Source organism: Nostoc sp. (genome assembly GCF_036919895.1).
Lineage (GTDB): Bacteria > Cyanobacteriota > Cyanobacteriia > Cyanobacteriales > Nostocaceae > Nostoc.
In genome coordinates, this window is record NZ_JBALBW010000085.1 from 57672 (window position 1) to 115342 (window position 57671).

Here is a 57671-nt window from a genome sequence, read left to right on the forward strand (position 1 = left end):
TTAACTTCTACCGCCGCAGAATAGAACATGGGGAATAGGGAATGGGGAATGGGGAATGAGGAAAGACTTGTTGCAAGTTCTCACTCCAGTCACTTTGTCCCCTTGTCTCCCCTGCTCCCTCACCTTCCCGACTCTTTGACAAAAACCAGTGGAACAACTGCTGCTAGTCGGAGTATACCAGAGAGGGCGAATAACCCTAGTAAGCCTCCAAACTGAGCAAATTGAATAATGAGGCTGCCTAGTGTTTTACACACGTTCTATAAATTTGCCTTCGATACTTTTTCAATTTGCCCAGTAAAGTATGCTTCTTTATGTTTGAGTTGTTGCGCTAGTTCCAACCCTTGTTTAAAAGCTGTTAATGCTTGAGGAAAATCTTTGCGTTCTATATACAATTGCCCAATTTGGTCATAAGCTTGCATCATCCCGTAAAAGTTAGCGGCTTGCGCCTCTGTCTGCACAAGAATTTGGCTAGCCTGCAAAGCCTCGTCTATTTGTCCTTGAGAACGGTACAGCGCAATTAACTTTTGCAAAGCGTCACCAGCTGGAACGTACTCCTTTAATTGCCAAGCAGTGGTATAAGCCTCTTGATAATTTTTAAAGGCTTCTAGCAGTAAGTTAGGATCTTTCTTTGCTAAAGATTCGTAATCTGAAGCGATCGCTAGCTTTAACTCTGGTATTTTAGTAAGATTATTTTCACTAACGTAAATTTCTAGTAGTTTATTAAGTACATTCAATGACTGCTGCGGTTGTTGTGTCTGCTCATAAATGTAAGCCAGCCGTTGCAGATATGTTATTTCATTTACACGTTCGCCTTGGGAAGTAGCTAAACCCAACAATTCTTCGTAGACTGGGGCGGCTTTGGGATAATCAAACCAACTTAAATGTAGTTCCCCAATTGTCTTAAGCATTTCTACTAGCGCTGTTGTATCTTTTTGCTGCCGCACCACTAACAAAACTTGGTCGTAAGCTTCTACAGCTAGTTTAATCGATCGCACATTTTGGTAAGCTTGAGCTAGCGATCGCCACAATTCTAGATCGACTTGGGCAGTTTTTTTCTGAGATTCTGCCTGTTTTTCAATGGCTTGCAATCGCTGCAAAATATATTGTACTTCTTCTTTATTGTTTTGCTTCCAAGCGATCGCCCCAACTCGCGATAGTGCTTGCACTTCTGCTAATGAACCTAAAAAGCGCCGCAAGCGAAGTTCTCGGTTCCAAATTTCAAACGCCACCACAGGCTCCCCTGCTTGCAGTTTCGCTGCTGCTTCTTGGTTTAAGGCATCTAGCGCTGGTTCTAAGTTTTGCTGTTCTTGGAGAGTTAACGGCTGTTTATCCTTGGGCAAACGGGGTAGCAATGGGTCGGGTGTGGTAATTTCTAGGGGACTGGGAGGAAATTTATCCGGTACTTTCGGTTTTTTACTCTCTGCCAGGGTCAAGGAACTACTAAAGACTATAGCGGCAGTCACAATCACAATTAAACGCTTGAGCATGGGAAACTTACCTGGACTTGAGTTAGTTACATGAGGTAATCATCCTCATGCCCTATTATTTTTACTCTCTTTTTCTGCTCTGGCTCTTTCCTGTGTCAAACTATCAATAGCATCACCCAAAGCAGTAGTTAGGCTATCACGGGTTTGAGCGTGGCTATCCTGCTCAGTTTTCAAAGCTTGCAAGAGGCGATCGCGTTCTTTGATCGCGGCGATGAGTTTAGCTTGCAAATCCTCTACAGATTTTAGTTGTTCTATCTCTTGTTGGATCGCTGTTACTGGTGTCTCAGCAGCCAGTGTCTCGACCTCAAAACCTCGGAGTTTATGTAAGTCTGCCTTGAGGGATGCGATCGCCTGTTGCGATAGTTGGGCATCTGTGCGGCGTTGTTCTGCTTCTGTGTTGTAAAGCTGTCGCCATTTTTGGGCACTTTCCCAAGCCGCATCGCGATCGCCCTGAAGTCCCGCCATCTGCTCTCTGAGTACCTGGATTTCTGTCAACCACTGTTGTGTTAAGTCTTGATTCATAAATAAATAGTCATTTGTTATTTGTCATTAGTCATTAGTTATTCTTTCTCCCCCTGCTCCCGACTCGGTATTCTTTCGGTAAAGAGATAAATGCGATCGCTACACAAAATTTGGCACAGTAGTTAAGAAACCTAACCAGTTTTAACTCTAAATTATGCCAAAGCCTCGTTTTTTTCGCTTCTTTCGCCATCTCAATTGGCGCACGCTCAAAAAAACTTTTGCCAGGACAATGGAAAGACGGCTTTTGGGACTTGCCTCGGAAATCGCCTTCAATGCCATGTTATCGCTGTTTCCAGCAATTATTGCTCTGATCGCAGCCATTGGCTTATTGGCAGAATCTTTGCAAGCCACTTTTAAACAACTAGCGCTTCAACTCAGTCAAATCTTACCTGACGAAGCCTTAATTCTGATCCGTGATTTTGCCACCACAGAAATTACCAACTCCAAAAATAGCGGTTTATTTTCTCTGAGCTTTGTTTTAGCAATTTGGACTGCCTCTGGGGCGGTGAGTACCGCGATGACAGCCCTCGACCAAATCCATCAAATTCCTTCAGAAAAGATGCGCCCCTTTTGGAAAGCCAAGCTTGTCTCTCTCGGATTAACAGTCGGTACTATGTTACTTTTAGTGCTTGCTTCTCTTTTAGTGTTCACCAGCGACTGGATTTTGGAAATGGTAGTCCGGGAAAATGGTTCCTTGATTTTCTTATTACATCTTTGGAAGCTATTACGCTGGCCATTAGCCTTAAGTATTGTTGCTGTTGCCTTTGGCTTTGTCTATCGTTATGGGCCAAGCGCGTGGAACTCAGGTACGCCAATGATGCCTGGAGCAATTTTAGCAGCTGTTTTTTGGGCAATATTATCTGCCCTATTTCGGCTTTATGTGGCAAATTTTGGGAATTATAATAAAGTGTATGGTGCTGTAGGAGCCGTGATAGTTTTAATGCTCTGGCTGTCAATGAGCGCTGCTGTTCTGTTAATCGGCGATCAGTTGAATGTGACAGTTGGTGAAGATATGCGCTCAAAAGCGCAGTCACAATTTAATGAAAATATTAGTTTGTAAATCCTTGAGAAAACTTTTGACAAACCTCAGTAGGGGAGTAAAATGTCTAACGATTCATTCAATATAAATAAGCGATCGCCTTCATGCCGGATTCTTCTCCTCGGTTTTCGATGATTGAGCCTGATGCCAAAGCACCCACCCTGAAGCGCCTGCGTCAGTTAAGTCGGCTGCTAGATAACATTGTTACTATTCCTGGTACTAAGATTGGTTTTGGTCTAGATCCAATCTTAGGACTTATACCTATTGGTGGTGATTTTTTGGGAGTCATGTTTTCTAGCTACATCATCCTAGAAGCAGCGCGGCTGGGTGTATCTAGAGCTACTTTAGGCAAAATGGTTTTCAATGTGATTGTTGATGGCTTGGTAGGTACTGTTCCCGTTTTGGGAGACTTTTTTGATTTTGCCTGGAGAGCTAACACTAATAATATCAAGCTATTGGAAGAATACTTAAAGTTTCCGAGCGAGCAAAAGAGTGCAGATAGGTTGTTTATCGTTGCCCTTTTGGTTGGATTGTTACTGATATCCATAGTTTTAGTAGCATTACCAGTGATTCTAATTAGAATGCTGTGGAACGCCTTAACAGGTGGTTAAATTATTTATTGATAATGGAATGAAAGATTGGTGGCAAGCTACTTTTCCTAAAGGGCGGCAAAGTCTAATTATTACTGATGCTCAAGGGTATCCTGTACAAATTTCCTATGGTGAAAAAGGTAGAGGTAAACCGCTAATCTTATTACATGGCATGGGTAGTTGGAGCTATAATTGGCGACACAGTGTAGCAGGGTTATCTAAACATTTCCGGGTAATTTGCTTTGATGCCAAAGGTTTTGGTTTTTCAGAAAAACCATCGTCTCGTAGAGAACACAACAGTCATCAAATTCTTGAGTTTAAAAGAATTATTCAGGCATTATGTGATGAACCCGTAGTGATTGTGGCTGAATCTCTGGGGGGATTAGTTGCCCTTGCCCTTGCTCAAGAAAATCCGCAGTTAATCGGACAGCTTATAGTCGTAAACGTACCTGTTTTTACCAAACATTTACCCCATTGGGCTATGTCGTTACTTGCCCAAACTCCTCTAGAAATAATCCAAACAATTGACACCTTACGTCTGGCATATTTGTTTGCACCTCTATTGAGAGAAATTATGGCAAGAGAAAGACGTGGGGTATTATTTGATCCGTCCATTTTGACACAGGAAGATGTCTATTGGATTACTTACCCGTTTATTGAATTTCCTGGTGCGATCGCTAAAGTTGCTGAAGAGTTACAAATAGCAGCACGAGAAATTGATAATTGGCAAGCAAATAAACCAAATATGCTTACCCAAATCCAAAATAATCTGAGTGCAATTCAGTGTCCTACACTAGTTTTGTGGGGGGATCGAGATAGTTGGTTTCCTGTTAGTCATGGTGAAAAATTACATCAGCATCTCCCCAATTCCAAATTAAAAATTTTGTCTAACTGCTATCATGATGCATCAACAGGTGCTTTTGAGCAGGTGAATGCAGCGATTCTCGAATTTTTACGGGATACGGAATGCTCCTAAGAGTGAGAGGTGGAGCTTATTTTATTTCAGCTAACTGAATTCTGTTTCGATAAAAAGAGAGTGGGAGGAAGCATATCAGTCAGCTTTCAAACTCCCACTCTGCCATTTGCTACTGAAGTGAACAGGAATGTATACAGACGTTGCCCGTTATTTTGAGGCTAATGCGTACTTCAACAACAACGCCTATACGCATTTTATATTCCTGTTGCAGCAAATGCCAAACCTGATTATTAATATTTATCTGATGATAAAAATCCTCTACAAATAATTAGTAGAGATAGGTTTTTTGTAAATCACTTAGTTAGTATTAGCTCAAAGAAATTTACTTGCGTGGTAGTCCCTGACAAAAAACCTTTGAAGTCGTTTATCTCCGTTCAATTTAACTTGGTTAATCGGAGTCTGGTTGCCATTTTGGCAGCTTTTTAAATTTTCTAACGGGACTCGCTTGACATCTTCCCCCGTTTATAAAATGGGGGATTCTAAGCTCACACAGCAATTGCAGTCTCGGACTGTCTAACATCACCTAACTTAATAGTCGATGCCCCGACTATATAACAGCCCTCTGTCGGAGACCATGTTCGCGTTCGCCAGTTAGCTTTAATTACGCCGACCTACTTAGTCAACAACTCTCAATAAATAGTTAATTATGCTAGAAACAACAGCTAGCACAATTGAACCTAACAAAGCAGGTAAAAAACCCTGAATCTCAAAACCATAACCAGGAGTTAAAGCACTTGCCAACCAAAGAGTTAAAGCGTTGATTACCAATGTAAATAAACCAAAGGTGAGCAAGGTAATCGGAAAAGTTAAAATCTGCAAAATTGGTCTAATAAATGCATTAACTAGACCAATAACAAGGGTAGCGACTAAGGCGACCACAAAATTCTTGATAAAAAATCCCGGAACAATATTAGCAGTTAGAAATAACGCTACCGCAGTACCTAGCCAAGTTAATAAAAAGTGTTGCATAAGTTTTTTTAGAGGAATTAACAGTAAGTTTAATTAATTTCACTGTTGACAGTTGTGATCTGTAACACTATCAGGTGTTCTTGTGATTGACTCCTAAAGTTCCCATCATCTCTTCTTAGTCCAAAAGCAATGTAATTTTCTGTCCTGACATAGAGATACTTTTAATCAGTCTATCTTTCTGACTTTTCACCTCATTGACAATAAACCCACGAACAACCTAATCCCCTAACCTCCTTCCCTTGTGGGGAAGGGGGAAAATTCAAAGTCTCTCTCCTCTTAGGAGAGAGACTTAGAGAAAGGTTTTCCAGATACCGTGAAAAGTTAGGTGTATCTTTATCGTATTGCAGGATGTACCGGATTAAATTCCTGAAGCGCAAAACCCCTATAGAAGTTCCTCAAAGTTGAAAAACCTCTATACCTTTGGGATTTGCAAAAAATAAGTTATTAGAACTTCAGAGCATCTTGCTCGCGTCTTTGGGTACAGGCAAAGGAAACGCTGGCGATACTAACGCCGTAAAAGAACCTCCCAGGTAGAGCCACCAACTACACCGTCAGGTTCTAAACCATAGCGCTTTTGTGCAGCTTTCACTGCTGCTTCGGTTGTCTCGCCAAAGTCGCCATCGGCATCACCTTTCAAGAAACCAAGCTTTTTCAGCTGTTGTTGCAACTTCACAACTTCAGAACCACGTAATCCTATACGCAAAATTGGCATTCCTTCGGAGGTGTATTGAATACCAGGGGTTCGCTTAGTAGTTGTGTTTGACTGACTTCCAGTAGTTGATGTAGTGGGATTCGGTTTTTTCTGTGTGCTTGAAGTTGTAGTTTTTCTTGGGGTAGCAGGTCTTGGCTCAGGGTTGCTTGCAACTTGGGTTACAGCTTTTTTGGGGGTAGTAGGTTTTGATGCTGGTCTAGTCGGAACTTGTGTTACGGCTTGTCTGGGGGGGTTAGGGCTGGGATTTGCAACGTTGGTGAGGTTGCTAGCCTGGGTTGGAACAGGAAAATTCGTAGCTGAGTTAAATCTTGGCTGCGATGAAGGAACAGTTGATGCTGCTACTGGTTGATTAGGGAAAAGTCTTTGCCAAGTGCTGGCATCAACAATGCCATCTGGGTTTAAGCCAGCTGCTTGTTTAAATCGGGAAACAGCACTAGCTGTATTTTCACTATATATACCATCTACTGCACCAGAATAAAAACCCAAAAGTTTTAGAGCTGCCTGAAGTTCAGATACGCGTTCGCCTTGGCTACCAACTTTGAGGTTAGGGCGGTTGATACTATTTCCAGGATTTACTTGGGCAATTTTTTGTGGTGCTGCTATTGATACTAAAGGCGTTGAGGCAATAAGTAGAGGCGTCGCGGAGAACAAGAATATTTGAATGGCTGATAAAGATTTAGACCTCTTTGGCCACCAACTTTTTTGCCGTTTTTCCATTCCACAGCGATTTACAGTGGGGTCTAGTAATTTTAAGTAACTCAAAATACTTGCTGTCAGGCTGCTTTGCATGGAATTTACTCCCAGAATATTCTCATGCTAATGGTACAGCCGCTTGGTCTAAAAAACAGCTGCTCTATTTACGATGTCTTGGATGGGCTATTTAAGCGATCGCACGGTTAATTGCTTCTTCTTGACCAACTAAAGACAAATAAGGTGATTTTAAATACTTACTTGCGGCAGCGATCGCATCTTTGGCACTCACGGCCGCAATCAATTCTTGAAACTTGGTATCAAAATCAATTCCTAAGCCCAAAATTTCATACCAGCCATATATCTGAGCAATTTGCCCGTTTGTTTGTTTACCCAAGGCGTACTGCCCCAGAATCTTATTTTTTGCAGCTTGGAGGGCGCTTTCCGATACTTCCTCGGTAGACAATAAATCTACTTCTGTACGTAGTCCCTCTAGGGCAATGCTGGTATTCTCTGGGGCTGTACCCATGTAAACCACAAATGAGGCTGGAAATAGCCTTGTAGAGTAAAAGGCGGATACTTCGTAAGCTAAACCGCGTTTTTCCCGCAGTTCGACAAACAAGCGACTAGAAAGCCCATTACCCAAGTAGGTACACAGCAACTTCAGGGCGGCGTAGTCAACAGAATTTACCGATGTTCCCAAATAACCAAGCATCACGATTGATTGTTGTGTCTGTACTGGCTTAACCTTTACCTGTGGTTCCACTTTAATTTCAGGTAAATTTAGTATTGGCAGTGCTTGGGCTGGCGCTTGCCAATCAGCAAAAACTTCTTCCACCAATGCTGTTGCATCTGTGGGTGTGACTCTACCAGCAATACTAATTACTACATTATCTGGACGGAAATAAGTTTGATGATACTCTACTAAATCAGCACGAGTTAAGCCGCTCATACTGGTTTCATCTCCTAGCACTGACATAGAGTAGGGATGATTTTGGTACATTACCTGCCGCATTTGTTCAAAGGCGACATTGAAAGGTTGCTCTTTTTGGGAACGAATATCTTGGAGTGCTAAACGCCGTTCTAGTTCCACTTGAGTTTCAGGAAAAGTTGGCGATCGCAAAATCCGCCCTGCCAATGCTAAAATTTCCGCAAAATCTGATGTTACCGTCTTGAAAGATAGCAAAAAATAATCAGTGCCAGCATCCGCACTCAAACTTGCGCCTACAGACTCGACTTTTTCCGCAATTTCTAAACTAGAAAGTCCATCACATCCCTTTGTCATCACTGCTGATAGCAAATGCGCCAACCCTGCTTGCTCCCGGTTTTCGTTACAACTACCGGCACGCACAAAGATCCGCGCTGCAATAATATCCGCAGCAGGGTTTTCTGCCGCCAGCACGACAATGCCATTATTCAATACGGTGCGATTTATAGGTGATTTTTGCAGCAAGGTTGTCATTTGTCCTTTGTCATTTGTCATTTGTCAGTTGTCCTTTGTCAAAAACTCATTCCCAATTCCCAATTCCCAATTCCCAATTCCCAATTCCCAATAACTAACAGGGTCTAAGTACAGTAACCGCATAATTCTGCGGTGAGAGATATTGTTTAGCTAATTTTTGCAGTTCTTGGGCATCAAAAGACTTAATCTGCTGGGGATATGTCACAGCTAATTCAGCTTGGGCAATGGTATTGTAATATCCATAAAGCCCTGTTAGCTGATTTGGCGTTTCAGTAGAAAATGCATACTCATTACATAGCAACCTGCGTGTACGAGCAAGTTCTTGTTCGTTAATTCCTCCAGTCTGCAAATCATCCAAATGAGCGCAAATCAAAGACTCAACTTCTTCCAGATTTTCTGGTTCCAACCAGGCAGTAATTGTAAATAAACTTGATTCCCGTTGTAGAGAAAAACTACTATAAATTCCTTGTACCAATTGCAAGTCTTCTCGCAAATCACGCACTAAACGCGAAGTCCGCCCTTCTGCCAATAACACTGACAATAAATCTAGACCATAGCTAGTGCGGATTTCTTCTACTCCTGGTACCAACCACGCCATCAACAATCGCGCTTGCTCTATGCGTGGTAAACACAGTTCTTGACGATGAATTCCTGATATTACTGGCTTTGGCACTTTCTCAAACTGCGGACAATTCGAGCGTTCGGCAAAATCACTAAATGAACGATTTACTAATTCCCAAGCTGGTTGCTGGGCTATACCCCCAGCAATTACCACCGTCATATTTTCCGGCTGATAGTGGGCATGATGAAAACAGCGCATTGCTTCTGGTGACTGCTGCATCAGTTCTTGCTCAGTACCCAACACCGAACGCCCGTAAGGGTGATGCGGATAGATGCTTTGAATTAGAGCTTGAAATCCTATCCAGTCGGAATCATCTTGACAAGAGCGAATTTCCTCTAGCACTACATCCCGTTCGCGGCTAAATTCGTCTTCTGGAATTGCCGCATTGAGCAGTAGTTCGCCCAAGTAGGGCAAAGTATCTTTTAAATAAGGGGCAGCTGTGGTGAGTGAATAATTAGCATAATCATAGCTTGTTGCCGCATTACTTACGCCACCCCAGTTTTCAACTTTGGAATCGAACATTCCAGGGGGAAGCGTTGCCGTACCTTTAAAAATCATGTGTTCTAAAAAGTGCGCCATCCCAAACCACGGCTTTGGCTCTAGGCTTGCTCCAGCACGCACCCAAACATCAGCCACAACTACAGGAGTAGTGGGAATCTCTTGATGAATAAAAGTTAAACCACTCTCTAGTCGGAAGACCGAGGCTGGAAATACGGTATTAGTTAGTTGTTTTAACAATTTTTGTAGCTTTAACCACAATTCAACGCAATTGTGTCATCTTAACTCTGAACGATACCTAATTTAGAATCAAGTTATACAGATTTTGGAGAATTGTGCTATTACTGTTCTCCACACTACCAAGAAATGGTGCGCGTTATGCAATCATTATCAGCTGCTCCCTATCCCCACCCTACTCAGAGTTGTTTGCATAGCGTCTCGTAGAGAGGGTGAGGACTTCTGCGAACCGTTAAAATACTGGAATCTCAATGACAAATTCTGTTCCTTCACCAAGCACAGAATTGCAACTCAACCGTCCATTATGGGTTTCCTCGACAATTTGACGAGCGATCGCTAATCCTAATCCTGTTCCTTTCCCAACCTCTTTTGTTGTAAATAGGTGGTCGAAGATCCTGGCTCTAATCTCCTCTGGCATCCCCTGACCGTTATCTTTGATGCGAATTGCCACCATATTTTGCTCACTTGATACTTCGGTGTGAATCAGTATTTGGTGATGATTGTCTTGCGCTTGGGCAAAAGAAAGCCCCTCGCAGGAAGTATCTAAGACATCAATTGCGTTAGCAAAGATGTTCATAAATACTTGATTTAATTGTCCCAAAAAGCACTTGACAAATGGTAACTTTCCGTATTCGGTGATGACTTCAATTGCTGGACGTTTTTCGTTAGCTTTGAGACGATACTTCAAAATCAACAGGGTACTCTCAATCCCTTCATGGAGATTACAAGCAACTTTTTCGGTTGTATCGGCTCTGGAGAAGGTGCGGAGACTAATGCTAATGTCTTTAATCCTTTCTGAAGCCACCTTCATTGAGTTTACGAGCTTTGGTAAGTCTTGAGTCAAGAATTCTAGGTCAATTTCTTCGCCATGCTCAATGACTGCGATCGCAGAATTGGGATGATGTTGTTGGTAGCATTGGATATGGGCGAGCAAGTCTTGAATATACTCTTCGGCATTGTTAAGGCTGCCTTTGAGAAATCCAATCGGATTATTAATTTCATGTGCCACCCCAGCAACCAAATTACCCAAGGTTGCCATTTTTTCATTTTGCACCATTTGTAATTGGGTATGCTCAAGTTCTTGTAGCGATCGCTCTAACTCTTGGGCATAATTTTGAGATTCTTGATAAAGACGGGCATTTTCTAGAGAGATGGCGGCTTGGGCGCATAGCAGTTGGATAACTTCAGTGCGATCGCTTGTAAATGCACCAATTGTCAACGGATTTTCTAGATATAGCAGCCCGATGAGCTTACCTTGATTTAACATCGGCGTACACAACACACTCTTAGGTTGTTGCTGCATGAAATATGAATCGGCAATAAAATCAGTTTGTGCGGTTGCATCATCCAGCACAACAGTTTTTAAGCTGCGTTTGACATAATTTATCAGTGTAATGGGAATGCCTTCGCTGCTTGACAATGGTACCGATACCAGAGTGACTCCTTCATTGATGGTGGCTACAGCTTCAACCACTAAGTCGCCCTGTTGGAGTACAAGCAGAGCGGCTTTTTGTGCCCCGGCACTTTCCATCACCACTTGCAAAAGGGTAGTGAGTAATTGCTCTAATTGAATTTCACTGGAGAGAGCTTGTGAGGCTTTAAAGATGGTGGCAAAATCGAGGGCTTCCGAGATACTGCTGCTAGAAAGATTTGTGTGGATAGTTTGATGTGGGAATGACGATCCATCGACGGTTGAACTCAGTTGAAAGCGATGATGCTGCCCTTGTAAGATGGGAGTCAGGAGTTGAGGATAGCGTTTTTCTAAGTCTTCAGTTTTGGCTTTAGCACCCCAACGAGCATAGCAGTAATAAGCTTCTTGCATATAAACTTGGGCAATTTTTTCTTTGCCCCAGTCGAGGTAGAACTTGGCAGCTAGCTCATTGCTCAAAGCTTCTTCTTGGATATATTGGTTTTCTTTCGCTAGAGTTATGGCGCGATCGTACAATTCTATTGCTGCTATTTTTTCGCCCAGAACCCGATAGCGTTCTGCTTCCACCAAATCAAATTTGTGCTGGAAATTCATTGGTGCAAATTTGGCTCGAAATTGCAATTTTTCCTGATTTTCGCCAACCTTTAAAAGTAATTGCTCCTGTTGAGATGGTTCTGCCGTTGGATAGATAGCCAACCGAGATAAAGAATCGTAATAGTAGAAAACAGGCACAGATAACATTCCTGCGCCACTGTTGAGGTATTGCTCTCCCTGATTTCCATTCTCAACTGCCGCCGAAAAATTCTCAAACAAATAACTGAGTGTTAACTTACTTAGGAAAAATATATGTAGTGTTAATTCGTCCTTTTCTTGGAGAAGCGCAGATAAGAGTTCTTCTTGACAATCTTCACCAATCAGGGAGTCTGGATAGTCGCTATATTCGGTAAGATTTGTAATGGTTTGAGAGACGATATTAGACCAATTTAATAAGCGTTGATTTTGGGCATAATGAGACTCGTAAGCTTTGATATCTGCTAAGAGAATTTCCAAAACTTCTGTGCCACTTAAATAGACATAGAATAACTTAAAAATCATCGATGCCAGCACATGAAAAAAATCGCCTGTCTCTAATCCAAAAGTATGGGATTCCTGTAATAACCTAATTGAGGTGCGAATATGTTGTTTATTAAATTGATTCAATGCACCCACCTTAAATAGAGTCATGCTTTGAACAGATTTTGCTTGAAGTCTATCTACAAGCATTAAACCTAGCTGGCCAAATTCGTAGCCTGACTCCAGTTGGTTACAAATATTAAGTACAATACCAAAATCTGCATATCCTGGTGCTGAGAGTGGTGCATTGCCGTATTTAAGAGATAAATTCACCTCTTCGCAAGCAATAATTGGTAACAGATAGGAAGACGTCTGGTGAATGGCGGGAGCGATGCTAGCCATAATCCGCAATGCAACCAAAGCTTTGGTATCATCCATTAATGGCAAATCAACTAAGCCCTCAATACTTCTGCCAGCCAAGGTTGAGAGTGTGTTGACTACAGATTGCTGAATGTCTGGAGGTGTTACTGATTCAGGTAATGTTACCCCAAGTTGAGCGAGAAGTTCGCGTCCAGTTGCGATCGCTTTGAATGATTGATTCCGCACCTGATCGGCTTGGAGTTGAACTTCATAAACTTTCACCCTATCGAGTAAGGTGGTTGTTTTTTCCATGACGACCTGGATCGCAGATTCCATCTGGTCAAATTCATTGTTGAGAAAAGCAGCTTCGGCAGCTTCTTCGTGTAAACTTCGAGTCAGTTTGTATGCGATTTCCCAACTATTAATCGGTAGCAACTGCATTCCAGAATAGAAGTAATGAATTGCTGCACTATAAGCGGTAGCTTCTTTCGCTTTTCTACCAGCATTCAGATTTAACTGAGCTAATTGTTGACGTTCAGCCGGTTGGGTAATTAGCAGTATTCCTCGATTTAGCTGACTGACAATCTCAAAAATTCGCTCTTCTTGCTGAGACTCAGAGGTATTTTGTAAGAGTAATTGACCAATTTTAAGATGGGTAAATTGTTTCTCTTCATCTGGGATTAAAGAGTAAGCCGCTTGCTGCACCCGGTCATGTAAAAATTTATAGATAGGGATTTGGAAATTAGAATTTAAGGGGTTTGAGTCAGAATTGTGTTCATTCTCTTGAAAAAATTTATAAACTTCACTAGTAGGTAAAACTAACCCTTCTTGCAAAGCTTTCCATAAAGATGCTGCCGTTTCGGTTTCCGATTGTTCAGAAACGATTGCTAAGGTTAGCAAATCAAACTGGTTGCCAATACACGCAGCTAATTTCAACATATTTTGCGTTGTATCTGGCAACTTTTGCAACTGTAGCGCTACGAATTCTACAACATCATCTGTAAGGGCAAGTGCTTTAACAGCGACAATATCACATTGCCAGTAACCTTGAGTAAGATTAAAATTAATCAGTCCATCTTCATATAATAATTTGAGAAAGTGAGTTATAAAAAAGGGATTTCCCTGGGTTTTTTGATATACAAGTTGCGTTAGAGGTTGAGCAGTTTTACTCGAACAACTCAAGGTATCAACCAGCAATTGATTTAAACTAGCTTTACTTAACGGAGCTAAAGTAATGCTGTTAATTGTCGCATTGGCTTTGCGAATCTCCGCTAAAGTTAACATCAACGGATGTGCTGTAGATACTTCATTGTCTCGATAAGCCCCAATTAAAAGTAAAGATCCATTTCCTGATTCGCTCATCAACAACTGCATCAATTTAAGTGATGCAGAATCAGCCCACTGCAAATCATCAAGGAAAATTACTAATGGATGTTCTTTTGTAGTGAATACCTGAATGAACTTTTGAAAGAGTAAATTGAAGCGATTTTGGGCTGCACTCTGTGAAAGTTCCGTTGCAGGTGGTTGTTGACCAATAATTTGTTCTAGTTCGGGAATTACTTCAAGAATAACTTGCCCTTGATCGCCCAGTACTTGTAAAATTTTATTTTTCCAAGTTGACAATTGGAGATCGCTTTCACTCAGTAATTGTCCCATTAAATCTCGAAACGCCTGTACAAAAGCTGAGAAGGGTATATTACGATTAAATTGGTCAAATTTGCCTTTAATAAAGTAGCCCCTTTGCCGGAGAATGGGTTTGTGAACCTCGTTAACCAAAGCAGTTTTACCAATACCAGAAAAACCAGCCACCAGCATTAATTCTGTTTGGTTATTGGTAACGCGGTCAAAGGCTTTTAACAGGGTTTCAACTTCATGCTCACGGCCATAGAGTTTTTCTGGGATAATAAAGCGATCGCACACATCCCGTTGAGCAATTGGGAAACTGACAATTTTCCCTGTCTCCTTGAGTTGAGCTAAACAATTTTCTAAATCATATTTCAGCCCAAATGCACTCTGATAGCGGTCTTCGGCATTTTTTGCCATCAATTTGCTAACAATAGATGAGAGTACAGGTGCAATTTGGGGATTAATCTCATGTACTAAAGGCGGAAGTTTGGCAATATGACAATGTACCAATTCCATCGGATCGTGTGATTGAAATGGTAATTGCCCTGTTAGTAATTCGTAAAAAGTTACACCCAAAGAATAAAAATCAGTTCGGTAATCAATCCCCCGATTCATCCTTCCAGTTTGCTCTGGAGACAAATAGCCAAGTGTCCCTTCAAGTACATTAGGACTCATGAGGCTTTGAGTTTCTCGTGGCAACAGAGATGCAATACTAAAGTCAATTAGCTTAACTTCTTTAGTTTCTGGATGAATTAAAATATTGGCAGCTTTAATATCTTTGTGAACGATCCGATAACGAATTAGAATATCTAATGTATTGCACAGTGCGATCGCAATTTGTAAAAACTCCATCAGAGATTCTACTCTTCCCCCCACTCCCCATTCCTTCAAGGAAATTCCCCCAAAATCCTCCATCACTAACGCATAGCCATTCTGATAGGGTTCTAGACTATAGGTTTGGATGATTCCAGGTAGATTCAAATTTTTGGCAATGGTGAACTGGTTGCGAAACTGTACCAATTCGCTGAAGCTGGGATAAGCAGTTTTCATCAGCTTAATCACCACAGATTTTTGGTCAGTTTCTCGATTAGCGCGATAAACTAAGGTTCGAGAACCGTTGTAGAGTTCTTGGCTAACTTGGTATCCGGGAATACTGACCATACGGCTTCGTTTTTGAGACTTCAATATCTAGGTTTCCCAAAAACATGGCAATGTTTACTGTCAGATCACTTATTTTAAACTGATTGAAATAATAAAAGCTCCCAAGTTCTAACTGACTTTGGGAGCTAATAATTTTAAGTTCACCGCGACGCCGTTTTACCTAAGTTTATGACCTGGGTTTATCCAGGTGGGAACCTAAATTCCTCGTTTAAAGTTTCCGGGTACATGCCCGGTATACTGCCACGAGAACAGTTGACTCCCTTGTCATTAAAGGCATAGATCAAAAAACTTGATGGCAGTCACCAACGTCGTAGTGCAACTCACTCATTATAGCTTTTCAAAAGATGTTGTGTGTTCAACATTGAAACTTTCCGATCTATTTACCTGGGATACCAGATAGATTCTACTTTCTGAGCGATCGCTATTGCCGATTCTCGATTCTGATTATCTAGCAAAACGGTAATATGCCCTAACTTCCGCCCAGGGCGTGATTCTGTCTTCCCATACCAGTGAACGTGCGCTTGGGGAATTTCTGCTATTTGTTGACGCTGGCTGTGGTAATCGCTGTGAGAATTTTCATACCCCAGTAGGTTCACCATCACAGCGCCAGCGCACTGCAAAGCCGGATTCCCTAAAGGTAAACCACAAACGGCTCTGAGGTGCTGTTCAAACTGAGAAGTTTCACAAGCGTCAATAGAAAAATGTCCAGAATTGTGGGTACGGGGAGCAATTTCATTTACCAGGATTTTGCCATTAGCGCTGAGAAATAGCTCAATTCCAAAAATTCCCACTACTTCTAGGCTATTTAATAGAGTATGTGCGATCGCTTGGATTTCTGCTACTTGGTTGGATGTAATTTCGGCTGGGGCAATCACCCGCCGACATACTTGTTGTTCTTGTTGGGTTTCCACTACAAGATAAGTTACAATTTCTCCCTCCACAGAACGCGCTACAATTATTGCTAGTTCTTTTTCAAAAGGGACAAATTCTTCTAACAAAAAAACTGATTTATTTAAAGTTTTTGTTGTGGTTTCAGAACTTAGTTTTTGTTCTAAAGTAGCAAAATCCTGAATTATGAAAGTGCCTTGACCATCATAACCATGACGGCGGGATTTCAAAACTACTGGAAAACCTAGATATTCTATTTTTGATTTGAGATTTTCCACCTCGTCAAGGGCGAAAAATTGAGGAACTGGTAATCCCAAATCGTGTAAATAGCAGCGTTGATGATATTTATCTAAAAGAGGAGCTAAAGCTTCTAATTTGGGACGAAAACAAACGCTTTTTTCTGCTAAAAGAGATAAAGCTTGCAGGTCAACAAATTCGTTTTCAAAGGTGATGACATCGCATTTTTGAGCTAATATTTCCGTAGCACTTGCGTCATCAACGGGCGCGAAAACAGTTTCCTGAGCGATTGACACGGCCGGATCGTGTTCGCTAGGAGTTTGTATTACCAATTCTACTTCTAGCTTCTGTGCTGCATCCGCCATCATCCAGGCTAGTTGTCCGCCACCAATTACACCAACACGCTTCATTGACATCCTAAAGAATCACGAGTTTGCACGCCTGTTTTGGAATTCACACCACTGGCTTTTCCGCACAGTTCTTTGATTTGCGCTCTATCCAAAATTGCATCTGTAAAATCTGCACCGTCTATATTTACATCATTAAATATGGCACGGAGCAAAATAGCTTCTTTGAAAACTGCATCGCTCAAATCGGCCTTAGTCAAGTTTACCTGATCGACCATTGCATTAGTTAAATCGGCTCCGTGGAGATTTGCTTTTGTCATCACCGAAGCGCTCATTACTGCTCCTCGTAAGTCAGCGTTTGTAAAGTTAGCGAATTCCATATTGGCGTTAGAAAACTCTGCAGCTTGCAAACTGTCACCAGAAAAATCACGTCTTGACAACTCTGCATTGCTAAATGACAGTGGATGAGTCCAGTCTACTGCTAGTGCAGGATTGGCTACGCACCAGATAATAGTTCCGAGAAGGAACGCCAACCCTTGCTGACAAAACATTTTGAGAGTCAATTTGGTGTCTAATCGCTGCATTTTAAGCTTACCGCATTTGAGTATTAGCAAGACTTGCGGATCTAATTGAGACTTGCAGCCTTGCTACTGAACTTGAGGGATATAAATTTCCCTTGCTTAATATTTTGTAACGCAAAAACGGCAGATGCGTAGTCTGTCGTAGATATAGCTTCTCACTTTTAGGTAGACGAAAGGCAATAGGCAAAAGAAAGAGAAAACGGTTTGAAGCGGCTAAATTTATTTATGGGGATTATTTTTTTACTTTTTAATAGGACTTACGCAAAACTAAATGCTGTAGGGGCAATTCGTGAATTGCCCCTACTAGTCTGTCAAGCTAGTAATGAAAAGTTTGTAGTAAAAAGCGTGCTTAGAAAATAAGGACTGAAGTCCTTACTACGAACTTTCTTATGCATCAATTTAAACTTGACAGACTACTACGTGAAAACTAGTATTGTTTGTGTAAGTCTTGTTTAACTTGAAAGGGCTAGTTATCAGTTGTGATTTCTGATAGGAGAATTACGACTGAACGATCTTATTTGAAGAGTTACGAGTTAAAAGACCATCTTCCATTTCTACGATGCGATCGGCTATGTCTAAAATACGGTTGTCGTGTGTAACTAATAAGATAGTAGTTCCCTGATTTTTGGCTAGACTCTGCATTATTTCGACAACATCGCGTCCTGATTGTTTGTCTAATGCGGCTGTTGGTTCGTCTGCTAGTACTAGTGGAGGGCGATTCACTAGGGCGCGTGCGATCGCAATTCTTTGTTTTTGTCCACCAGAAAGATTATCTGGGTAGTAATCAACTCGTTCTTCTAGACCAACTGATCCCAGCATGGCTTTTGATTTAGCCACTGCTTCTGTTTGAGAAATATTATTGTTCAACTCGACTGCCATTTGCACATTTTGCTTTGCAGTCAAGAAACCTAGCAAATTGTGAGCTTGGAAAATATAACCAATGTTGCGTCGCATTTGCACCAGTTTGCTTTGGCTGACACCAACGAGTTCTTCACCTAAAAATTTCAAACTTCCCTCTTGTACAGACCGCAAACCACCAATTAAGCTCAGTAATGTAGTTTTACCTGAACCGGATGGCCCAGTCATAATTACAATTTCGCCTGAATAAATTTCTAGGTTGATGTCAAATAATATTTGTTTTCTCAGTGCGCCTTTGCCATAATAGTGATTGAGATTTTTAATGGCAATTACAGGTTCTTTTTCTATCATGTTTTTGTGAGTTATAAGTTAGGATTTCCAAAATTGAACTGGAAGTTGAATCAGAAATTAGGTTTTCTTAACCATCAATCATAAGTTGTGTTTATTAATAGCAAGTTTTAATTAATGTTGAATTAATTAAAAGATATCTGCTGGATCGGCAGAACGTAATTTTCGGACTGCGATCGCGCCGGAAATAATACACATTAACATAGTCAAAATCAACACCATTACGGCACGGTCAAAACTCATGAAAACTGGTAGCAGGGTTGCATTTCTCGCGCTACTATACATAAATAATGAAAAAATAATTCCAGGAAAATATCCTAAAACTGCTAATAGCAAAGCTTCTTGAAGAATAACCATTAACAAATAATTTTGTGTATAACCTATTGCCTTAAGAGTAGCGTACTCAGCTAAATGATCTGCAACTTCTGTATAAAGAATTTGATAAACAATCACAGTTCCTACAATGAAACCCATGACAGTCCCTAATGTAAAAATAAAGCCAATAGCTGTACTATTTGCCCAATAACTTCTTTCAAATTCAATAAATTCTTGTTTAGTTAAAACATTTACCTCATTAGGTAAATATTTTCGTAACTCTTGGGTAACAACTTGAACATCTGCTCCTGGTTTTAATCTAATCAGTCCAATATCAATTAATCCTGGTTGACGATTACTGAATATTCGTAGGAAGTTAACATCACTTGTAATTAAATTTCCATCTGCGCCGAATGATGCACCTAGTGTAAATAGTCCACCTACTTTAATTCGCCGCCTTCGTACTTCTGCTGTTACGGTCTTTCCTTGGCTAAAATTAGCAGCAATGGGCCCATATTCTACCCTAGAAGAACGGTCAAATAGAACTACATCAGGCAGTTTAAGTTTATCTAAATTTTCCTGAACGCCAGGTAAGTTAACTATATTAGTTTCTGGGTTCATTCCAAATATCAGGATACTACGAGGACGACCTGTTACAGGATTCTTCCAGATTGTAAAGTCCAAATATATAGGATGTACTGATTGGACTGCGGGTAAATCTAAAGCTTTATATAACCGTCTTTGAGAAAAGCTCCTCATTGCCAGAACAGCACTAGATTGACTGTTAATTAAAACAATATCGCCCTGCAAGCTGTTATGAAATCGAACGTTACTATAATACAAAGCATCTCGAAAGCCGAGTTGCATAAACATCAAGATATCAGCAAAGGCAATTCCTGCCAAAGCTACAGCTAGTCGAGTTTTTTCTCTTGTAAGTTGTAGCCACGACAGAGGTATTTTTTGATTCATTTTATATGCATCCAAGCATAGTTAGAATAATTCGTAATGAGCTATGCCCCGCTACGCTAACGTAATTTAGTTTGGTAGCAGAGGTTTAGAAAGAGCCACAAAAGTTGACGCTTGGATCAAATTTATAGAATGTTGAAAATGGATGAAACAGCCTAATTAAGAAGATTACCAATCCAAAATATCAAATCACAAATTGGTAATGCTGTTCATCTATAACTTGGTTAATTATTAATTTCGACAACAACTTTAGCGTAAGTTAAACCAGAAACTTTCTGGCTATCTTCTGAAGGCAGAGCAATTTTCACTTCTACTACTCTGGCATCCACATCTGCTGCTGGATCTGTATTCAGCACGTCTTTTTTACCAATTTTTCTGCCAATTTCAGTGACAGTTCCCTTTAATTCGCCGCTAAATGCTCCATTATCGCTGTTGATAGTGGCATTTTGACCAATACGCACTTTACCAATACTGTCTTCAGGAACTTCAGCAATCACATACATTTGGCTGGTTTGTCCAATTTCAGCAATACCATTTGCACCTATGGCTTCGCCTGACTTGGTGTAAACCTTTAGAATCTCTCCAGCGATTGGTGCTTGAACGTAGCTTAACTTCAGTTCTGCTTCGGCTTTTCTAACATTTGCGATCGCATTACTAACTTGAGCTTGCGCTACTTGCATATCGGTAGGACTCACGTCCATAATTCTGCTCAGTTTGGCCTTTTCTTCATCGATTTGTCTTTGTAAAGTTGCTAAAGTTTTGTCACGGTTAACTTTGGCTTCAATTAGCTGCTGTTGCAAAACTGCTAAATTTTGTATTTGGTTAGCTCTAGCCTCAGCAAGTTGCTGTCGTACAGTTGCTAATGTCTGCTTTAGGGTAGCTTGGCTTTCAGCCACCTGCTGATTAGCAGTTACTGCACTCAAGCGTCTACTATCTCGCTCTTGCTGAGAAATCGCGCCTTCTTTGTATAAAAAATCATAGCGTCCAGCATCAACTTGGGCATTGCGCTGTTGGGCTTTAATCCGTGTAAGCGTTGCTCTGAAAGTTTCTCTTTGCCCACTTAGTTCAGCTTCCAGGCGATTTACTGTTGCTTGTTGGACAAGTTTATCTCCACTTAACTGGGCTGCAATCCGTGCGATCGTTGCTTGTTGACCATCCCTTTCGCCAATAAACTGCGCTTGTAAGCGAGCAACAACTGCTCTTTGAGCTTGAATATCTCTTGGAGATCCAGCCCTAACTTGCGCTAAATTCGCACGGGATTCTTGCACTTTGGCTTTTGCCTCTTCTAGTCCGGCTATTTGGGTATCGCGGTTATCCAAAATTGCCACAATTTGGCCTTGCTTTACCTGTTCACCCTCTCTCACTAGAAGTTGCTGAATTCGTGATGATGGTGCTAATCCCGATGATGGGGCGGATAATTTAATAACTTCGCCTCGCGGTTCCAAACGCCCTACAGCACTAATGCTATTGGTAGATGGCATTACGGGTGCGGGTGTAGCGAGTTTTTTCAGCTGCTCAATTTTCGCTGTACCTAGTATCCCAGCAGCGATTACTACTGGCACAGCTACAGCGATACCCCACCAAATCTTAGGTTGTTCTTGATTAAGTGCCTGCTCAGTTGGCTTTGGCTTTTCAGTCACCCTTGACATAGTATGTTGCCCGTTTACCTGAATTGTGCTGATGGAAGTAAAATAAAAGGGTTTTTAATCAACAGCCAGCTGCTTTAGGACAAACAACAGTGGTTTAAAGCTGGGTATGGCTTAAAATCCATTGCCTAATGGAACGCTCAACACTATGGCTTTACAAAATGGTGTTTTCTATAGCGATGTCTTCTTTTGTATGCAACACACTTACCTCTCTGCTTGTAGGAGAGAGGCTTTGAGGCTTACTCCCCAACGCTAGTAGGGAAAGGGCTGGAGAGTTAGGTATGTATTGAAACCGAGAAGCGCTATAGTAAGCTGGCTATTCAATAACTCTGAGTATTATTGAGACATGAGTGCAATGGGAATTAGCAGAATTCACAAGCAGGATGAATCTAGATGTAGAGACGCTAAATATCACATTTCTACACAAAATTCTAAATTGGTATGATGCGGTACTGTACTGCTACATTCACTACGACTACAGTTAGTCACAAAAATAGACTGTTGCCTTTTTTGGATACAATCTTGTTACAAAAACTAGTCTTCCTTAAGTGAATGATTAACTAACTAAAAAATGCCTGTCAACTTGAGCATTCCTAACATCAGAGTTTCCTTAACTTTCTGGTCAATGAATTAGCAGAGCTAGTTGCTTGCACCTACCAAGACAACAAACCATTTTGTGATATTTGCTTCAAAGACCTGACTATTTTCCCCGTTGCTGTTTTGGGACTCCATTAAACTCTTGTTGAATGAATTCTACATTTATCTGTTATGTGAAAACGTAACAGAACCTACAGATAGGTGAGATGGGAAGATGATTAAGTTGGGAGATCGAATAAAACTGTGGTCATATAATTTTCTGCCCAAACTGGGCCAAAGGCTTTTTCTAGTACGCGACGGGTTTTATCATTTTGCTGCTGTTTGGTGCAGTAATTGTGTTGTCCAGCGAGATTTTGTGTAACTTGTTCAACTGAAACAGGATGTGAAGCGATCGCTTGGGTGCAATGAATGTCTAAAAATTCTCGCACCCGCGACAGAAACATTGCTTCTTCTTCTGGGGAACCAGGGCGCACAAAGATGCAAAAATCAGAAAAAATATTTCCCCATTCTGGTAATTCACGGGGTTGGGAAAAGTTAAGCACTGTTAGCTGTGTCAGTGCTGTAGTATAAGATTCTGGTAAGGTGCGCTCTACTTGGATAGGAGAAAGGTCTGCGATCGCTGCACTAATTTGACCTCTACCCCCAACTAAATCGCAACCAAACATCGGTAGGTTGTATTCTGGACGCGGAAACATGACGCAGTGCAAAATATCCAGCATATTTCCGATTTTCGCCAGTTCCAAGTGCATTTTCCGAAACTGGGGCGTTTGATAGCAGCGATTTTCAATCGTCAGTTTTTCACCTTCAAGTTTACCTTCCACATACCCCAACTCATCAGGCAAATGGTAGGGCGATAGATCCAGGTGCTGATGCCAAGCTGCCTCAATACAATCAGCTAGCTGACGAATTAGGGGATGTTGTTGCTCACGCAGCGAGGGCATAGAAGTAAATGACATAAGCTAGTTGGGAATGCGATCTAATGCCCAGTCTACAACCTGTTGTGCCTCAACGTTCTCGCTTGCAATATTAAGCAAAGTGGGCATTGGGCAAATGACAAAAGCTAAAAGACTATTGCCAGAAATCTGTGACATCGTATCCCAATTCTGCAAGCATCTGCCGGAGCAGGGGTAAACTGAGTCCGATTACATTGGTGTGACAGCCTTCTATTTTTTCGACAAAGAAACTACCAAAACCTTCAATAGCAAAGGCTCCAGCACATTTGAGTGGTTCACCTGTGGCAACATAAGCTTCGATGGCGCGATCGCTCATTTGAGCAAAGTAAACTCTTGTAACTTGAGACTTGACTATTGTGCGGTTTTGGTCAGGGTCAATTAAGGCGTGACCTGTGTACAAGTCGCCAAAGCTACCTTGCATTATCTGCCAACGAGCGATCGCTTCAGAAACGTCTGCTGGTTTACCGTAAATTTCACCATTCATAGACAAAACTGAATCACAACCCATAATCAAAGCCGATTCAAATTGCGGGGCTACAGTTTCCGCCTTATATTGGGCAAGAGTTTTGACTAATTCTGCTGGTTCACTTAATTGGATTTGCGACTCATCAAAGTCACTAGCTCGAACTATCGGTTCAATACCAACAGTTTGCAGCAAGCGGCGACGGGCTGGGGAAGCTGAGGCAAGTACAAAAGGTGGAATTTTCATAAGATTTATAAAAAACTTGTTAATTGGGCATGGGGCATTGGTGATTAAATTTCTTCTCTATCCCCACTCCCCATTCCCCAATTAATAAACAGAAAAAGAATTGACAACCTCATCAATCATTCCTTTGACTCTCTGCCAGCGTTTTTCAGGAATTGAGGCGTTGAGGGTAAATACTTTACCACGGCTAACAGCAACGCTGGCGATGTTGTGCCGTTCCTGTTTATTGGGGAGTTTAACCTCATACTCTAAAAGGTAGTATGTTTTACCGTCTACTTCTCGCTCTGCGGCATTAACTAATTCAGCCGAACGACCAGAGTCAGGAGGCGCAAGGGCAGCTTTTCCCAACTTATATCCTACTTCTGTTGGCGTTCCCAATTCTGACAAAGTTTTGCCTTCTGGAACTGGACTAATCACAACAGAAACATTTTCAGACACCTCAATCAAATCGTGGAAAACCACATCTGGGCCGTTAGCAACTTTAACTTGCAGCCAGCCGTTAGGATATAAAAACTGATAGCCATCACTAGAGTCTATAAAGCTTTTGAGTCCAGCCGCGCTCGCTACATCAGAATTACTTAGGCTAAAACTCAACACCAATAGCAAAATTAATACAATTCGTTTCCACATTTATACAGATTCCTTTGGGCTGGAGACAACACCAGGCTTGGATAGTTTGTCGTTATTATTCTCCCACCAAGCGGGACGCTTCGGATGAGCCATTAGATGTTGACTAGATGTTGACAAATACTCCCTGGTATATCACCTTACTGATGAAGCGGTGTGAAATTATCTCCCTTGCCTCTTCTTCAATCCATCTTTCTTGGCTAGAAACTCACTCAGGGTTGCTTCTGTATACACGATAGGATTTAGCGACTTTTGCAAGAGGTCTATTTTCTCAAAAACAGATTTTGTATTGACTTTACTATTATCTTATTTGGGCGAGAAAAGAGAGATAACCACTAATTTCCCTCAAATACAACACTCAATTTTACGGTTATATTATCGGCAAAATTTTCTATGTTTAAACTATTTAGATACATTAGTATTTTTCTCATTACCACCTGTTTGCTATTTGCTTGTCACGCTTGGGCACCAACCGAATTCAAACGTCCTCCATTAAAAGTAGTATTTGCATCTTTTGTTGGTGAGTATCCAGGTATCATTGCTCAAGAGAAAGGATTCTTCAAAGCCCAAGGTGTAGATGTGGAAATGATTTATAAACAATACACCCAATTGGTAAGAGCAAACTTCAGTGCAGGTAAGTATGACGGTATTTCATTATCTTTAGGAAGTATTATCATCTTGAGTGCCACAAATCCAGATATACAAGGCGTGCTAGTTATAGATGAATCAACAGGAGCAGATGTGGTAGTCGCCCAACCACAAATTAAAACCGTCGCTGACTTGAAAGGGAAAAAACTGGGCGCAAATCTAGGTGGTTTTAGCGAAGTTTTCGTGACTGAGATGTTTAAAAGTGCCAACTTAACCAGCGATGATGTGAAGTTGGTTAAATTAGAGGCTTTAGAAATTCCTCAAGGACTTAAAAATAATGTTATTCAAGCCGGACACACTTGGGAACCTCATCTTTCTAAAGTTATTAAATTAGGAGGACATATCATATTTACCAGCAAACAAACCCCTGGCTTGATTGTAGATATGATTATTTTTCGCGGTGATACAGTCCGCGATCGCCCCGAAGACATTCGTGCATTTGTGCGAGGATGGCTGCAAGCCTCGGCCTACTGGAAAGAAAATATTCAAGAAGGAAATGCGATCGTCAGCAAAGCGTTAAAAATTCCTACCAGTACGCTTTCTTTAGATGGAGTAAACTTAACTGATTTAGGTGAAAATCAAAAATTATTTCAATCTAGTAACCCTAATTCCATTGACAAAACTGCCAAGATATATGCAGATTTTTTTATTCGCGCTGGAAACGTGACGCGCATTCCCGATCTAAAAAGTTTGTTTAATTCTTCCTTCTTGAACCCTGCCTCCTAATTTAATGCCATGCAGCAATCTCTTTTGGGTAGCATCCGTACAAAGTTGATCGCTTCATTTCTCATTGTTGCTTTGATTCCGTTGCTGTTATTGGCATTTATCAACAAACAGACAACTGAAAAAGTACTAACTGAGAACGCTCAACAAGCCCTATCTGCGGCGGCTAACGAAACTAGTAACGGAATAGATGCTTTTATTAATGTAAATCTCAATGCCGTGCGTGTAGAGGCGTTGTTACCAGGTTTGGCACGCTACCTTAGTCTCACTCCAAAACAGCGATATGACAGCCCCGAAATGCAATTGGCAACGGAAACATTAATCCGTCTCAGTCGCAAAGATATGCTGAATATTCTCTCTTATGCTTTGCTCGACTTAAAGGGTAAAAATGTATTAGATATACGTACACTTGACATCAGCAAAGATGAATCAGTTGAAGATTATTTTAAAAAACCACTGCAAAATGGTTTGCCCTTTGTTTCTAGCATGAAACGATCGCTGAGAATTACTGACCTTGTTAACATCTTTTTTAGCAGTCCGGTTCGCAATGCTAAGGGAGATATATTGGGTGTATTGCGTGTTTCATACAATGCTACTGTTGTTCAACAGTTAGTAAATCGAGAAACTGAACGGGCTGGGATAAAATCTTTTGCTATTCTTTTAGATGAAAATAATATTTATCTAGCACATAGCATTGCACAAAAATTGATTTTTAAATCCATTATACCTCTGCCTTTACATGTGGTAACTCAATTACAAAGGGAAGGGCGTTTGCCTAATTCTCCTATCAAGGAATTGGCAACTAATGAGTTAAAACTTAAGCAAGCATTGGATAGTGAACAATCGTCTTTAATTTCATCTTTGTCAGGAACAGGTAATCAGCTTAATCTGATTGCGATCGCTCATTTAAAATATAAACCTTGGTCTGTATTGTTCGCACAGCCTCTTGCTATTGCTTTAGCACCTGTAGAAAAGCAAATCCGTGACGCAATGTTTCTATTTGCATTTATCGCTTCAGTAGTGACAATCATCGCTTTTGCTATTGGGCAACTACTAACAAAGCCAATAATTTATCTTACCAATATAGTTTTCCAGTTTACCGCAGGTAACTTAGATATCCGCGCCAAAATTAGCTCACAAGACGAAATAGGTCAACTAGCTAAATCGTTTAACAACATGGCACTTCAGTTACAAACATCTTTTGAAACTTTGGAACAACGGGTAGAAGAGAGAACAGCAGAGTTAGTAATTGCGAAAGAAAAAGTAGAAGATACAAATCAGAAACTAGAACAACTAGTAAATTTAGATGGTTTGACTCAGGTAGCTAACCGTCGCTGCTTCGATGTCCGACTACAAGCAGAATGGAAACGCCTTGCACGAGAGCAGCAACCCCTGTCACTGATTTTATGCGATGTTGATAAATTTAAACTTTACAACGACTACTATGGTCATCTTGGCGGCGATGATTGTCTAATTACGATCGCGCAAACAATGCAACAGATAGTTTATCGTCCTGCTGATTTAGTAGCGCGTTACGGAGGAGAAGAATTTTCAGTACTTCTCCCCAATACTGACTTAGTAGGAGCGATCGCAGTAGCAGAAAGTATTCAACAAGCAATTCACGATCGGGCTATTCCTCATGCACAGTCTGATGTCAAGGATATCATCACTCTTAGTTTGGGTATTAGTTCTGTTATACCCACTTGCGACATCAAGCCACATACACTCATCCTTTCCGCCGATCAAGCCCTGTACAATGCCAAACATAAGGGGCGCGATCGCTATTGTACTGACTAGATGTATCAAAAATCGTCTGTTTGATTTGGAACCATTACTATCGAGAACACAAAAAACCCCGACTTAATAGCCGAGGTAGATGGGAGAAGTCCAAATGTCGATGAGATATAGCGATACCGAAATCTGTTTTTCTTAGCTAACACCAGTTAGATAGTTAAGCTTGGGCTTTGCTAAGTTATGTAAATAAATATAACAGCTATATTACAAATAGTCAATTAAACTTGACAAAAAAAGACTGATAGTTATCACAAGAGCTACTTATCAGGGACGGTGTGGGATTATTTTTGGAGATGTAGTAAGTAAAATAGGGAAAATAAAATGGGTTACTGGCTAAGATAGTGGGATGAAAATGAGAACTGCTCTGCTTTAGAGGTAGAAAAACTGAGCGGTTAGCTGCATAAATCAAGGTAGTCGGAATTAAGCCAGAGATTTGAGAAGCTAGCTACTAGATCGCTAAAGTCTTTACAATTCCTTTGTTAGCTCAAAAAGTATTTTTCGACCTATGACGAATCAAGCTCCTATCCCGGTTATTGTCAACGGTGCTGCTGGTAAAATGGGCCGTGAGGTGATTAAGGCGGTGGCACAAGCGCCTGACTTAAACCTAGTGGGTGCAATTGACCACAGTTTGGAACATCAAGATAAAGACGCTGGAGAGTTGGCGGGTTTAAGCGAACCCCTGGAAGTGCCAATTACCAACCAATTGGAACCGATGTTAGGGTATGTGGCTGGTGACAGACACTCTCCACCAGGGGTGATTGTAGACTTTACTCACCCAGATTCAGTTTATGACAATATTCGTAGTGCGATCGCTTATGGTATTCGTCCAGTCGTTGGCACTACTGGGTTAAGTCCAGAACAAATTCAAGATTTGGCAGACTTTGCCGACAAAGCTAGCACAGGTTGTCTAATTATTCCTAACTTTTCCATTGGCATGGTACTGTTGCAACAAGCTGCGATCGCAGCTTCAAAATATTTTGACCACGTGGAAATCATCGAACTGCATCACAACCAAAAAGCTGATGCTCCCAGTGGTACTGCCATTCAAACGGCGCAGTTACTAGGAGAATTGGGTAAAACTTTTAACCCTGCTCTTGTAGAAGAAACGGAAAAATTAGCAGGAGCAAGAGGAAGTGTCGCAGATGAAGGGATTAGAATCCATAGCGTGCGCTTGCCAGGATTGATTGCCCATCAAGAAGTTATTTTTGGCGCAGCCGGGCAGATTTATACTTTACGACATGATACGAGCGATCGCGCTTGCTATATGCCAGGAGTGCTACTAGCGATTCGTAAAGTCTTAGCGCTAAAGTCGTTAGTATATGGATTAGAAAAGATACTTTAAACTCACTATTCAGTATTCATCACTCAGCACTCATGTTAGTACCACTGACTCGCCAGAAATTTGAACAAGTTATCCCCCTGATTGCCACTGGTTTGCAGTACAAGTACTACTGGGGGAAATTCTCAAATTTTTTGCAACGGCTGTTAATTTCGGTAGTTGCCGTGGTTGCCATCTTGCTTTTGACAGTCATTTTTAGGCTTCCTTTTGCTTCAATAGTATTTGTGCTGGGCATAGTTAGCGCTTTTTTTTGGTTGTGGTATCCAGTGTTTCAAGCAAGTATGCGGAATTTGCAATGCCGTCGTTACAAGTATGGTGGCTTTTTCCGTGGTCGAGTTCTAGATTGGTGGATTACAGACCAATTGATGGGTAAAACCGAAACAGTCAACAACAAAGGCGAATTGGTGATTGTGGAAAACCGAGAAAAACAGATTAACTTAGAGGTGGGTGATGAAACAGGATTTAGCATTGAATTTGTAGCACCATTACGTCCAGCCCACAAAGTTATTACTCGCGGTCAAATTGCCGAACTGGTAGTGCTGTCAAATCGCGCAGATTTGAGCAGCATTGAACAATTTAGCGATATATACATTCCCAGTCGTGACCTGTGGATTAGCGATTATCCTTATCTGCGGCGGGATTTCTTTAACGAAGTCGGTCGCCGCTTGCGCGAAGACCAACAACAAAAGCCGCGTCGCCGGCGGGGGCGAGTAGAGGAGTGAACGATTCCCACATATCTCACGACTGGGGTCGGAACTTAGCAGTTTTCCTTTACATGAAATACAAAGTTAAGGATTTTGAGGCAGGAGATATAAACTTTTTATCTATGATTTTGAGTCCTACGTTGCGGCAGTCGCTCATGGGGGAAACCCCCAAGACCGCGCTGCCTTGTCTCTGTGGTTCGTTTATTTGAGTAACTTATTTCTTGGAAGTCCCTTACAGAGAGCATCCCACCTTTATAAGCTTCCCTTTCAAACGATAGGTAACTGACCCACAAACAAAACCTGCCGACTTCGGCTCTACATACGTCCGCGTTGGCGGATTTTGTTTATCTAGCCGCGCTTTCCAATCGCGAGATGTTTTCTCTAGAGTAGGATACTTTTTTAAGAAATTAGAATCTGCAATAATATCGTGAGACCCTTTAACACTTATCTTAGAAGTATTGATATAGATATTATAGTCATAAACAACATTTTGATTTTTAGTCTTAACATTAATATCCTTACCAGGAAAAGCATAGAGAATATTATTTAGAATTCTGACATCAGATGAGGTATGGGCAAATATTTGTCCTCCCTTAATTTCTGGACTCTGATTATTTAAAACAGCCGTATTATTTACAATATCAATATGATCGCTTAAAAATGAATGAATACCTGAACCACCATTATTAAATGCAAGATTGTTTTTAACTAAAGTACGCCCTATATATGCATGCAACTTTGAGTCTTGTCGCTCATTCCTTGAACCATCGACAATAATGCCATTACCATCTGTGATCCTACCGACTTCAATCCAAGGGATGTACATGCGATTGTTATAGGTCTTGTTGTTGGTAACAAACATCTTGTATCCCCGGTTGCTATCAGAATTCCAATTGTGCAACATTGAGATCCCACTACCACCATAAACACCATACCAGGCATTATCAAATACAGTGTTATTATCCACCTTCACATAATCAGCTTCAATTACTGCGATACCTGTTCCTCCACAGCCATGCACTTTGTTGTTCACAATATTTATGTGATGAACATGACCATTGGTTCGGCCGTCAATGTTTATGCAGTTTCCGCTTGTAAACCGATTCGATCTATTAGTCTTCTGACTTAATGCATAATCAAGGGTGATGTTGGCATTGTTCCCTATCACCTCCAGCCCATTGATTTCGATATATGAAGCTCCCTTTGAAATCAGAATACCGTTCCATGTATTATGTTGAATTTTTGGAAAATGACCAGGATATGCTTTATACCTAATCCATGATTTTGCAGTTCCAGAACGTTGAATAGTTACTGCACTCCCAGCTTGAGCGGAATTTGTGTATACTCCGTTCATAATCAATACTGTATCGCCAGGGTTAGTCAGATTTGCTGCTTTTTGAATTGTCCTAAAAGCGGATGAAGTAGAGAGTCCGCTTTTTTTGTCGTTTCCATTACCACTAACATAGTATGTTTTCGGACTCGTCTTAGTGCTGATTAGCTCACGACTGGGTAGAATAATTTCCTTGTTAGTGGATACCTGGCGAAGGTTTTCAATTGAAGATACTTTTATCTTGTCTCCCCCAACTAAAAAACTCAATCCCACGGGAATTGCAAGATATGCGCTTAATCTGAAACCTTGAATTACCACAAGAAAAGGCTCCTTTTTCGGCACTACTTAACAAAAATATCAGGATATTCAGTAATTTTAAATACTATTTTGCATAAAGAGTCCAATCCAATCCAATCGACTTTCCTAATTTCCTCGATTTCTATCTTGTCCATAGGCTTGCCAAGCCAAGTCTACCAATCCGTCAACGATCGCAGCGGCTACAACTGCATTACCTTTGCGACTCTCTATTGTAATATGGGGCACTAGGGAGTCTTGTAAACGCCCCTTCGCTTCATCAACATTGACAAATCCCACTGGGGTCGCAATTATCAAAGCAGGTCTAATTTCCTCAGCCTCAATTAACTCTACCAGTGCTGTTAGCGCTGTTTGCGCTTGACCCACTACAAAAATGCCCTCTGGATAACGCTTTGCTAAAGTTTCGATTCCCCATGCTGCCCGAGTTTTTTCTTTTTGAGGGCGTGTCAAAGCTTCCATGCTGCAATAGACCGGATTAGCAAAGGTGTTTTGAATTTCGTAGGCAATACCTACTTGTACCATCGGCACATCTACCACAATCGTGGTACGCGCGGCTAGCGCTGCTGCTCCTGCTTGCAAGGCACGCTCAGAGAAACGAATCAAAGACTTATACTCAAAGTCAGCTGTAGAGTATATTACCCGACGGACAATCTCGTATTCTGCGGGTGAAAGAACATGATTTTCAATTTCATTATCAATGATTGCTAAACTTTGAGCATCAGTTACGTGCCATTCCATTTTTGTTGAGCTTCTTAAATATTAGCTTTCAGCTTATCAGCTTCAGGCATTTAGGAGTTAGGAGTTATAAGTTAATTAAAAACTCATAACTTCTAACTCAGCACTCATAACTCATTACTAGAAGAAGGCCGACTGAAAATAGGAGATAGGTAGGCAACCAAAACACCGATAATAAAGCCAGAGATATTGCGAACTAGAGGTAGCCAGTCGCTTGTGCGCGTCACCACTGGCCCAATACCAAAGGCGATAAATAAGATTCCCCACAAAGGTGAGAAAATTAAAGCCCATTGCCAAGCAAAAACTTGTCCTTTCTCGCGGGGTTGGGCTGCAAATCCACAAATTATCCCACCAATGACTGAGCTAATCAAGGTGAGAATCCATTGCTCTCGTGGCAATCCGGGGACAACATTGCAACCACCTTTGAGCAAACAGCCTTTAACTGATTCTAAAGCTTGCAGAATGGCTTGGTCTTCGCCTTGTTCGCGGACAAAGTACAAATTACCGAAGCGGGTTTGCAGTTCTATCCAGAATGTCCTGGGTAAAAGTTCATAAACAGCATCGCCGACGCTAAAACTGAGGATGTTACCGCCACGAGAATCGGCAACTAGTAAAATGCTTTTGTCATCCAAACCCCAATATTTGATAACTGCCCGACCTGGGGTGCGGTCATACTGGGTCAATACTCGCAGTTTCCAGCCCGTATCGACTTCAAACTGTTCTAAATCTTTGACAAGCTTTTCTTCTTGCAGCACAGGAAGAGATTTAGCTAAGTCTACAACCGGGGTAAAGGTGTTAGGGAGTAACTCAGGATTGTCATAAGCCAGGGCTGGGGGAGAATACATGACCCAAATTGACCCAGCCAGGAAAAATACTGCAATAGATACGAGAATTCTTCGCCAAAAACAAGATTGCATGGACGTTTTTATACAAATATCAACGGTAGAAGTGAACAAGTTGTTTTAAAAGAGGACTAGAAAAATGATAGTTCTTTACACTTGTTTACTTTACTCTAATGTAAGGGATCAAAGCAAAGCGTTTTTGGTAATCGGGCATTGGCGATCGCTTATTTCTCCTTCATCTTCCCATTCCCAATGAATTCAATCTTCGTCATCAAAATTGCTTTCCCAGTTAGCAGCCTCGTTGTAACCCTCATGAGTGCGATATAGTTCCGTTTTTATCCGGCGATTTTCTTGCCTGAGTATTTCTCGTTCTCGCAACGTTAGTGGTGGTTGTTCATTGCTTGGTAAGCGATCGCTATTTCGCCTCGTGGGTTTCTGACGGGTGAAGTTTCTCCAAGCAGCTTTCGCACCAACAAAGATGCTACGTGTACCTACTTGCAGATTTTGAGCCTGAATCCTTACACTATCAAGACTTTGATCGACTTGTTTAGCTACTTGACTGGCACTTTTTACACCTTCACTGACATCATCAGTTAAATCAGTGATTTCCAAACCAGTCACCCGAATAGCTTCTAGAGTGGGCGGTAACTCCCGTGAGAGGGTATCAAATAGCTTTTCTGCACTGCGAGCCGCGCGTGCTAACTCCTGCAAAGCCGGTATTGCCGCCACTAAAACCGCAGTCAAGCTTGTGGCGACTAAAAGTAAGGAGAGTCCCAACCAAAACAGGGGATCAATCACGGTGATATCATTTATGAGCGTTCTAATTTCTGGGGAAGATAATCTGAGTCTTCAGGTGATGTTTGCCGCTTTAAGATTTGGCTTTCCTTCTGAGTGGCATCTACACCTGCTGCGATCGCTTCCCGTAATCGATCTAAAGTCTCATCCCAGTTTCGTAGTGCGTTGGCAGAGAGACGATCTGCTTGGATTTGCACACTCGTTGATAAATCTTCTGCTAATTCTGGGATAGCATCAGCAGATTTTTTCAAAATTTTACGCGTTTCGCGCCCTGTGCGTGGAGCCACGAGCAACCCGGTTAACGCACCGATGGTAGCTCCCAGCATAAAACCGCCAATAAATACTCCAGAACGGTTATTAGACATGTTGTTGTTTCTCTCCTTACACCTATTTTAGGTGGGTTTTCTCTCCTTGCAAGACTCCACCGATTTTATTCAGTTAATCTATCGTGACAAAATATCAGCCAAAAATGTTGCTTTTATTGATTAAATATTCAAACCATTAGATACTTATAATTCAAAACTTCCTGCTTCCCTCCCTATCCCACCCGATCTTTACACCCTCGTGTCAGACCTAATTATAAATGTTCATGTGAACTTGACATAACTCATTTTGCAACAGTTTTTTTCCCGGATATTAACTGTCGCCTCCGAAAATAACGCTGCCAGATTTGCTGTCCTTGCAAAAGTAGACTGATAATTTGCCGCACTTGTTGAATTTGTATTTGTAGCCCTTGATTTCTCTGCCGTAACTGATAAATATTCTCCTGGCTGAGATAAATATTTTCGGGTGCTTTATCCAGTGCTGTATGGGTACAAATTTCATAGACAGTTAATCTATCTGCTATGTATGCTAGCTGCTGCTTAAGTTGCCATATCCGCCAAGCCACATAGAGTAGCATCAACGAAATTAGGGTATTAACAAGGATAACTAAAATGACCATTGTTTATCTTCACCAATATCAGCTTTAAGGAATTTTTCTATATACTTGACTACGAATTTTATATTTTAGATTTTTTGGGCATGAATCAAAAAATCGCCAATTCGCAAATTTTGTAACAACTATATGCTCACACCTCGCAAAACCACAGCTACAATTGCCTTAGATTCACGACTCGGTTTGCGAAATCAACCCCTATGCTCAAAAAGCCCCAGCGTTACTCCGTTCCATACATTAACCTGATAATCCTAGTCAATTTGCGATCTTAATCAAATACTAGTCCTATATTTCACTAATCTGTTAGTGATAATGATTATTTTTTATATATCCAGTATGAGGTGAGGATGTCAAAAAAATTACTATCAACTAATTCCTTCAGAGTCATTTTTCTTGCTTTGACAATTGGATTTTTTGGGTGTGGAAATCAAGCTGCAAGAACTACATTTACTCAAACTGATACCCAGGTAAATGAGAATCTTCCTAAAGTCGTAGCAACAACAAGTATATTATGTGACTTAACCAAACAAGTTGCTGGGAATACAGTTAACCTCACCTGCTTAATCGATCCTAGTGCCGATCCTCGTGTTTATAAACCAAAGCCGGAAGATCGTAGAGCCATTGAACAAGCTAATCTTATTCTCTATAGTGGCTATAATTTAGAACCGAATCTCATCAAATTAATTAAAGCAACTAAAAACCCTGTACCCAAAATCGCTGTTGGTCAACTTGCAGTATCTAAACCACAACAATTTAAAAAAGGGTTCAAGAATGTAATTGAACCTCATGTTTGGCATAATGCCAAGAATGCTATCAGGATGGTACAAGTAATTAATAGCAACCTGAAAAAACTAGAATCTAGAGATGCTGATACTTATACTAGTAATACCAAAAAAGTCACAAATGAACTAACTCAATTAGATAGTTGGATTAAGTCAAGAATTGCCAGTATTCCTCCCAAAGAACGCAAGTTAGTTACAACCTCTGATGCACTGATTTATTACGCTAAGGCATACGGTATTCCCTTAACAGGGGAATTACAAGGTATTAGTACTGGCGAAAAAACAGGTCTAAGAGAGAAAAATTTGGTTACAAATATTCAACAATCTACAGTCTCAACAATTTTTACTGAAGCAGCAATTAACCCAAATTCACTTCAATCTTTAGCGAGAGAAGCTTCAGTAAAAATTTCTGCTAGAAAGTTATACACTGAGGGACTTGGTGAACCAGGAAGCGAAGCTGAAACTTATCAGAAAATGATGATCGCCAATACACGCACAATTGTAGAAGGGTTAGGAGGGACGTATTTAATGTTTCAAGTGAAAGCTGCTAAGTAGTTATAATCTGCATTGATTCATCTGATAAACCGAAGCCTTTTAGATAACGAAAAATTCGGTTTATCAGTATTTTTTATGAAGACAAAGACTAGAATACTATTTGTCTTTTAATCTGATATCAATAACAGTTGCATTGAAGTTGTAGTTAAAACCTTCTAACTCAAATGGCATTCCAATTTTAACTTTACTGTTACCTATCACTGGGCCATTGTCGGTAAGCTGGGCTTTGCCATCTAAAGTCAAAATAAAATCTGTACTAAAATTGTTGATTTTTGGATCTGGTAATTCTTTCACAGTGCCATCAGGTTGGGAAACATTCACTGTTCTAGGTAGCTGTTGAATGGATTTAATTTCAATTTCTCCGTGGGGTTGATTGCGGATAATTACATTAGTTTTTCCGCCTTTTTTGAATCCATTCTTGAATAATTGTTCGGGGTCACGAACATTTAAACCACGAACTACTAAGTCTACTTCTATGGGTACTGTTTTCGCACCAACTTGGGCAACAGAACCAGAAGTACCAGGAAAGATAAAGATGCCGAATATAACTAGCAAAATTACTAGTGCAGCACCTAAATCTAGGAGATTTATTTTGCCGAACAAACGACCTTTTGAATCTAAAATAGCCATAAAAAGTTTTCCGAGGTAATAGCGAAGTAATTGATTGTAGCAAGAAGCCTTTCGATGGGAATGGTAATTTTCCCTATCTGGTAACAACTCAAAGTAACTGCACGTTTCGATTATGCGACAGTTTATCACGAGTTTCGTAAGTTCGCAGGGGTGGCAGCTAACCCTCAAATTTTTGCCCGTTCAGACTGATGCACCCAGAAAGTAATATCTAGTGTTTAAGCCTATCTCTAGAGGGAATCTCTAGCCGTCCACAATTCGGTAGACTTGCCTAAGCATTGGCTGTATCACAACTCATTTGCTTTTGAGTTAAGAATGCAACTTAGAATACTCTAAATCCGTCTCATAATTTGTCCGATTATTTTATGTCCTCCCAAAATAATATTCAGAGCTTATTATGTTCAATTGGAAAGTTTTTGTTGCAAATTACCGGGTGTGGCGGCGTAGCTGGTTTTATTCTTTAATTTCAGTGGTAGTTGCCCTGAGTCTGTGCCTGAGTACACCCATGCCTGGAAGAGCTTTAGATTTCTTGCCTCTTCTACTCCAAGGATTTCAGGCATTTCAGCTTTCTAATATATCCCCTAACCAAGAAGTTGATCTTGGTAAGCAGATTAATCAGGAATTAGTTGGCAGTCAAGTCCGACTTTACCGCAATCCTGAAGTTAATCGCTATGTGGAACAAGTTGGCCGGCGTTTAGCAGCCAATAGCGATCGCCCCAATCTTCCCTATACTTTCCAAATAGTTGAGGATGACAGTATTAATGCTTTTGCTACCTTGGGCGGCTATGTCTATGTCCACACTGGTTTGCTGAAAACCGCAGACAATGAAGCGGAACTAGCTAGCGTCCTCGCCCACGAAATTGGTCACATTGGGGGGAAACACGTAGTCAAGCAGATGCAGCAAAAAGCGCTCGAAAGTGGACTATTAACAGCAGCTGGCTTAGATCGGAGTACGGCGGTACAAATTGGTGTCCAGTTAGCGCGAGATTTACCCCGCAGTCGTAGCAATGAATTTGAAGCCGATCAAAGAGGACTACGAACTTTGACACGAACTGGTTACGCCCAGTCTGCAATGGTTTCGTTTATGAAAAAGCTGCTGAACAAGGGTGGTTCTGCTCCAACATTTTTGAGTACCCACCCCGGAACTAGCGATCGCATTGATGCCCTCAGACGTGCAATTAACTCCCAACCGAGTAATGGAACTTATGGCTTGGATAATGCTAGTTATAAAGCTAATATTCGACCATTAGCAAGGTCTTGAGGGAATTAGGAATTGGGCATTGCTTATTCCCTTGTCTCCTTCATCTTCCACATTTTCCCTCCGCCTCATCTCGAATATTATTCAATTCCTATTGCGGCGATCGACTTTGATTTTGGCTGGATTAACGGTAATTACAATTTCTTCTAAAGGGAGGGTACGGAGATAGTTTTTAAAAATGTTAACTTGATAAACCAGGTTATTCGTCACATCCAATCCAGTCAACCAGCCACTCCGGGGATGATAAGCGCCAGTATCTATGTCTAGCCATCCCTGCCCTTGTGCCAGTTTACCAGGAGAAACACCAGGCAGAGTAAAAGTAATAGTGTGACCGATGATAATCAGCTTATCTGGAAAGTAGGGTTTTTCAATACTGTGAAATTCCTCTCGTATCCAGCAGAGTTCCTCGGCAGTTTGTTCTGTAACCGACTTGGAAGGGTCAACACCAGCATGAGTTAACCAAATATCCCCCAAGTCGAGATATGTAGGCAAACTCTTGAACCAATCCAGATGGTCATCAGGGATTGAAGCCTCGTGGTAACTGGCTACGGTAGCTTGCCCCCCACTGTACAACCACGCTTGCATCGTCGGGGAGGAAATTCTTTCATTAGTCAGAATGTTTAATAACATCTGCTCATGATTTCCCAGCAAACATGGGTAGTTATGTCGTTTGACAAAATTAACTACTTGTGAGCTATGAGGCCCGCGATCGATTAAATCTCCCAAAAAATAGATTTGATCGTCTGATGTGGGAGCGATCGCCTCCAACAAAGTCATCAAACCTTCATAGTGTCCATGTACATCCCCAATAACAATTCGTCTGGGGCTAGTTTCGCTCATTGTCTCTTAGCTTCAATAGTTTGGCTAATACTTCTGCTACAGTTTAAGCTGTCTGGTTTCCGTAATAGAAGGTAAAAATACTGAACTAAGTTTTATTTTAATTTAATTATTATTCCAGAAATAAATATTATTTATCGTGAACATAAAGTAGTATGCATATTTCTTACTGCTCAGAAAGAAAATTAGCAAATTTCACTCGCGTTAGCTTAGAATCTAAGCTATTGCTATATTTCTAACTTTTTACCTCAACAATGTCTAACGATTTCTCTGCTGAGATTAGTTCGCGCATCTGCAAGCACATGAATGACGATCATGCTGATGCCGTAGTGATTTATGCTAAAGCTTTTGGTGGTGTAACAGATGCAAGTGCAGCAAAAATGCTGTCAATTGATGCCCAAGGTATGGATTTAACAGCGCAAGTTAATGGGGAAGCTGTGCCAGTTCGCATTCAGTTCGATCGTGTTTTAGCGGATGCAGAAGATGCTCATCAAACTCTAATTGCGATGGTGAAGCAAGCACGGATGAAGGCAAAGTAGAAATTTGGAAGTCCCTAAAGACCTCCATTGCACTTCATGTTAGCTGTCACCCAGAGATAGCTACCTCTTCCTTGACTACTGCGGCATAAGGCTTCGTTTGAATAATTTCAAACTTCCAGTCTGAAGAATAATCAGCCAATTCATAGCCAACAGTCTTAACATGAGCCAGCATCAACTCATCCCGTTGATGCCAAACTGCAAATATTTTCTCCCTGCCATCATAAAGCGTTTCTAGGTCAATTTGATAAACCTCATTTACCCGCTTCAGTTTCAAGCCCAACAAATTTAAGAGTCGGCTGAGTATTTTTATTGCCGAAAGCTGCTCTTTCTCCCCAACTAAGTTAATACCAAGCGCCCTTTTAATATGCTTACTATGCTGAAAAACCACATTTTTAAGCATTATCAAATCTGGATTACTCTCGGTAAATTCTCTTTCTACTTCGAGAAACTGAAGCATTCCCAAGGCTCTCATCGCTTCAACTTTGAGCGTGTAAGTTTTTAAATCTGGTAGAAAAACTTTCCCTTCACCCCAAGACAATTGCTGATGCCATTCTTGCTGGTCTCTGACGTGAAAATATTCGCTTTCGTGAGTTAGATAATAATGAATTAACAGTTGACGATAATATCCTTGATCATCTTGCAATTTCAGCCAAGGAGTAACTTCTACACCATACCTTTGTTTGATAGCATATTTATTGATTTGGTTCCGTTCTGCATCAGTTAGAGAATGCTTCACTAATAGCTGCTCATATTCTACATAATCGATATCTTTAGCATTAGCTACAGCAGTTGCTACTGATAGTTGATTTTGCTGTTTAATATCCTTAATTTTACGCTTAATCTCTTTAGCTTTTTGGCGACTGTGCGCCCAATCTTTTTGAACTTTGACAATTTCTAAAACTAATCTTCTGCGGGTAGCTAAATCATCGGCATCAGTTGCCAAAAATGCCAGCCGTAAATCTCGAATAATATTATTATGAACAGCATTACTCCGCATCTGGATTTGATGTCCATCAGCAATTAAACCATCTTGCATTGATTGACGATAGAGGCGGATAGAAGCATTTACCCGCGCAGATAACTTAGCCCAGGTTCGCAAATGAATCGGGTCATGAACTAAAGGTAAATCCACATCTATTTTATGTAGTGGACTAAGCAAAGCTAAATTTTCTTTTTGATTTTCCTGATACCAATCAGATAGCAAGCGATAATTTGTACTACCACTACCAATTAAACCAATACCTCGTTTCGCGCACCAGACAACACGCGGCACATCATCCCGCACTCTTGCTAATGCTTGTCTTGCTTCCGAGTCAGGAATTACCCCTTGAAAAATGCCATAAACTCGGTCGAAATGTTGGACATCAATACTAATTCCCGTACCCAGGCTAGGGGTAACAAAAACGCCATCATATTCAGATATTTTTTGATTGATTGCTGCGATAAAATCAACGGCTGCGTGGCCGGGTGTGTTTGTAGTGTGGCTACTAACTACCAAGGTTTTAGGAAATTGCCGCCGTAATTTTTGTAAGCGTTCTTTCAGATAACGTTCGATTGTTTCACAACTGTAACGTCCAGCACGACTATCGGTAGTAACATAACATTTACGTCCAGCAAGTAAATCTAATTCCAATTGGTGAATTAGCGGTGTTGGGTTCGGCGAATCATAAAAAGTTACATCCCAACCATGCTGAGGCTTCCATTGGTTGAGAACAACCCAAGGCGTTAATTTAATTCCTGCTAATCCTTGTAGATATTCAAGTGATACATCTGATAAATCAGCATCTTGGGCAATTACTAACCCTCCAGTTGTTAAAACTGTGGAAATTAATTGCTGGAATAGTCTTAATATTTTTACACGCTTGTGTTTACAAGTATTACTGTTTAATAGATGCCACAAAGACTGCTCTACTTCATCTAAAATTACTATTGCCCCGTGCCAATTTTCCGGGTTAAGCTTCCAAATCGAATCAACGCACAATCCAAGGGATTGCTGAGGAGAAAGTGAGCGGAGTATGGGAGGAGCGGGGATAAGTTTTTTCTCAATCGTTTTATCCCTATCTTCTTTATGCGTTCCCCATTGGATACCAATTTTTTCACACAAAAATCTTCCTAGTAGAATTCTGTGAGTAATTAATAAAACGGGTTGATTTCTAATTTTCGCTTGCTGAACAACAGCTTGTAGCGATGTAGTTTTACCTGTTCCTTTTGCAGACTTTACTCCTACTAATCCAGAAGTTGGGAAAGGGATTTCACCTATATAAGGGCGATTCAAAGTGAGAGCCGCAGGAATAGTTAACTCAGTATGGGGTTTGGTTTGAGCAAGATAAATTTCTAAATCAACACTTTGGCGATAAACTTTCTCGAAGCTAGTTGCACCTTTGGCAACGATAAACTCATCAACCCCTTTTTCGATTCCTGGAAGTTCGATTACTTTAACAGAGCAATTTTCTTGTTGGAATAAACAACCAAGTTGAGAAATAGCATTATTTACAGCAGCAATTGTTTTAGGTTGAGTTTCAAAATCAAAACAAATATAAAAGCTCCGCTTTGTAATTGCAAAAGCTGCTAAGTCGGGAATCAACTGACGACGGGTAACTTTACCAAATTCATCTTTAACAACCCGATAACCACTGGTAATTCCGGGAATAGCAATAGCTGCATATCCTTGTGTCAACAGCGTTGCTGCTTTCTTTACACCCTCGCAGAGAATCAGGGGAATGTTATGTTGCATCACCCATTGCCAGAAGCCTCTAGCTTCACCATCAGCAGTAATGGTGATATTGTCAGGCATGACCAGATTGTAACGTCCAGCGACTTGCTGCCATACTTGCAGCGTTACCCGCAAACAAAACACCCGCGTTGGCGTGCTGGGGGGATGCTCGTATTTGATGGACTTACCATTATGATTCTGTCGGGGTTGGTTTGGCTTAAAGCATCCCCATTCCATCATCTGCCAATTATTTTGAGGGTCTAGCCCCGAACACCACCAACCACCTTCAGTAATATGAGCATAACGCTGCAACCATCCAGCTTTCACCATTCCGGTATTGGTGCGGGGAAGTAGCTCAGAAATCAATAGGTACTCATAAGCGGTTACGCCTTGGAGTGACCTAAAATTGAGTTGCACTAGGTGTAAGTCTATACCACTACTATTGACTAATTCTTCAAGGTGTTGGGGGTGTAAATAGTGCAGATGCATAGGGAAAGACCTGAAGAGAAGACAATGAGATTAAAACATTAACATGCATCTGCTTTTTTTCTATAAGAGATATTGCGAGGCTTTTGTGATGCTTTTTTTACTTCGTTATGGGAGACACATCGGTTCGCTCTCTAGTGGGTTATTCTGCCTATTAGATCCCCAAAGTAATAATTTTGTATTGTGATATTTGTTCGATTTTAATTTTGATTTATCAGTAAATTTCTGCGTTACGGAGTGCGATCGCTATAGGGTACTATCTTCATTTACTTCAGCAAAAACTTTAAACCGATTGTCTACCTGCGATCGCACCTCATGTTTGGGATGTAACATATCTCAATGAATCAATTCATGTAGGGGCAATTCATATTCCCAATGTAGTGAGCATGAAGAGTATAAACCTGCAATTGTTGTTTGCTTTCCAAAGCCTTAATTTGAGGATATGTTTTTAAGCGAAAATATGCTCATTAAATAGCTCTGCTCTTACCACTCTACCCTTTCTATTAGTAGTTCCTGCGTACATATATGAATAATATTTTCCATATTTATTATCAGGTTTACTTCTATTCTCAAAAAGGAGTGATTCCAAATTTGCTAGACGTTCAACAACATTTTCTGGTATCTGATTTATATGCTTTGCTAACTCGACAACAAGCGTAAAGAAATTAGACTTTCTAAACCAAATTGAATCAGATGGTAAAGCCATATCACTAATTGTAGCAAAAGTCTTTATTAGCAGAGCTTTGATATGATCTTTATTAGGATATTCATCATTATATTGAGCAATATAATTTTCAACTTCTTTATCTTGAGGAAAATATCCACCATTTTCAATGGTTGCCATTACTAATAATATAAAGTACAAATCAGCCATTCTGGTGAATTCTGATTCATGAAAAACACCATATTCCTGCAAAGAAATATCTTCTAAAATACTCTTACCAGTTTTGATAAAGTAGCCACTATATATAGCATTATGGATTTCTATATCGTCCAGTTTAAACTCTGTCAGATTAATTCTACGGAAGATTTCTCTGATGGTTTCCTCTGATACTTTGCCTATATCTCTTACAACAATTTGATATGAGAGAAACTCTTCTCTTTTATCTTCTGTTAAATCTTCAAATTTTGGGATTTTATTTAAATTTTTATCATTATCATATTGATGATCAATATACCGTTTTATTGTAGTTAATCTTTGTTGCCCATCAATAACGTGTTGTGTTGTACGTAGCTTTTTCGTATCAATATCACCTTGACAAACATAAATTTCAGGGAAGGGATATCCTTTTAAAATAGTATCTATAAATTCCTCTTGATGATCATGAGTCCACACAAACTTTCGTTGAAAGTCAGGTCTCAATATAAATTTTCCTCCTTCAATATTCTGGTAAATATCAGCAATAGTAGGATTAGTCACTGATGGTTTAATTTGATTTGCCATGTTCCCCACCGATTTCTAAAGATTTTTTCAGGTCTATTAATCCACTTAATGTATACATTTCAAAATGTTGATAAGTTTTGAATATACCAGCAGTTACTTTATAGTTACCAACTTCTGATTTACCGTAAGAGATAGACTTAAAAAAATCAAACCATTGATTCTTTAACTCGTTAACCTTAAATGACACTGGAAGCTTGTCAGGTCTTATCCATCCCATTGTTGTGTATTCCAAAAAAGAATGGTACATCTTTAACTCATCGTATGTGACTGTTCTTCTTGCTCTCCTTAGTTCCATCTGATAAATACAAATAATATCAATAATTCTGTCATACAAGTTCTGCGATACGATAGCAACATCAATGTCTGAGTCATAATCAAAATTTTTCCTTTTACGTGGGCTAAATCCCAATTTTGCGGAGCCTGTTATGAAAACTTCATGAAAAGCAATATCAAATTCTTCAGAAATTCTCTTTCTAAATTCGTAGTATTTATCTTCTTGTCCCTCAAAGATATGTGGCGTGCCATGTAAAACTTTTTTCCTGCATAAATCTATTACAGCAGCATCATCTTTAATTTCTTGTAGAGATGATATAAATTCATGTAAATTCACAACTATATTTTTCTCAGGAAGGTCTATCAATGTTTTAGATATTTGGTATATATAATAACGTAAATTCTACTCAAAAAAGTAAAAGTTAGTAGTGAAGCATCAATATTAAACTTCACTACTAACTCTTTTTAACTATCCCGCTAACCTACGCCCCGACAGCTTCCTTGGCGGCGTACAACACCTCAGCGTTGATTTCTTTGAAACCGCGATCGCGGGCAAATTTTTCGGTATTACGCTTCACCTTGCCACGCACAAATCCAGGAATCTTATTCAATTCTACTTGACCATCCTTTGTCCAATTCAAATCAGAATCAGCAGAAATTCCCCTAGTAATAACTTCTTTGGTATCATGACCACCGAAGATTTCTAACAGGTGATCTTCCATTCCCAAAGTGAAGGAATTGTAGATCAAATCTGTAATCTGATTCGTGCCTTCGTAACCCATAAATGGTTTGTAACCAATGGGGAAGTTTTGGACGTGGATTGGTGCAGCAATTACGCCACAGGGAATATCCAAACGCTTACCAACGTGGCGTTCCATTTGGGTGCCGAAAATGGCAGAGGGTTCGACACGAGCGATCGCATCCCCAATTTCACCATGATCCTCGGAAATTAGCACTTCATCGCAATACTCGCTCACCTGTTCGCGGAACCAGTCTGCATCATATTTACAGTAGGTTCCAGCCCAAACAACATGAATCCCCATTTCTCGCGCCAGAATCTTGGTAATGGCGGCGGCGTGGGTATTGTCACCAAAAACCACAGCTTTTTTGCCAGTCAAGTTTTGACAGTCAATGGAACGGGAGAACCAAGCAGCCTGAGATACGTGCAACGTTTGCTCATTAATGAAGTTTTCGTAGTCAACTTCTGCACCTTGAGCGTTAATTACCTGCTGAATCTTGCGAATACAACGGGCAGTTTCCACTACACCCATCGGAGTAATGTCTATATAAGGTGTGCCAAATTGTTCTTCGAGGTAACGAGCGGTGGTTAAACCGAGTTCGCGGTAAGGTATGAGGTTAAACCAGGCTTTCGGCATCTTCTTCAAGTCATTCACCGAAGCACCTTCAGGAATTAAGGTATTTACCTCAATCCCCAAGTCAGCCATCAGCCGTTTGAGTTCGGTGCAGTCGTGATTATTATGAAAACCAAGGGTAGTAGTACCGATAATGTTAACGGAGGGTTTCTCAGTTTTACCCTCTGCTAATTCGCCCCGCTTCCGGGCTTTTTCAATGTAGTATTGGACAATTTGATCCAAAGTGCGCTCGGCGGCTTGCAGTTCGTTGTAGCGGTAGTGGTTCACATCCGCTAGCATTACGTCTCCTTTGGCTTCTAGTTGCGCCCGTTCCACAAAGTTGTGCAAATCCTCTTGCAAAATGCTGGAGGTGCAAGTGGGAGTTAACACAATCAGATCGGGGTGTTCCTCGGCATCTTTGCGGACGATGTTGTCAACCACCTTCTCTTGGGAACCACGCGCCAAAACGTTGCGATCGACAACACTGGTTGTCACTGGAGTGAAATCCCTCTCGCGCGATAGCATGGAGCGCATGACGTTAAAGTAGTCATCGCCAATGGGCGCGTGCATGATCGCATGAACATTTTTAAAAGAGCTAGCGATTCGCAGAGTGCCGATGTGGGCTGGGCCTGCATACATCCAGTAAGCCAATTTCATGTTTGTGTTCTCCCTTTTCAACAGAAATAACACGGAGTCCGATAAAAATGGACTATAAGTGCTTGATTATTATTAAATCGTTTCTGATTGTCTCAAAACTTGTATCCCTAATGAAGTGAAGAGTTGTAAGGTTTTATATGGAGTACATAGGCGTAGGCATCCCTCAAACCCGCTTACTGATTGGGGTCTAGCTTCTGATTTTAACAACTTGGTTGTTGCTTTATTTAAATAAATCTTAATTTTTCGGCAAATTTGTTTTCAATTTGGGTAATTAGATTAATTTATGCTACTCTAAAAAAGCTTTTAGTACGTATGAACTAGCATTAAAAGAATTTACTATATCTGTACAGGTTAAGCTAATGGTTCTGACTCTCTCAACGATTCCAACAGTTCCAAAGCCTTTTTTGAAATGGGCTGGTGGTAAAAACCAGTTAATTGAGCAAATCAATAATTTTTTTCCAAATGAATTATTTAACGGCTCAATCAAAAGGTACATCGAACCTTTTATAGGAGGTGGCGCAGTCTTTTTTTACGTAGCACATAAATATGATATCCAAGAATTATTTATTTCTGATATAAATGCAGAATTAGTTATAGCATACAAGACAATTCAATATCATGTAGATGATTTGATTGAAATTTTAGATAAAATTACAACAAAATATTTGTCTTTTGATGAAAGTGAAAAAAGCAAATATTACTATCAAACAAGAACACATTTTAACAGTCGAAAAAAATCCCTTAACTTAGATAACTACCATTTCGAATGGCTAGAAAGAACTGCCCAAATTATTTTCCTGAACAAAACTTGTTTTAATGGGCTTTTTCGTGTCAATTCTAAAGGTGATTTTAATGTTCCAGCAGGCATATATAAAAAGCCGAGTATTTACGATCCTAAAAACTTGAAATCTGTAGCTAAAATTCTACAGAATACGAAAATTTGTCATGGAGATTTTACTGAATATGAAAGCTTTATTGACGATCAAACATTCGTTTATTTTGACCCTCCCTATAGACCAATTAGTAACACATCTAAGTTTACATCTTATTCACAGCCGTCATTTAATGATTCTGAACAATTAAGGTTACGAGACTATTTTAAAAAGCTAGATAATAAGGGTGCATTAATCATGCTTAGTAACTCCGATCCTAAAAATGAAAATATAAACGATAATTTTTTTGAGGATGCTTATGGTGGTTATAAAATAGAAAGGGTTAGAGCCACACGCAATATTAATAGCAATGCGTTAAAGCGAAATTCAATTAATGAATTATTAATTATGAATTATTAGATAATAAATTAAATAACATTATGAGATTTAATTCCATTTTCCAAACATATTTTAATTTTTCAAATGAAACTGAATTTTTCCAATATTTTCAGAATACACTGACAGATTCTATAAGTGTCTGAAACTATTTTGTTGACTGGGAAAAAGTTTTAAGAAAATTTAATGATGTAGAAATTAATTTAAATATACTTAACTATCTAGTTGGAAAGAATGATATAGAAAATGAATTTGGGCTGCTTTTACAACAACATCCTCAAATTGTCAGTGCTATTCCAATTTTAATAGCTTGTCGTACTACGAATTTTCAAATCTTAACTGATTATACAAGTGGTAATTTTGTATATAAATCTTTTAATTTTAAAAGAAAAGATTCATTATCTCAACTAGAGATTAATGATATTTTAGAGTTTACTAAAAACACAGGAGTTATTGATTACACTTTAAATCTCAATATGGTTGTCAGTGGATTACTTGGTGAACTCATAACACAAAATCTGTAAATTGTTTTCTTTATTTAAGTAACAGATTAGTAGAAGGAGTTTATAGGAGGTACATTTTTGTCACTGGAAGCCCAGCCTCTAATCAGCCATTCCCATGCTCTGCATGGGAACGAGAGAATAATGGGAAAATTCGGGAGAGGATGAATTAACCTAGAGAGGTGTTAATTACTGCCGAAAAATTTCTACTTTTTGTAACACGACCTCTTGATTTGGACGATCTCTAGTCGTAGCCACATTAGCGATCTTGTTGACTATATCTAAACCTTGCACAACTTCACCAAAAACACTGTGTTTGTTGTCAAGGTGAGGTGTCGGTGCTTCTGTAATAAACCATTGCGAACCATTTGTACCGCGTCCGGCGTTAGCCATCGACAGGATACCTGCACCAGTGTGTCTCAATTCAGGATGAAACTCATCTTCAAATTGATATCCTGGGCCACCAGTACCCCAACGGCTGGCTGTATCTAGATAACGACTCAGAGGATCGCCACACTGAATCATAAAATCAGGGATGACCCGGTGAAAGCGAACTCCATCGTAAGCTGGAGTTCCCTTACCAGATTCACCAGTTTTAGGGTCTTTCCAGTCGATTGTTCCGGTTGCTAGACCAACAAAATTTTTGACGGTGTTGGGGGTTCGCTCTTCTTCCAAACGAACTACAATTTCACCCAAGGATGTAATTAAACGAGCGTGCAGCTTGCCATTACCGGGAATATTAATTTCTGGAAAGTTCATTAGATATCCTACTTTAATAAGTGCCAGTATTTGACCTATATAAGTTTATCAGCATTCAAGTTACCGCCTTTAGGCATGACAAAAAAACTGAAGGAAGGAAACTTGAGCCAACAAACATTTTACTCAGGTAAATTTATGGCTGGATTCCGGCTAAAGAATCCTCTAGGGACTAGCTTAAAGCCAACTGGGTGAACAGGCATTACAGGCCAATCTTCCGATCGCGGAATATGAGTTACTCCCATTGTGTACCACAGCACGATATCTTCACCCATCAAGGATTCATCGTCGGCAATATATTTTGGTAAACCCTGTCCTGGTTGAGTTTGGTTAGGATAATCGCCGCCAGCATAGAGTTCAGTAGGCTTATATTTTGTTACCCAAACGTGATGAGTCGCAAATTCTGCCTTTTGACGGATGTTTGAGCCTTCCACTGGAAAAAACATGGAGTTTCCACCAGGCATCAGCATATATCCAGGTGCAGCCCCTAGCGGATTTTTTTTATCGGCACTCACAATCATCCATTCTCGACTGCTTTTGAGATCCAAATCGCGCACAGCAGCCGTTTCTTTTGTGAGTGGGGTTTCTGTAATTGCGATCGCATTTCCTAATGGATTTTTCTCATCCATCGGTAAAGCTTTCACGTTCATTTCCATCGCAGAATTAGCTTGACTATCGACATCGAAATCTAGGCGGTAGTTGAAAAAGTGTTGGTGATTTACTCCAAAGATATTCTTGGCGATTAGCCGACCATAAGAATTATCCTCAGATTGCTTTTGAGCAGCTGTTCCCTGCGCCAGTACGATACCTGTTAACTCATTTTGGACTTCCAAAGTCCCATCCTGATGAAAAATCCAATTAAAGCTGTAATCATAGTTATCAACAGCCGCAGTCATCGAGATCACTAGTTCTCGACTGCGACGGACATCATTCCGGCGAGTATTATACTCATAGTGTTTCCAAAGCATTCCGCGATCGCGTTCATAAATACCAACAACCCCTGGTATCTTATAAGGTTCTCCCTGCTCGTTAGCAAAAACAGCATCCAGCAAAAGGCCGTTTTCAGGAATTTCCTTACCTAACTCCATCCTATTTGCTAGCAAACCAAGATTATATTCCCCAACATCAAAGGCATTCCTAAACGACCAAGTGGGATCTGGATCGCCATAAGGGACTACCATCTCCGATAGGCTAGCGCGGTATAAAACTGGTCTGACATTTTCCCCATCGTCGTATGTCACTTGGTACAATGTCAATCCACTACGGGGATGCATTAAATACCGAAATTTCCAACCTTGCCAGTTAATTTCATTGTCTTTAATCTGGAAACTTTTACCATTAGGTTGGAGTATTTTTAATACTTTAGGTGCTGAAAGTAATTTGCCCAAAGACTTTATATCATAGTTCCAGTTTTCTTTAGAGAAAGGTACATTTCCCTTGTCAACGAAACTGACAATTTTACCTGTGTTTAAATTGACAGTTGCAACTACTCCTTCAATGGGACTACCGTAATAATTCCAGTTTTGTCCCTGGTAGTAAGATAAGCTGCGGCAAAGACGATTACCTGCTGCTTCTTCCTGTTTGCTCAGGATTCCTGGGGCCCATGAACTGATTTTGACTCGATCAAAATCGGTAATTCCCCGCCTTTGCATCGCTTTTTGCCACCGAGGATCGGCTTTAACTACCTGAGTTGCTAGTTCATATTCTGAATTGACGATCGCAGGTTGAACAGAGGGTATTTCTTTCCAAGAATTTAAGGTTTTGCTTTTTAGATCGACGATACCTTCATAAGTTTTATTTTGCGATCGCTCATAGATTACCAAAAAGGCTTTTCGCCCGAAAGCTTTACCAGGTGTAAATTTCAGAACTTCTTCTTTATCTGGTTCTTGTAAAGCGATAAGTGGAAAAGCTGCCATTTCGCTTAAAGTTTTTTCTTTTTGAATGACCGAAACAGCTGTACTAATTTCTGCCTCTGTTAATGAAGTGAGAGGATGGGAAATCGAAGGCTGTTGAGCCGCCAATATTCCCGTTAATCCCAGTGAGATAGAAATGAAAACAATTATGGCAATAGCTAGCCACAAAAAACGCTTTAGCCGCTTAATCATCTTTCACATTTTTACAAAAGACTTCTAGTTATCTATTTCTCAGCCGAAGTCTGAAACCCGTTAACAATTCAAAATTCTTACAGAGTTTTTCAGGTAAATGAAGTACATAGGTAGGGGTAGAGCAATGCTGTGTCCTTAAAATCATGTGTGTTACTTCGCAACGATATCAATAAACTACTAGTACAACACGGCGGAAATAAACAGACCATTCCAAATCAACGAAACATTTACGCTGCATTAATTTTGAATTTTGAATTCCGCCTTGCGGTACTAGTGGTCTGTCCCATTAATTTTGCTGAGTTGCAAGAACCCCGACTTCTTCAAGAAATCGGGGTTATGACCACCACGAACATTTCAAAACTTTTGCAACAGACCACTAATTACTGGAGTTTAGAGTTATGCAAATTGTTGGGATTTGTGCTTTTGCAGATTAGGGTTGAGCGGGCACTTTGTTAGGCATTGCAAGCAGAACTTGGATATATTTGCTTTTACAATCTTCAGAAAAATTCAGATAAAGTTCTTTGTATTCAGGATCTAAAGATGACAATTCATCAAATTGATTTGATTTTGAATATCTCCTAAGTAATCCCTTATAACCAAGAAAAGCAAGTTCATTAATTAGGAGTTGACAAAATTTGCCCTCAAAATATCCTCCATGTACATTGATATACCGGGGAAATTTAAAAAAGTACGCTCCACACAATTGAACATAGTCATAAAAATTGAGAGCAGATTGTTTCCTGGAGAAACTGAGAACTCCTGTCTTTGATGTTTCTGTATCAGTGCAATCAGTATAATCAGTGCAATCAAAATATGTAAAAGAGTCTGCAATAGCCTTCTCGTCAAGTGGATCGTTATTATTCAGGCAATGTAAACTCTTACGCTCATTTGAGGATGCTCGGATTTCTAGATATTCGGAAGGAGGAGCAGGGTTATTAAAATCGTCATTTTGACAATTTACTATACCATAATCATTTGGTAAGAATTTTTTCTTATTACGCTCAACAGTTACGTTACCTAATTTATATCCTCTATCCCTAGTTTTAGCTGGAAAACTAAAATAATTAGCAGCGGGTGAAGCCAAGCGTAATACTAAATCAGCTTCGTTAGAAAATATATAGGCTTCTTCACAACGCTTCAACGAAGATTTAAGAAAATTAGCTCTAGAAGTTAAAATAGATTCAACAGGAATATCTGGCGCAACAAGCACCAATCTTCCTAGACTAAATACATCACCAATTTTAGAAGAAGCTTTCGGATTAAGTGCCTCAGGGTCAAATACATCAGAGAGAATACGAATCGTCTGAGTTGCTACTTCACAACCTAAACTATGAGCAGTAAATGATACTTTTATTCTAACGTCTTCCCAATTTTTATTAATATCCCGATCTATTTCTAATATTTCCTTTTGTAAATCTTGGAAGAATCTGACTAAATCTAGCACACCATAATTACTAGCCCGAAAGCGATCGCGAGGGTAAGCTGTAACACGAAGGATTATTAGTGCTAAAATCATACCGATCAACAATCCGCAGATAACGATAAAAAATATTAGCCACGGATGAGGATTTTTGACAAATAAACTGAAGATAGCACCAAACAACCAAGTAAAAAAAACCAATACTAATCCATTCGGTATGATGCGTAAAGAATCTGTTGCTTTTGCTATGTCTCTTATCCAAAGTCCAAGCCCAGATGCAAGGAGAATAATTAACAGAGATGTTAAAAGAAAATTTGATGCAGCATTTGCCCAAAGTGTTAATGTAATGGCTGTTAAACCAAATATCAGGGAAGTAATGAATATTCCCACAATTAAACTTGGTAGTGATTCTAAGTAATTTCCAGTTTGAAATAAAGGAGTTTCGGCAGGCCAGCGATAGCCAATAAATACACAATTGCGATTGTCAAGTGTAAGTCCTGAATCTACAGAATTGGCATATTTATAGGCTTTTTCATAGCGGTTTATTGCATCTTTTTCAGAATTAGCATAGCCATGTATATAGAAGACTAATTCCGGTCGATCGCTCTTAATGAGATACTCAGCAATTTCTTTGACTTTATCTACATTATCATTATGCTGTTGAACTTCAGGTGGATCTTCAACATTAATAGTTGCACTACTTCTTACATAATAGCCAGGTACTTTAGAAGAAATACCTTCTTGAAAACGATCAATGGTATATACTAATTCTGGATTTGACATATAATTACATATATCTAAATATCTATGTTTTGAAAATAAAAACAGTTTTTTAGTGAAAATTGGCAGCTAAAAATTACTTAAATATTACATTAAGTAGAATTAATTATAGGAATCAAATTTACAAAAGTTAATTTATGCTTTTTAAAATCGCATTTTTCCTTAGAGGATTGCTGGATTGTTAAAATTATTGGCTCCAGTAAAGGGTTTGTACAGTGCGGGTGTCAATAACTGGCAGTTGGTGTTTGGGCTGAAATCACTTGCTATTGTGGCGGATATTCTGGCAGGGATGTAACTCCCCTTCCCTTGTAGGCAAGGGACTGGGGGTTAGGGATTAGGTCTTAATTTACGCAGAAACCAAACGACGTAAAGATTCAGCACGACGTTTAGCGATAGGGTTATTTGGATCGAGCTTTAGTGCTTCTTCGTAGCTTTGTAACGCCTGAGTAGTTAACTTTTTCTTCTCATAAGCGTGTCCAATATTATTCAACCCTGTTACGTAATCTGGTTTAGATTTCAGAGCTTCTTTATACTGACGAATCGCTAAGTCATATTGCTCTTGGGTAAAATAAATATAACCCAGCCCGTTATAGATAGGGGCAATATTTTCTTCTTCCTCTTCTTCGGCAGCTTTCAGAGCTTTTTGAAACAGCGCGATCGCTTGGGAATACAGTTTTTTTTCTGAATAAATACTGGCTAACTCATAATATTCTTGAGTCGTACCCTTTTCTTTCTCTAACTTCTTTCGCAATTTCGCAAAGGAGCCTTCAATTTTGCGAGTTTTGAAAATCTGGCGAAAAACACTCACGGCTGCAATTGCGAGTATACCCACCAAAATTGAGAGATAAACAACGGCTAGATTATTATCCATTGCTGCAAATACAAATATTATAAAGTTTGTTATTTGTCCTTTGTTATTTGTCCTTGGTTATTTGTTAATGACCAATGACCAATTTACGGTAAACCCCAATATTGAGAGCGTTGCTGGAGCCAACCTTGTTCTAAGTAACGAGCGATCGCTACATTCACATTTTGTCTTAATTCGTCGGACTGCAATCCCTTGGGCATAACTACAGACAAGGGTTCAGTTGAGAGTTTAGTTGGCAGTAGGCGATATTGAGGATATTGTTGCACCCAACCACTCAGAACGCTAGCATCTGCGGCAAAGGCTACGGCGGAATCACTTTCTATTTTTTCTCGTGCTTCGTCATAAGAATTTACTCCTACCAAGTCGGCATTTGGCAGATAGAAACGCACTTTAGCAATAGTGCTGGAGTTGTTCAGTACGGCAATTTTTTGTTTTGCCAAATCATTCACCTGCTGCACAGAGGCATCTTTTGTAACTAATACAGTGCCATCCAAATAGTAGGGAACACTGAAACTAACTATCCGGCTGCGTGACTCGGTTGCTGTCACCCTAGCGATCGCAAAATCAACTTTCTTGTCTAAGACTACAGACAGGCGATCGCGATTCGCTACAGGTTTCAATTTGACAGCATCGGCTTTCCCAACCAAGTCAAGTGCTAATCGCTGTGCCAAGTCAATTTCAAAGCCTTGCAAATTGCCACTGGCATCTTTAAATCCCAAGGGACGCAAGTTATCTTTGACAGCAACAGTGAGATAGCCACGCTGCTGAATTTCTGACATTTCGGCGGCAGATGCAGTGAATCCTGTCCCCACTATGGAAAAGCAAGATATCCAAAAAATAATGGCGGATAATACCAGATGTAACCGAGAAATTACTTGCCATCTGTTACATCTGTTATGCATCCGTAGTCACCTTTATCCTTTAGCTTGAACTGCTAGTTCAGCGACTTTGCCAAAGCTAGCTGGATCGAGGACTGCTAATTGTGCCAACATCTTGCGATTTAGTTGGATATCAGCTCTTTTCAAGTTACCAATCAACTGGCTGTAGCTCAAGCCGTGTTGTCTGGAAGCAGCGTTGATGCGGGTAATCCAGAGGCGACGAAAATCGCGCTTTTTCTTTTTGCGATCGCGGTAGGCACTCCGTAGCGCCTTCATTACTTGTTGGTTGGCAGTTCTAAACAGAGTTGAGTGAGAACCGCGAAAACCTTTAGCTAGTTTGAGAATCTTATTGCGGCGCTTTCGAGCTACATTACCGCGTTTTACCCGTGTCATAACTTATTTCCTGAAGGACTTACAAATATGGGAGCATTAAGCGCACGTTGAGTTCATCGCGTTCATGTACAAGACCGCTCTTGGACATGCTACGCTTTTTGTCGGAAGATTTGTGTTCTAAAAGGTGGCTTTTGCCAGCTTTCCGACGGAGGATTTTGCCGGTGCCGGTGGCACGGAATCGCTTCGCTGCGGCTTTACGAGTCTTGAGTTTAGGCATGGTATAGCTTTAATTCGACACGATCCATTATTATACTAATAAAATTGCCTGAATGGAAATATTTTGCTTTGCTGCCTCTGCTTGTTGGATTTGGGCTTCAGCACGTCGGATATCTTCTTCAATTTCTGCTTCTAGGGAAACATCCCAATTGGGCAAAAATATACGGGACTGACGCGAAAACCCTTTTCAATTCTCTTCCCTTTGTGTCCTTTGCGGTTCGTTTTTTATCCTCTGGGGTAAGTCACAATCCCCTATGTAAATTAAACTTGTACATTTGGGATGCTTTTAATTTGAGCAATGTTATAAATAATTCGTAATATTATCAATTACGAATTACGAATTAATTCGCGGCTGTTTGGGCTTCTTGATAAACTATTTCTTGAAACTGAATCATATCTTTTTGCGGATCGGCGTGGCAAACTTTCACCACTATCTGTTCGCCCAAGTTCACAGAACGCTTGAAAACCATTGGTAATTGCAAGCCTAAATCTTCAATCAAAATTAGGGCTAAGTTGCTGTCTTCTCGCAGCCACATCAACACTGTTACCTCCCAAGTTTCCTCTGGATGACGGCGTAAATACTCTAGAGCATAATATCTATTAGTTTGCCGTTCTACCATCGTCACCTCTTGGGTGATGCTGGTGACAGTCATCATCACTTCTTTAAGTTGATCTGCGGAAAATGGCAGAACTTCACCGCGCAAATGGGCTTTAAGTTGGAAGTGCGTAAGCAAGTCACTGTAGCGACGGATGGGAGAGGTTGCTTGGGTGTAGGTATCCAAGCCCAAACCAGCATGGCGCAGAGGCGTAATGCTCATTTCACTCTTGGGCATACAACGACGCATAGCGCAAGCGCGAACGAATCCGGCTGGAAGTAGCAGTAATTCTTCTTCTGGGGGTAATTCCGGTTGGGGTTGACCGCGAAAAGGTAAAGGTATGTTATGAGTTTTACCATAACGAGCCGCAACTTCACCGGCAACAATCATCATTTCTGCGACTACTTGCCGTGATGGGGAATCGTCCAAAATATCAATGTGGATCTCTTCACCTTTGACTTTGATCGTTGCTTCGGGCATTGTGATGCTAATTGCCCCTTGAGCGTAACGCCAAGTTTTGCGTTTTTGCGCCCAAGTTGCGATCGCAGCAATTTCTGGTTCTGCCTGTACCCGTAATTGCAACATTTCATCTACATCTTCGTAGGTGAGGCGATAAGTCGGCTTAATAGAACTGGTATGAATGCTGTAATCTTCTACTCCCCCAGTTGTTCCTAAAATAATTCCGAAACTGAGGGCGCAACAAATTTTTCCCTGGATTAGACTCATTGGCCCAGTTGCCAATACCTCTGGGAACATGGGAATCATCCCTGTAGGTAAGTAGACTGTACTACCCCGCTTTCTGGCTTCTAAATCTAATTCACCTTCCGGCACTAACCATCTAGTGGGATCGGCAATATGCACCCACAGGCGCTCCCGTCCATCGGGCATGACTTCCCAACTTAGACCATCGTCAATCTCTGTGGTAGTTTCATCATCAATGGTGTAGACCTTTAGGTGAGTCAGATCAAGGCGGTTTGTATCTGAGTCAATCGGCGGGAAATCCAAACGCTGTTGCGCCACTTCTAATACCTTATTAGGAAATTGAATCGGAATTGAAGAACGACGCAGGAACAAGTTTTCATAAGGACTCCAGCAACCTAAATCTACTAATAGTTGAAAGGCTCCTTGGGGCGTTGTGGGTCGTCCCAGCATGGTCATCGTTTCTAATACTGGAGCGCTGGGCGGATAAGCGCGAGCTAAGGAGTCATAATTAACTCCCGTCCGCACTGTGTCAGCAAGCAATGCTGCGTATTTTTCGAGTCCTTCTAGGCGCTGGCGATCGTGGCGCTGCCATTCTACTGCTTCACCTTTGAGCGCCTGCTCTACACGAGTTAAAAATTCCTGCTGTCCTTTAGCTTTTAATGCCTCTACTTCCACCTGGTGCTGGCGTTCTGCCACCTGAGCAGCAGTTCGCGGCTCGTAAGCGTCTCCTTTTTGCTTGAAATAAAGTTTGTCGTCGGATAACAAGCAATGGGCAGCATAACAATGAGGCGCGGCTGATTCAGAAAATAGCAGATTCGCCATTTGCTCAGGGCTTACTGTTTCCCCATCCTCAACTAATATTTCCCAAGCTACCTCTAAGCTAGATGGGTCTAGGTAAGGGTTGATTTGCTCTAAAAAGCTGGCAATCTCTGAGGGCTTGTAAGTCTGTCCGGTAACTGTATAAGTTATTTGTCTAGGCGCGAGGCTGTGGGACTGACCACG

At 40.5% G+C, this 57671-nt stretch carries 49 protein-coding genes, 1 other RNA gene and 1 pseudogene (2 of these 51 cut by a window edge); 13 read left to right on the top strand and 38 right to left on the bottom strand.

Going from position 1 to position 57671, the window contains the following annotated elements:
• A protein-coding gene (gene accD / locus V7K55_RS17180; protein WP_334833344.1) for an acetyl-CoA carboxylase, carboxyltransferase subunit beta crosses the window boundary here: on the top strand, positions 1-24 show its 3' portion. Its footprint begins 927 nt before the window's first position; 24 of the gene's 951 nt are visible here — the last part of the coding sequence; its start codon lies off the left edge, out of view; it ends in the stop codon at positions 22-24.
• A 233-nt stretch (positions 25-257) separates the two neighbouring features.
• On the opposite strand, the gene V7K55_RS17185 is transcribed toward accD, so the two are convergent.
• Both V7K55_RS17185 and V7K55_RS17190 read right to left on the bottom strand, forming a co-directional pair.
• Positions 258-1487 (bottom strand): tetratricopeptide repeat protein, encoded by a 1230-nt coding sequence (locus V7K55_RS17185; RefSeq protein WP_334833346.1) that lies wholly within the window; start codon positions 1485-1487, stop codon positions 258-260.
• A gap of 45 nt (positions 1488-1532) precedes the next feature.
• Positions 1533-2009, bottom strand: a complete 477-nt coding sequence (locus V7K55_RS17190) for a hypothetical protein (RefSeq protein ID WP_334833349.1) — start codon at positions 2007-2009, stop codon at positions 1533-1535.
• Between the two features lie 154 nt (positions 2010-2163).
• Between V7K55_RS17190 and V7K55_RS17195 the strand changes: the two genes are divergently transcribed.
• From V7K55_RS17195 to V7K55_RS17205, 3 genes are all read left to right on the top strand, one after another.
• The gene (locus V7K55_RS17195) at positions 2164-3069 is read left to right on the top strand and encodes a YihY/virulence factor BrkB family protein (protein ID WP_334833350.1); all 906 of its coding nucleotides are present in this window, start codon (positions 2164-2166) and stop codon (positions 3067-3069) included.
• A gap of 83 nt (positions 3070-3152) precedes the next feature.
• Entirely contained in the window at positions 3153-3659 is a 507-nt protein-coding gene (locus V7K55_RS17200; protein WP_094329940.1) for a DUF4112 domain-containing protein, read from the top strand.
• A 19-nt stretch (positions 3660-3678) separates the two neighbouring features.
• The gene (locus tag V7K55_RS17205) at positions 3679-4614 is read left to right on the top strand and encodes an alpha/beta fold hydrolase (RefSeq protein WP_334833353.1); all 936 of its coding nucleotides are present in this window, start codon (positions 3679-3681) and stop codon (positions 4612-4614) included.
• A gap of 615 nt (positions 4615-5229) precedes the next feature.
• On the opposite strand, the gene V7K55_RS17210 is transcribed toward V7K55_RS17205, so the two are convergent.
• The 15 genes from V7K55_RS17210 to psbP all read right to left on the bottom strand — a co-directional run bounded on the left by V7K55_RS17210 (position 5230) and on the right by psbP (position 24505).
• Positions 5230-5583, bottom strand: a complete 354-nt coding sequence (locus V7K55_RS17210) for a phage holin family protein (RefSeq protein WP_094329939.1) — start codon at positions 5581-5583, stop codon at positions 5230-5232.
• A 505-nt stretch (positions 5584-6088) separates the two neighbouring features.
• Positions 6089-7084 carry a peptidoglycan-binding domain-containing protein gene (locus V7K55_RS17215; RefSeq protein WP_334833355.1) on the bottom strand — a complete coding sequence of 332 codons (996 nt, stop codon included), beginning with the start codon at positions 7082-7084 and terminating at the stop codon, positions 6089-6091.
• A 91-nt stretch (positions 7085-7175) separates the two neighbouring features.
• Complete coding sequence (locus tag V7K55_RS17220; protein ID WP_334833564.1) at positions 7176-8447, bottom strand: M16 family metallopeptidase; 1272 nt, start codon at positions 8445-8447, stop codon at positions 7176-7178.
• Positions 8448-8541: 94 nt separating this feature from the next.
• Positions 8542-9807, bottom strand: coding sequence for a M16 family metallopeptidase (locus V7K55_RS17225; RefSeq protein ID WP_334833357.1), 1266 nt, complete (start codon positions 9805-9807; stop codon positions 8542-8544).
• A gap of 229 nt (positions 9808-10036) precedes the next feature.
• Entirely contained in the window at positions 10037-15433 is a 5397-nt protein-coding gene (locus tag V7K55_RS17230; RefSeq protein WP_334833359.1) for a trifunctional serine/threonine-protein kinase/ATP-binding protein/sensor histidine kinase, read from the bottom strand.
• 136 nt (positions 15434-15569) lie between these two features.
• Positions 15570-15753, bottom strand: a non-coding RNA gene (gene ssrS / locus V7K55_RS17235) — 6S RNA.
• 60 nt (positions 15754-15813) lie between these two features.
• Positions 15814-16968 carry a 5-(carboxyamino)imidazole ribonucleotide synthase gene (locus V7K55_RS17240; RefSeq protein WP_334833567.1) on the bottom strand — a complete coding sequence of 385 codons (1155 nt, stop codon included), beginning with the start codon at positions 16966-16968 and terminating at the stop codon, positions 15814-15816.
• Complete coding sequence (locus V7K55_RS17245; protein ID WP_334833569.1) at positions 16965-17456, bottom strand: pentapeptide repeat-containing protein; 492 nt, start codon at positions 17454-17456, stop codon at positions 16965-16967. The genes V7K55_RS17240 and V7K55_RS17245 overlap by 4 nt, the downstream gene beginning before the upstream one ends.
• Positions 17457-17984: 528 nt before the next feature.
• Positions 17985-18695: a DevA family ABC transporter ATP-binding protein gene (locus tag V7K55_RS17250; protein WP_334833361.1), complete on the bottom strand. Its 711-nt coding sequence runs from the start codon at positions 18693-18695 to the stop codon at positions 17985-17987.
• Between the two features lie 126 nt (positions 18696-18821).
• A complete protein-coding gene (devC, locus tag V7K55_RS17255) occupies positions 18822-19976 on the bottom strand; it encodes an ABC transporter permease DevC (RefSeq protein WP_334833363.1) in 1155 nt (384 codons plus the stop codon).
• A gap of 221 nt (positions 19977-20197) precedes the next feature.
• On the bottom strand, positions 20198-21622 hold the full coding sequence (locus V7K55_RS17260) for an HlyD family efflux transporter periplasmic adaptor subunit (protein ID WP_334833366.1): 1425 nt from the start codon (positions 21620-21622) through the stop codon (positions 20198-20200).
• 812 nt (positions 21623-22434) lie between these two features.
• A complete protein-coding gene (locus tag V7K55_RS17265; RefSeq protein WP_334833368.1) occupies positions 22435-23172 on the bottom strand; it encodes a phycocyanobilin:ferredoxin oxidoreductase in 738 nt (245 codons plus the stop codon).
• Positions 23173-23175: 3 nt separating this feature from the next.
• A complete protein-coding gene (locus V7K55_RS17270) occupies positions 23176-23307 on the bottom strand; it encodes a hypothetical protein (RefSeq protein ID WP_334833370.1) in 132 nt (43 codons plus the stop codon).
• Positions 23285-23878, bottom strand: coding sequence for a Maf family protein (locus V7K55_RS17275; protein ID WP_334833372.1), 594 nt, complete (start codon positions 23876-23878; stop codon positions 23285-23287). Before V7K55_RS17275 ends, V7K55_RS17270 begins: the two co-directional genes overlap by 23 nt.
• 81 nt (positions 23879-23959) lie before the next feature.
• On the bottom strand, positions 23960-24505 hold the full coding sequence (psbP, locus tag V7K55_RS17280; protein ID WP_334833375.1) for a photosystem II reaction center PsbP: 546 nt from the start codon (positions 24503-24505) through the stop codon (positions 23960-23962).
• Positions 24506-24895: 390 nt separating this feature from the next.
• Between psbP and V7K55_RS17285 the strand changes: the two genes are divergently transcribed.
• The 4 genes from V7K55_RS17285 (at position 24896) to V7K55_RS17300 (ending at position 29728) form a co-directional block, all read left to right on the top strand.
• On the top strand, positions 24896-25876 hold the full coding sequence (locus V7K55_RS17285) for an ABC transporter substrate-binding protein (RefSeq protein WP_334833377.1): 981 nt from the start codon (positions 24896-24898) through the stop codon (positions 25874-25876).
• A gap of 9 nt (positions 25877-25885) precedes the next feature.
• Positions 25886-27670, top strand: a complete 1785-nt coding sequence (locus V7K55_RS17290; protein ID WP_334833379.1) for a diguanylate cyclase domain-containing protein — start codon at positions 25886-25888, stop codon at positions 27668-27670.
• Positions 27671-28172: 502 nt separating this feature from the next.
• On the top strand, positions 28173-29009 hold the full coding sequence (gene dapB / locus V7K55_RS17295; RefSeq protein WP_094342790.1) for a 4-hydroxy-tetrahydrodipicolinate reductase: 837 nt from the start codon (positions 28173-28175) through the stop codon (positions 29007-29009).
• 32 nt (positions 29010-29041) lie between these two features.
• Complete coding sequence (locus V7K55_RS17300) at positions 29042-29728, top strand: phosphate ABC transporter permease (RefSeq protein ID WP_334833381.1); 687 nt, start codon at positions 29042-29044, stop codon at positions 29726-29728.
• Positions 29729-29942: 214 nt separating this feature from the next.
• Here the strand turns inward: V7K55_RS17300 and V7K55_RS17305 are convergent, their stop codons facing one another.
• From V7K55_RS17305 to V7K55_RS17330, 6 genes are all read right to left on the bottom strand, one after another.
• Positions 29943-31358: a right-handed parallel beta-helix repeat-containing protein gene (locus tag V7K55_RS17305; RefSeq protein WP_334833384.1), complete on the bottom strand. Its 1416-nt coding sequence runs from the start codon at positions 31356-31358 to the stop codon at positions 29943-29945.
• 105 nt (positions 31359-31463) lie between these two features.
• Positions 31464-32093, bottom strand: a complete 630-nt coding sequence (locus tag V7K55_RS17310) for a precorrin-8X methylmutase (protein WP_334833386.1) — start codon at positions 32091-32093, stop codon at positions 31464-31466.
• Between the two features lie 104 nt (positions 32094-32197).
• Complete coding sequence (locus tag V7K55_RS17315; protein WP_334833389.1) at positions 32198-33007, bottom strand: TPM domain-containing protein; 810 nt, start codon at positions 33005-33007, stop codon at positions 32198-32200.
• A 183-nt stretch (positions 33008-33190) separates the two neighbouring features.
• On the bottom strand, positions 33191-33730 hold the full coding sequence (locus V7K55_RS17320; protein ID WP_334833391.1) for a DUF948 domain-containing protein: 540 nt from the start codon (positions 33728-33730) through the stop codon (positions 33191-33193).
• Positions 33731-33741: 11 nt separating this feature from the next.
• Positions 33742-34092 carry a YtxH domain-containing protein gene (locus V7K55_RS17325; RefSeq protein WP_334833393.1) on the bottom strand — a complete coding sequence of 117 codons (351 nt, stop codon included), beginning with the start codon at positions 34090-34092 and terminating at the stop codon, positions 33742-33744.
• Between the two features lie 242 nt (positions 34093-34334).
• Positions 34335-34670 (bottom strand): hypothetical protein, encoded by a 336-nt coding sequence (locus V7K55_RS17330; protein WP_334833395.1) that lies wholly within the window; start codon positions 34668-34670, stop codon positions 34335-34337.
• A gap of 341 nt (positions 34671-35011) precedes the next feature.
• Here V7K55_RS17330 and V7K55_RS17335 point away from each other — a divergent pair, with 341 nt between their 5' ends.
• Positions 35012-36001 carry a metal ABC transporter solute-binding protein, Zn/Mn family gene (locus V7K55_RS17335; RefSeq protein WP_334833398.1) on the top strand — a complete coding sequence of 330 codons (990 nt, stop codon included), beginning with the start codon at positions 35012-35014 and terminating at the stop codon, positions 35999-36001.
• Positions 36002-36097: 96 nt separating this feature from the next.
• Here the strand turns inward: V7K55_RS17335 and V7K55_RS17340 are convergent, their stop codons facing one another.
• Entirely contained in the window at positions 36098-36631 is a 534-nt protein-coding gene (locus V7K55_RS17340) for a DUF4330 domain-containing protein (RefSeq protein WP_334833401.1), read from the bottom strand.
• A 394-nt stretch (positions 36632-37025) separates the two neighbouring features.
• On the opposite strand from V7K55_RS17340, the gene V7K55_RS17345 reads away from it, so the two are divergent.
• Positions 37026-37889, top strand: coding sequence for a M48 family metallopeptidase (locus V7K55_RS17345; protein WP_334833403.1), 864 nt, complete (start codon positions 37026-37028; stop codon positions 37887-37889).
• An 81-nt stretch (positions 37890-37970) separates the two neighbouring features.
• Here the strand turns inward: V7K55_RS17345 and V7K55_RS17350 are convergent, their stop codons facing one another.
• On the bottom strand, positions 37971-38726 hold the full coding sequence (locus V7K55_RS17350) for a metallophosphoesterase family protein (RefSeq protein WP_334833405.1): 756 nt from the start codon (positions 38724-38726) through the stop codon (positions 37971-37973).
• A gap of 251 nt (positions 38727-38977) precedes the next feature.
• On the opposite strand from V7K55_RS17350, the gene V7K55_RS17355 reads away from it, so the two are divergent.
• A complete protein-coding gene (locus V7K55_RS17355) occupies positions 38978-39262 on the top strand; it encodes a DUF2470 domain-containing protein (protein WP_334833407.1) in 285 nt (94 codons plus the stop codon).
• 46 nt (positions 39263-39308) lie between these two features.
• On the opposite strand, the gene V7K55_RS17360 is transcribed toward V7K55_RS17355, so the two are convergent.
• The 4 genes from V7K55_RS17360 to bchB form a co-directional block, all read right to left on the bottom strand.
• Positions 39309-42464, bottom strand: a complete 3156-nt coding sequence (locus V7K55_RS17360) for a plasmid replication protein, CyRepA1 family (protein ID WP_334833409.1) — start codon at positions 42462-42464, stop codon at positions 39309-39311.
• A gap of 445 nt (positions 42465-42909) precedes the next feature.
• Entirely contained in the window at positions 42910-43905 is a 996-nt protein-coding gene (locus V7K55_RS17365) for a DUF262 domain-containing protein (RefSeq protein ID WP_334833411.1), read from the bottom strand.
• Positions 43889-44545 (bottom strand): hypothetical protein, encoded by a 657-nt coding sequence (locus V7K55_RS17370; protein WP_334833413.1) that lies wholly within the window; start codon positions 44543-44545, stop codon positions 43889-43891. The genes V7K55_RS17365 and V7K55_RS17370 overlap by 17 nt, the downstream gene beginning before the upstream one ends.
• A 115-nt stretch (positions 44546-44660) precedes the next feature.
• Positions 44661-46187, bottom strand: coding sequence for a ferredoxin:protochlorophyllide reductase (ATP-dependent) subunit B (gene bchB / locus V7K55_RS17375; protein WP_334833416.1), 1527 nt, complete (start codon positions 46185-46187; stop codon positions 44661-44663).
• Between the two features lie 359 nt (positions 46188-46546).
• Between bchB and V7K55_RS17380 the strand changes: the two genes are divergently transcribed.
• On the top strand, positions 46547-47479 hold the full coding sequence (locus V7K55_RS17380) for a DNA adenine methylase (protein ID WP_334833419.1): 933 nt from the start codon (positions 46547-46549) through the stop codon (positions 47477-47479).
• Positions 47480-47613: 134 nt separating this feature from the next.
• Positions 47614-47979: pseudogene (locus V7K55_RS27560) on the top strand (DpnII family type II restriction endonuclease); the annotation flags it as partial.
• Between the two features lie 165 nt (positions 47980-48144).
• Here the strand turns inward: V7K55_RS27560 and V7K55_RS17385 are convergent.
• The 9 genes from V7K55_RS17385 to V7K55_RS17425 all read right to left on the bottom strand — a co-directional run.
• Entirely contained in the window at positions 48145-48714 is a 570-nt protein-coding gene (locus tag V7K55_RS17385; RefSeq protein ID WP_334833421.1) for a peptidylprolyl isomerase, read from the bottom strand.
• A gap of 119 nt (positions 48715-48833) precedes the next feature.
• Positions 48834-50816 (bottom strand): primary-amine oxidase, encoded by a 1983-nt coding sequence (locus V7K55_RS17390; RefSeq protein ID WP_334833423.1) that lies wholly within the window; start codon positions 50814-50816, stop codon positions 48834-48836.
• A gap of 430 nt (positions 50817-51246) precedes the next feature.
• A complete protein-coding gene (locus V7K55_RS17395; protein ID WP_334833425.1) occupies positions 51247-53019 on the bottom strand; it encodes a hypothetical protein in 1773 nt (590 codons plus the stop codon).
• A 343-nt stretch (positions 53020-53362) separates the two neighbouring features.
• Entirely contained in the window at positions 53363-53887 is a 525-nt protein-coding gene (locus V7K55_RS17400) for a tetratricopeptide repeat protein (protein WP_334833427.1), read from the bottom strand.
• A gap of 83 nt (positions 53888-53970) precedes the next feature.
• Positions 53971-54786 carry a transporter substrate-binding domain-containing protein gene (locus V7K55_RS17405; RefSeq protein ID WP_334833429.1) on the bottom strand — a complete coding sequence of 272 codons (816 nt, stop codon included), beginning with the start codon at positions 54784-54786 and terminating at the stop codon, positions 53971-53973.
• Between the two features lie 12 nt (positions 54787-54798).
• Positions 54799-55155, bottom strand: coding sequence for a 50S ribosomal protein L20 (rplT, locus tag V7K55_RS17410; RefSeq protein ID WP_334833431.1), 357 nt, complete (start codon positions 55153-55155; stop codon positions 54799-54801).
• 19 nt (positions 55156-55174) lie between these two features.
• The gene (gene rpmI, locus V7K55_RS17415; protein ID WP_334833433.1) at positions 55175-55372 is read right to left on the bottom strand and encodes a 50S ribosomal protein L35; all 198 of its coding nucleotides are present in this window, start codon (positions 55370-55372) and stop codon (positions 55175-55177) included.
• Between the two features lie 30 nt (positions 55373-55402).
• Positions 55403-55528, bottom strand: coding sequence for a hypothetical protein (locus tag V7K55_RS17420; RefSeq protein ID WP_334833435.1), 126 nt, complete (start codon positions 55526-55528; stop codon positions 55403-55405).
• Between the two features lie 184 nt (positions 55529-55712).
• On the bottom strand, positions 55713-57671 hold the 3' portion of the coding sequence (locus V7K55_RS17425) for a ribonuclease catalytic domain-containing protein (protein ID WP_334833437.1). The gene runs 102 nt beyond the window's last position; the window shows 1959 of its 2061 coding nt (coding positions 103-2061); its start codon lies beyond the right edge, outside the window — the gene reads right to left on this strand; the stop codon is at positions 55713-55715.

Coding starts and splice junctions, on each gene's coding strand:
- V7K55_RS17185 (WP_334833346.1), bottom strand. CDS start 1,487: ATGCTCAAGCGTTTAATTGTGATTGTGACTGCCGCTATAGTCTTTAGT.
- V7K55_RS17190 (WP_334833349.1), bottom strand. CDS start 2,009: ATGAATCAAGACTTAACACAACAGTGGTTGACAGAAATCCAGGTACTC.
- V7K55_RS17195 (WP_334833350.1), top strand. CDS start 2,164: ATGCCAAAGCCTCGTTTTTTTCGCTTCTTTCGCCATCTCAATTGGCGC.
- V7K55_RS17200 (WP_094329940.1), top strand. CDS start 3,153: ATGCCGGATTCTTCTCCTCGGTTTTCGATGATTGAGCCTGATGCCAAA.
- V7K55_RS17205 (WP_334833353.1), top strand. CDS start 3,679: ATGAAAGATTGGTGGCAAGCTACTTTTCCTAAAGGGCGGCAAAGTCTA.
- V7K55_RS17210 (WP_094329939.1), bottom strand. CDS start 5,583: ATGCAACACTTTTTATTAACTTGGCTAGGTACTGCGGTAGCGTTATTT.
- V7K55_RS17215 (WP_334833355.1), bottom strand. CDS start 7,084: ATGCAAAGCAGCCTGACAGCAAGTATTTTGAGTTACTTAAAATTACTA.
- V7K55_RS17220 (WP_334833564.1), bottom strand. CDS start 8,447: ATGACAACCTTGCTGCAAAAATCACCTATAAATCGCACCGTATTGAAT.
- V7K55_RS17230 (WP_334833359.1), bottom strand. CDS start 15,433: ATGGTCAGTATTCCCGGATACCAAGTTAGCCAAGAACTCTACAACGGT.
- V7K55_RS17240 (WP_334833567.1), bottom strand. CDS start 16,968: ATGAAGCGTGTTGGTGTAATTGGTGGCGGACAACTAGCCTGGATGATG.
- V7K55_RS17245 (WP_334833569.1), bottom strand. CDS start 17,456: ATGTTTTGTCAGCAAGGGTTGGCGTTCCTTCTCGGAACTATTATCTGG.
- V7K55_RS17250 (WP_334833361.1), bottom strand. CDS start 18,695: ATGATAGAAAAAGAACCTGTAATTGCCATTAAAAATCTCAATCACTAT.
- devC (WP_334833363.1), bottom strand. CDS start 19,976: ATGAATCAAAAAATACCTCTGTCGTGGCTACAACTTACAAGAGAAAAA.
- V7K55_RS17260 (WP_334833366.1), bottom strand. CDS start 21,622: ATGTCAAGGGTGACTGAAAAGCCAAAGCCAACTGAGCAGGCACTTAAT.
- V7K55_RS17265 (WP_334833368.1), bottom strand. CDS start 23,172: ATGTCATTTACTTCTATGCCCTCGCTGCGTGAGCAACAACATCCCCTA.
- V7K55_RS17270 (WP_334833370.1), bottom strand. CDS start 23,307: ATGTCACAGATTTCTGGCAATAGTCTTTTAGCTTTTGTCATTTGCCCA.
- V7K55_RS17275 (WP_334833372.1), bottom strand. CDS start 23,878: ATGAAAATTCCACCTTTTGTACTTGCCTCAGCTTCCCCAGCCCGTCGC.
- psbP (WP_334833375.1), bottom strand. CDS start 24,505: ATGTGGAAACGAATTGTATTAATTTTGCTATTGGTGTTGAGTTTTAGC.
- V7K55_RS17285 (WP_334833377.1), top strand. CDS start 24,896: ATGTTTAAACTATTTAGATACATTAGTATTTTTCTCATTACCACCTGT.
- V7K55_RS17290 (WP_334833379.1), top strand. CDS start 25,886: ATGCAGCAATCTCTTTTGGGTAGCATCCGTACAAAGTTGATCGCTTCA.
- dapB (WP_094342790.1), top strand. CDS start 28,173: ATGACGAATCAAGCTCCTATCCCGGTTATTGTCAACGGTGCTGCTGGT.
- V7K55_RS17300 (WP_334833381.1), top strand. CDS start 29,042: ATGTTAGTACCACTGACTCGCCAGAAATTTGAACAAGTTATCCCCCTG.
- V7K55_RS17310 (WP_334833386.1), bottom strand. CDS start 32,093: ATGGAATGGCACGTAACTGATGCTCAAAGTTTAGCAATCATTGATAAT.
- V7K55_RS17315 (WP_334833389.1), bottom strand. CDS start 33,007: ATGCAATCTTGTTTTTGGCGAAGAATTCTCGTATCTATTGCAGTATTT.
- V7K55_RS17325 (WP_334833393.1), bottom strand. CDS start 34,092: ATGTCTAATAACCGTTCTGGAGTATTTATTGGCGGTTTTATGCTGGGA.
- V7K55_RS17330 (WP_334833395.1), bottom strand. CDS start 34,670: ATGGTCATTTTAGTTATCCTTGTTAATACCCTAATTTCGTTGATGCTA.
- V7K55_RS17335 (WP_334833398.1), top strand. CDS start 35,012: ATGTCAAAAAAATTACTATCAACTAATTCCTTCAGAGTCATTTTTCTT.
- V7K55_RS17340 (WP_334833401.1), bottom strand. CDS start 36,631: ATGGCTATTTTAGATTCAAAAGGTCGTTTGTTCGGCAAAATAAATCTC.
- V7K55_RS17345 (WP_334833403.1), top strand. CDS start 37,026: ATGTTCAATTGGAAAGTTTTTGTTGCAAATTACCGGGTGTGGCGGCGT.
- V7K55_RS17350 (WP_334833405.1), bottom strand. CDS start 38,726: ATGAGCGAAACTAGCCCCAGACGAATTGTTATTGGGGATGTACATGGA.
- V7K55_RS17355 (WP_334833407.1), top strand. CDS start 38,978: ATGTCTAACGATTTCTCTGCTGAGATTAGTTCGCGCATCTGCAAGCAC.
- V7K55_RS17360 (WP_334833409.1), bottom strand. CDS start 42,464: ATGCATCTGCACTATTTACACCCCCAACACCTTGAAGAATTAGTCAAT.
- V7K55_RS17365 (WP_334833411.1), bottom strand. CDS start 43,905: ATGGCAAATCAAATTAAACCATCAGTGACTAATCCTACTATTGCTGAT.
- bchB (WP_334833416.1), bottom strand. CDS start 46,187: ATGAAATTGGCTTACTGGATGTATGCAGGCCCAGCCCACATCGGCACT.
- V7K55_RS17380 (WP_334833419.1), top strand. CDS start 46,547: ATGGTTCTGACTCTCTCAACGATTCCAACAGTTCCAAAGCCTTTTTTG.
- V7K55_RS17385 (WP_334833421.1), bottom strand. CDS start 48,714: ATGAACTTTCCAGAAATTAATATTCCCGGTAATGGCAAGCTGCACGCT.
- V7K55_RS17390 (WP_334833423.1), bottom strand. CDS start 50,816: ATGATTAAGCGGCTAAAGCGTTTTTTGTGGCTAGCTATTGCCATAATT.
- V7K55_RS17395 (WP_334833425.1), bottom strand. CDS start 53,019: ATGTCAAATCCAGAATTAGTATATACCATTGATCGTTTTCAAGAAGGT.
- V7K55_RS17400 (WP_334833427.1), bottom strand. CDS start 53,887: ATGGATAATAATCTAGCCGTTGTTTATCTCTCAATTTTGGTGGGTATA.
- V7K55_RS17405 (WP_334833429.1), bottom strand. CDS start 54,786: ATGCATAACAGATGTAACAGATGGCAAGTAATTTCTCGGTTACATCTG.
- rplT (WP_334833431.1), bottom strand. CDS start 55,155: ATGACACGGGTAAAACGCGGTAATGTAGCTCGAAAGCGCCGCAATAAG.
- rpmI (WP_334833433.1), bottom strand. CDS start 55,372: ATGCCTAAACTCAAGACTCGTAAAGCCGCAGCGAAGCGATTCCGTGCC.